This window comes from Pseudomonas caspiana (assembly GCF_002158995.1).
GTDB classification, from domain to species: Bacteria; Pseudomonadota; Gammaproteobacteria; order Pseudomonadales; family Pseudomonadaceae; genus Aquipseudomonas; species Aquipseudomonas caspiana.
In genome coordinates, this window is record NZ_LOHF01000004.1 from 49,581 (window position 1) to 105,009 (window position 55,429).

Here is a 55,429-nt window from a genome sequence, read left to right on the forward strand (position 1 = left end):
TTACGACGCCAAGCCGTTCGTGAAGATGGGCGCTCCTTATTTTCAGATAAAGGACCTGCTACGCCAGCACGGCGTCCAGGCCTTCAGCAGCAACTACGCGCTTTATGGCGACATGAGTGAAAGGGTCATGACGGTCATTGAATCGATGGTGCCTGCCGTTGAGGTGTACAGCATCGACGAAGCATTTGCTGATCTCTCTGGCATACCCGGCGACCTTACAGCGTTCGGTCGAACGATCCGTGCTGCGGTGCATCAATCAACCGGCATTCCGGTCGGCGTAGGCATAGGCCCTACCAAAACCTTGGCAAAGCTGGCCAATCACACAGCCAAACGGTTGCAGGCCAACACGGGCGGGGTAGTGGATATCTGCGACCTATTCAAGCGCGATTGGGTGCTTCGCAATACGGGCGTATCAGAGGTTTGGGGTGTCGGCCGCAAGATGAAAGCTCATCTGGAAGCGATGAATATCCTAACGGCGATGGACCTGGCCAAGGCTAATCCGACGATGCTCGGAAAGAAATTCAGCGTGGTGATCGAGAAGACTGTCCGCGAGCTATCCGGAATCAGTTGCCTGGAACTGGGCGAAGAAGAGCCGCCCAAGCAGGAAATATGCTCAAGTCGGATGTTTGGCAAGCGCCTAACAACCATCGAGCCTATAAAAGAGGCGGTGGCTACCTATGTACAGCGCGCAGCGGAGAAGCTGCGGGCGCAGAACTCGCTGTGCAAGAAGATTAGGGTCAGTATCCGAACCGGGATGTTCAACCCGGACGAGGCGAAGTATGCCAATGGCGCATTGGTCGAACTGCCATATCCCACCAACGACGTGCGGCTGATGACCAAGGCTGCGACTGAGGCAGTCAATCGGCTGTTCCGGCCTGGCTTCAAGTACAGCAAGGCTGAAATTTTGCTCATGGATCTGCGACAGCCTGGCGAGTTCACCGACGATCTGTTTGCGCCATGCCAACCAGAAGCCGCGGAGAAAGTGATGCGGGTCTTGGACGAAATCAACCAGCGGTGGGGCCGCGGGACGTTGCGCACGGCAAATGTGCCCTCTGATCCAGACTGGGGAATGCGCCGGGAGATGATGAGCCAAAATTTCACGACGAGGCTCGATCAGCTCTGGACTGTGAAGTGCAACTAACGAATTTCCGTAATGGGCAACGCACATAATGCCACGATCAGATAACGTAAGAGGCTGCTTCATTCTCTCATGCGCCGGAGCTGACCTTCTGCTAGGCAGCGTAGACTGCTGTCGAGCCAAACCATAAAAATCCTAGCACGCCAGTAATAGGGCCAAAGCTGAGGCGTTGGCAACCTATGCCGTTCTTAAGCGCCCTCTCTGTCGCATCGAAATGCTCCTTCGGTATGGAATGTGTGAAGCGTCGGCGGATTTCAGGTCATTGGTGGGCGATCTCTCGTCGAATTTTTTTCATGTTCGCGAAAGCCATTCTGACGCATGGGCATTGAGGGCGTGCACTAAGCAGACCCTCAACCAATGGGTACGCAACAAAACCGTAGCGCCAGTATCAGGCAGGCACTATTATAGATAGTTGAAAGCGCTATGTTCCATTGGAAGAATTTAGAACAGTTAAGGGATATTAAGTATGGCTAAGGAAAAAAAAGTGCTTGCTCCAGTAATTGCAATTGTAAACATGAAAGGTGGAGTAGGCAAAACTACGATTAGCGCGCATCTATTTCGCGAGTTTTATCGTAAGAAAAGTAAAAATATTTTATTGATAGATTTTGACCCTCAGTTTAACTTAACTCAAACGCTTAAAACTCAGCAGGAATATGAGGCGCTTAAAGTTAAGGGGGCGACAATACTGTCGGTTATGGAGTGCACTCAGGAAGCATCGATTTTCAAAACTTTTGAAAGTGATGGTCAAGCACCAGAGGTTGCCGATTTAGTCGTTCCACTCAAGCGGGCTAGAGATCGTATAGCTAAGCATGGAGCCGAGCGGAAAACATACAGGCTTGATTTAATACCTGGTGATTTTGATTTATGCAAGTTTTCATTGATTGATGATAAGAAAGTTTTAGATGTGTCGAAAAGGCGCTTTATTGATTTTATATCTAAAGCGAGAGAACAATACGACATTATTTGTATAGACTGCAATCCAAGTACTTCATTTCTTAATATGTGCTCTTTGAAAGTGGCAACTCATCTACTGGTTCCGGTTCGTCCGGATCGATATTCTATGCTGGGGCTACGGCTGCTAGATAGTTTCGTTAATAACTTCAAAGAGATAGTCGAGAAGCCAAAAAAGATAATTATTCTCAATGGCGTTCCCACGACAAGCTATGATCCCACCGTGGAGAATGAGCTTCGTAGCGATCCTATATATGGGCCAATTACACTAGCGACAAATCTTACAATTTCGACGCTCTTGACGGCCGATCCGAACTATACTGGATTTGCCACGGATAAGAAAGTCGCATACACTAAGGCTTTAAGAGACAAAATGCATATCCTTTCTGACGAATTAGCTATGGCGTTAGGAGTAAAATGAACAAGGTATCGATTGAGAGATTGTTCGGCTTAATGGTCATGGCTGGTTGGTCAAAGAGCCAGATTTTTAAAGTTATAGATGAGCTGTACAGGCTTCATCCAGATGAATTAAAAATGATGGTAAATGGGGCTGCTGATATAGTCTCTGAGCTTCAGTATGTTATGGAACGTAAAATCAGCAGTAATCGTATGGGTAGGAGCAAAACAAACTATTATCGTGAAAATACCGAGCCTGCAATGGAAAGCTATGAGCCATACGCTAGCGAGGGATATATGGATAGCCCGATAATTTTAGACGTTTATGAAAAAATCCATGAGTACTTAGTGGTGGAACTTGGCTTGTCGTCGCATGAGGTAGTAGATGTGATCGCTGCCGAGATATATCGTGTTAACAAAGGAGAAGTGCCGCCACTCTCTAAAAAGTCGTTGAAAAACTGGGTGGCGCGACTGATGGGTTATTATTCGCCAGGTGAGATTCTTCATGTGGTTGCTAATATAAGGAGTAAGTACTTGAAATCTCAAGCTATTGGTTGGTCACTACGAAATGACTAAGATCAAGAAAAAAAATAGTGAGCAATTGCCAGATTTTGTGGAGAAAGCAAAAGGATTTAGCATTGCTCATGGCGATGAGTTACTTAATCAATTTGAAATGGAGTCTAAATTACTCCTTGAGTGGATCAAGTATCTGAATGTGCATCACCTTACGGGAATCGCTGATGAGCTCCTTACTGCCACGTTATCAAACATAAGGGAAGCTGCGGCTTACGCAGCAATAGGTGCTGTACGGCCCTGCCTTTTTGCTTTACGTGCACAACCGGACTTGCTTTTGAGTTGGCTTTATTTCAAAGACCATGCCGTGGAGTACGCTAGTCTTTGCAGGACAGGGGACTACTATGTATTAAAAACCGAAGTATTAAAATATTTCGCATCGCATTATGAGGGTTTTTCAGCACGATTGGTGGTAATGAACCAGACCATGACGCGTACTCAGCTAGATCCGTACAGGCTGCTATCAGCGCATATTCACTCGCAGAGTCCTTTTGTAATCAATCACGTGGTTGATCTTCAAGATATTATTAAAGATCAGAAATTAGCAGCTGAGTGTGCGGTTGTGCAGCGAGAGGTTTCAGAGTTTTTGTCGGATATACTATTTAGTCTTGGGTTTGCAAGTTATCACTCTTTGCCAAATTTCATTAGGCGTAATGTTGAGGCGCGAACAAAAACAGAAGGCCAGAAAAAGGTTGTTTTTGCCTAAGTATTTAGATTGAAATGCCACTAGCTTGAAGTGTGGAACATTGTCTGTGTAACAGTCTTGCTAAGGGGTTAAACGCTATTTAGTGATCATGATAAGGCGTAAGAAGAATTCAGCGTGACTTTTCATCCGGATATTACCAACGTCACATAGGGAGATAGTCCGGGCAATCATTGCTTTCATTTTCTTGGCGTGATTATAAGGGGAGGGCGCCGGTAGGCCTATGAAGTTGCTTCAGTAATGAATTGGCAGTACTAGCCTCTATCATAACTTTAGGCAGTGCTTTAATGAAAAGATCTGTCCCTTCGTAAAACGATGCAGCAACTTTCATGGTGGATAATGGATCGATCTTCATGATTATTTCATATTGGAGCATTGCGTTTGCATCTCGATGAGCAATGGTAGCATGCCTTGCTAAGGATAGTAGGGATTTCGCGTTAGCATGAGCCTTATTGATTTTTCTGAAAGCGACATTCATTTCTTTAATCAGCTCATCACTTATTTCCGCAGCTTTGTACGCTTCTTGGAGTTTTTTTGCTGGTGCAACTTTTGCCATATCCCATTCGTGGATAATAAGTAAAATAATTCGCAGGGAAAGATTTCGTTTCCATTTGTCGTGGTGTGTTAAGGCGTCTATCTTTACAGTCTGAAGATCTTTTTCTGCCAGAAGAAAAAACAGTGACAAATTAAAAAATATCTCCAGCGATTCAAAATGCATCGAGTCCTTATTTCTTTTGAAATTTTTAACGGTGGTATTGAGTGCTTCCGTCAAAGCGGCTGAGCGCTTCCTTTCGCTGATAACTAGTTTTATACGAAGATACGATCGGGCGGCCCCTTCAAGGTAAGGTCGAAAAAATCTTATTACTTTAAAAGCAAACCATCTCCGTTGGACATTGGGCGGCTGATCAAGAATTTTTCTTTTGCTAGAGTTACGCATATCCTTCATTCTCCCTTAAGATTATGACCTAATCTGCAAGCGATTCAGATAATACAGAGAATTCGTACAATGGCACCGTATGATCGTGATGACTATACTCTTATTGCCGTCAGAGCCAAAGGCACGGTTTTTTATGGGCGAATGTATAGCCAGATTGATGTGGCAACGCTCGATACAACAAGATAGTCGAGATTCATGGCAAATCGTGCTGCGCTTGCGTAGGCTGCCAGCTCAGTAGGAAATTTTGCTTATACAGCCACAGCCAGTGCAAGCCAATACCAATGAGGATGTATGGAATTTCATGTCTCGGTCTCATCCTCAAAAAAAAGTTGCTGGGCGCTACGGCTATGAACACCTTCGCCCCATTCACCCCCATTCACCCCCACTCACCGCGTTCAAGCAGGGCTAATCATGGATTCAGGCAACGTCTCTGCGATCATTTCTGCTGCGGCAGGCATCACCGGCGTGTTGCTCGGTAACCTATTCGTTCTGATTAAAGAATGGGTGGTTAAACGGGGTGCAATCACCCAAAACACTGCCTATCTCGGAATAGTCGTTGTCTCACATCTGGAGCGGTTTGCAAGCCACTGCTACGAGGTTTGCAATGATGACGGTACCTCACACGGTCAACCAGCTGGACAAAATGGTTACTGTGAGGCCACGACGTCGCTTCCGGTATTCAGCCCATTGGAGCTTGAAGTGGATTGGAAGGTCTTACCCACAGATCTCATGTATTCGATACTTCGCATTCCCGATCAGCTAGATCAGATTCGTGGCAAGCTCGCTGGAATTCAGGATTTCGATTATGACCCGCCAGATCACCCCGAATATTTCTGGGTAAGAAGGCGGAACCATGCTGTATTGGGTCTCCAAGCATCCGGCCTAGCTCAAAAGCTCCGTACATACGCGGGATTGCCTATTGATGAGTCGCCACCTGGTGAGTGGAATAGGGATGAAAGCATGAGGGATGTGATATCGCAGTTAGATGAGCTGGAGAGGAAAAGCGCTTTGCGTAACCTAACCGAGATCTAACAGTCGGTACCATCTCAAGACACGCGGCTAACCGAAAAAAGCATACGATACCGTATCCCCACAACGCGACATTCGTTAGTGATCCCCTGCAGAACACCCATCCTTCATGCAAGCCACGTAACCAAGGTCTGAGCTAAGAGTTTGTCCAGTCCATCATAGGTAAGGTGGAAATAGAGAATTGCGGAGCAACCCGCCGAATTGCGGAGCAGAAACGACAATGGCCTACGACAGTAATGTGCGTAAGCCCTTGATTTTAAATGGTGCCCCGAGCCGGAGTCGAACCGGCACGTCCAAAGGACGAGGGATTTTAAGTCCCCTATGGATCCGCGTACGGTCAAGAATTGCCAATCTGCGCAATTCAGAAGTCGATTATGCTTTGGCAGGAGCTACGGAATACTCAATTCCGTTTCGCGATTATCGCTATAGTTTCAATTTCGAATCGGTCATTCTCCCTCCCGATATACAGCTATGGTTATAGAAAATCGGGAGATGCTGTCATGAATGACATCCAGGCTAGCGAATTTAGAGAAGCTTTGCTCGCCGTGCTCAGTACGGCTGCATCCATGGGGATAGACGTCGAGCTTCTGGGCCATCTAGCCGCCTCGGAACTGTTAGATGAGCGAGCTCTCGCTGGAAACGAGACCTATGCAGCAGGTGCGGTATACCAGTTAAGCGTGTGTTTGGGGTATATCTTGGAACCTGGAGATTTGAGCGTCCTTTAGAGCTTGGGATCAGGACGCTCCAAGGATTGCCTGGGTGTTTTACATACAATTTCATTGATGGATCTCAACAACAAGATTAGGGCAAAAATAGGGCAAATTCAGGGCCGCCATAGGCCGGTAGGCTCCGGCAGTGTTACTTACGCGCCCTGTTTTTTATGGCCCTGAGCGGGCTACGCGGTAGTTGGAGCGGGTTCAAATCCCTATCTCTCCGCCATACAAATGAAAGCCCCGCAGATTAAGGTCTGCGGGGCTTTTTTGTTTTTGGATTGTACGTAGATATTGTACGTACGATTTATGAGAAAAATTCTGGTACTCGGAAATTTTTCGGTTCCTGATTTTTGGATCAGGTCATATTCATTAAAGGGGACCCATTAGCCCCTTTACGCCTTTCTGACAGCATGTAGTCGGGTGCCCCACCCGTTCAAAGGCCATCGGCACTGTGACGCTACTTTACATGTGTGCGGTTGAAGTAGCCGGTCGCTGTGAGCACAGACGACATCGCGTCCTTTGCTGCTAGCAGATTGCGGTCATCAGTCTGGCTGCACCTACCTGGGGCGTTGAGCGAGCCGGGGAAGCGCTATGCCGTCGATCACTTGTATCGGATGGGTAGGGCAAGGAACAACAATTTCACTTTCCAGTCGGGCTCATAGCAGCTCACAGTCTTTGAGTTTTGCCAATGACGTAGTGAGGTGAAGACGCGTCTATCAACGGGATATGGCTGTGAATAGTTTTTTTCCTGGATACGCAGTGATGGAATTTTTTGCTAGATTCTGAGATGTTGTATCCCACCTAGGCTTTTACTGCTTAGGTCCCGGCGTCTGGGTTGCCATAACGGATGATGGGATATAACGGCATTGCAAGGAGCAAATATAATGGGTGGTTGTTCGGCGCTGTTCTATGATTCAGATAATCAAAATACTCTATTTTCACGAATATCTCTTTCAGACAAGCAGTTAAAAACTGCGCGAGAAGGGCGAGATGCTTTATTGGGGTTTGTAAAGCCAAAGCTATCTGAGGTTTTTGATGTTGAAGTCAAGCATTGGATACAAGGATCTCTAAAAAATCATACTTTGATTAGGCCGACTTCGAAGTTTGAAGAGTTTGATATTGATGTTGGTCTTTACTTGATCGGGGAAGGTGATGAGTCGGGTATTGATGCTGTTGATATCAAATCTGATTTGCATGATGCGATAGTTGATTATTGTCAGTTTGATCCCAGTGCGCGTGTGCCTGAAGAAGTAAAAGAGCGTTGTGAGCGAGTTGTGTTTTCTGGTGATTTTCACATTGATATGCCGTTGTATTATTTCAATTTTCGAAATGATACTGTGGTATTGGCAACAGAAAATGGTTGGGAACATAGTGACCCAAAAGGATTTCAAGATTGGTTCGATAATAGCGTCGGTGTTTCTCAGCGACCAGTCGTGCGCCGGATTATAAAGTATCTTAAAGCTTGGGCTTCGTTGAAGGCGAACTCATCGCGTGCTAAACCATTGTCATCTATGGCATTGACGATTCTCGTTGTAAAATTTATGGATCTTATAGGTTCATCTGATGATGAGTCGGATTTTGCAAGAGCGGCGCAAGAAATTGTCAATTGTATTTTAGAATCTGAAAGTGTAATTAATCCACTTAGTGGCTCGGATATTCTGTCGTTTTCAAAGGCTGATATTGATTATTGGCGTCCGCATTTGCTGGAGCTTGAAGAGGTTAGTGGTTCTGCAATGAGGGTTGAGGATGCATTTGCATCATTCTATCTTTGGGAACGTATATTCGGTCATATGCTGCCTCCGATAAACGAAGCTGCCATTGCTGGTGGGAGAGCAGGCCTGCCAGCAGTGTCATTGCCTGCTCATACAGAGGTTAGGCATTACGATTCAAAGGGTGTTTTGTTGTCTACTGAAGTGACCTCGTCTGTGATTTGTTATAAAAATGAATCACTTTCATTTAGGGTGTTTAACTTCAATGAGTATCATCCTGAATCAAGTATAACTTGGATCGTTCGTAATCAAGGGGGAGAGGCGGCCGACTCTAATGACCTTGGACACAATACACCACTGGATATCAGCGAGGAAATATCGAGAGGTTGCGCTTATACAGGTATTCACTATATGGATGCTACAGTGGTATATCGAGGGCAGGTGCTTGGTGTCGGGAAGGTTAAAGTAAATATTCAGCCCTACAATAGGCCCGTAAAAAATCCAATTAGAAGAAGAATTTACAAAGGAAGCCGCTAATGTGGGATTTGCTGTCTATGAAAGCGAAGTCTACTATTGTAGCTTTGTTTACGGCAATATTTGTTTTAGCTTATCCGCTTTTGAATATTGGTTTTCCTGATGTTAAGTATGAAATTGCCACTGTAAACAGTATTTCAAAATTTGTTTCTCTTTTGACTGGTTATTGGACTTTTATCTATTTGTTTTTTAGATTTTTTGGTATGTCTCTTTGGTCGATGCCAGGCATTTCAAGAATCTTGAATAAATATGTTGGTCCAGATTTGCGAGGGGGGTGGACTGCTGACTTCCAATTCAAAGGAGTTGATGGTCAGTCGCAATCTAAAATACTTAGATTTGAAATTACTATGTCGGTTTTTCACTTTGCAATGTCTATGACTTCTGATGATGAATATTCGACTAGTCATGTTGTGTTGTCTCGTATTCTAAAGGATGAGGTATTCGGTTCGTACGTGTTGTACTATGTTTTTGAAAGTGAGGTGGTTAAGCCTGTCGAAACTGACGTAAGCACCTTCCAAGGGAGTGCAAAACTTCGCGTCAAAAGTGGAGCAGTTTTGACTGGTACGTACTGGACTAATCGTAATTGGCAGAATCGCATGCAAACAGCTGGCTGCATTAAGCTAGTTAGAAATGTGTAGTCGATGAGAATTGGTCACGTTAACAATCTGGATTGTCTTATGGATATCGCATCAATTCGACCTATAAAAAAGCAACTTATTATTGATGCGGTGGCAGCATGTGGGATAGATGTAGGTGCGTGGTCTTTTAAACGAGACGGGATCACTCCAGTTAAGACACCTCAGTCAAATGGTGGCTTTTGTTATGAATGGTCTTTTAGAGGCGTGGGCAACACAATTTTGGTGCTATGTGTCTGGTATGAAGAATTAGTTATTGTCGATGGTGTGGTTAAGTTTTTTGGAAATCTAAAAAAGTTTTCGGATGACCTTATTCGCGAGCTTGAAAAACAGCGGCGTAACCAAAAGCGGACAGTTACTGATCCCCGAATTAACCGTGCAGATCATTTTACGCAGACTGTCAGGTTGGCTTACGATAATGAGACGAGTGTTCGCGTTGTCATCGTTAGAGGGCCTGTGCGCGTTATTGAAGATGAAAACAAGGATAATGATCGGGCGATAGCTCGGCAATTAGATTCAGAAGCATGGAACGTAGAGTTCTTTAATGCAGATAGCGGCGAGTTTGTGCTTGTTCGTAGTAGAAAACCAGGGGCAGGGTATAAAGATGGCATACGTGAAGCTGGTGCGGAAACCAGATTCGTCGCGGGTTTGGTAGTCGATGCTAACTGGGATGAGCGCAACGACGTGGTAGACCAGTTTGTAGCCGAGCCACGGGACGAGTTCTATGTCTTGAATGGTGAGAAGCGGCGTCGTGACCCTAACGTCCGTAGGCAAGTATTGGCTCGCTCTAAAGGTCTATGCGAGCTTACGGGGGTGCCTGGGTTTGAAACTGAAAATGGGGGCACGTATCTCGAAACCCATCACATCGTGCCGTTGTGTGAGGGAGGCCCCGACACAATGGAAAACATGATCGCATTGTCTGCAGAGGCACACCGAATGGCGCATTATGGGCGAAACCGCGATGAGTTAAGATCAGACTTTATTCGAATTATTCAAAGTATCCTTAAATGATGTTATTGCGAACGCGAGAGGCGGAGGCGCCCAATATAGGATAGGCTAGATATTTAAATGGATTTGTATGCAATGGATGTAAAAGTAATAAGGCTTTAGATGGAAGTTAGAATGATGGAAAAATTCTAACCTTTGTGGGAGTTGGGACTTTGAAATGTTATTTACTAAATGCCATTGATTCTTTATTGTGTTATTTGAGTTGGCTGTTAATAAATCCGCCGCTTTCGATTGCGCTGTTTTTTTTGTGATTATGTACAGTTTTCTGGTGGGCAGCAAAATAATAGCTTGATTATTTGTGATCAAGTTAACTTTGTTTTTCGGTCCGTTGGTAATGTTCATTGTTACGCAAGATTTCAATTAGAATTTTTTCAAATTCCATTAAACCATCAATGGCATCGTCCAGTGATATCGACGCTCCTCGAGTTAACAAAAAAGCCGCAGCCATCTTGTCTCCGCCAAGGACCAGTTCGAATGCTTCCTGCAAAATTGCACTCGGTATCTTGTCGTTAAAGATATGGGCTGTCCGTTGTTTTAGAAATTGAAAACGTGGAGGTGTCAGTGGGTGTCGTTTAACCGCATTTTGTGAAAGTTTTGCGAGAACTCTCGCTGTGGGCTTGTTGCCCGCCGCTGAAACCAATCGAACGATGTCTTGGGTGACCTTCTTTACAAGGTCATCTGGTGATGAGTAAAAATTGACTACATGATTGTTTTTTAGGATTTTTTTGAAAACACGAAGCTTTTCAGCTTCTGCGCCTGTGTCAACGAACTTCGGCAAAACTGTGTGCGTATCTTCATCAATGATATAAATGAGACTTGGAAGATGTACTACTTGAGCTTCCTCGTACTCTAGTTGCGTTAACGACTTACTAGAGAGCGGGTCAACAAAACCATATCGCATCGCAAAAATACCTATATAAATGTCTGCGGATCTAACTAGGCGCAGGCACTCATCCTTTGGGGTTCCAGGCAATGCCCCGAAAACCTCCATAGCCTGCGATGCGAATTCCAGGCTGCCGATTGCATCGAGTACTAATTTTCTATGGTGTTGTAGATCGGTAAAAGTTGAGCTAACGAAGATCGATGGTGACATGTTAGGTTCAGCTCCTAGCAGTATAGAAACGATTGAATCATCGACAATTTCAATTTTACGGCATATTTCGGCTCAATGTATATGGAGGTCGGAAATCGCCAAGGGCTGATTTCGAGTCAGATGTCAACCTGTTACACAAAATTTGGAGCTGGTTTCACAAGGTCGTCGCCTGCGAAGTGGTAAGAAACACTAGAGGATATTCCAGTGCCGTTTGATCGTCGCTATACCAAGCCCAGGCGGTCCAATAGGTTGGGATTATCAATCAGGACCTGATCCACGTTGATGTTTTTCGGTGCTGGGTGAGGTGCCACATTCTCACCAATCAACGCCCGCCGTTTGTTCAGCCTGTACGTTTCGATTTTCCCAACTGTGGATGCGAATTCTTCTTGCCAACCTTATGGTGGCACTTTGCCTTTGTGAGCAGCTTGTATCTGGCTTTTCCAATGGGCAAGGATCGGTAGGCGACGATCCATGGCTTCGGAACGAAGTCCGGTCTTCAATGACTGGGACAGAATTTTTTTGCTGCCAAACGCACCCTGCACGTCTTTGGGGATGGCAAGGCGAACGTGATACATCCCGCCTTGCAGTTCTAAATTATTTGCCACGTTGTTCTCTTGGGAGTTGAATTGTACGTAGTATTTATACGTACAATTTAGATGTAGGCCAAGAAATACAGTGTTTGTTGGTTTTTTTGCTTTGATATGGAGGGTCCCTATCTCTCCGCCATACAAATGAAAGCCCCAGAAGTTATGCTTCTGGGGCTTTTTTGTTTGGGTTGGATAAGTTGGATGGCAATTATTGTTCGGCGCTCATCTTTTCCAGACTAATCAGCAGTTCGTGCGGATCCGCATTCAGGCCCAGACACAAATCCATAAACTCAATCACATCCAGTCTTCGCTCGGCATTTTCGGTTTTCGATACGAAGGACTGCGGTCGTCCCAATTTCGTGGCCAGCTCTTTTTGGGTCAGGCCTGCTTCTACTCGCGCGTCCAGGAGAAGGGTCAGGAGGGATTGGTAGCGGGTGTTGTGGATGGTTTTCACTCAGACGACGCCAGCGCCTCTTCATACTCATTCACAAACTGCGGCAACGCATAGCCAAGGACCGCGCACAAATCCCGCAGTTGAATCAGATCCAGGCGTCGGGAGCCTTTCTCCACATCGCTCATGAATGATTGCGGTCGACCAAGGGCTGTGGAGCACTCCGATTGGGTCAGGTCTGCGTTCTCTCTGATCGTTCGCAACAGCTTGATCAGGATCTGATGTTCTCGTCGATAGATTGCTTTTGTCATGGTGGCCGTTCCTGTTGAACAGCGGCGTAAGCTATAACTGATTTTCAGATATCTGATTTTCGGATATTCTTGGTTTTGATTCCGCGCATGGCTGGATGTCTGCACGGACGCAATGAATCTTGGAAGGCTTAGCTGAAAGGACACAATTTATGAAAAAAACAAAACTCTCACGCTTTCCCAAGCAAGCAGCTCGACGTAACGCGATGACTCGCTCTGCCAGGCTTTTAGGTCGTAACTCTCAAGCTCCGTCGACCAAGCTGCAAGTCGTCAGCTCCATCTACGCCTACCTCATGACCAGTTGGGATGAGCTACCTGACGAGAACAAACGTGCATTGGGCTTCGACTTCGTTGTGGGCAGTGAGGGCGAGGAGGTAGCGCTTAATCATCTAGCGCGGCTTTTTATGGATTACGCAGATTTGTCATTTCGGCGGGCGCTGGTGGCTCGGCGTAGACGGTTGGGTGTTGATGAGTCAGGTGAGGTGAGGTGATTGGCTGGGTGGGTGGAGGATGCTGTTGGTGTTCGGGTTGTTTCCGGTGTGGCTGATGCACTGCGTCGGCTTAATCGCGGGCAAGCCTCGCTCCCACAGGTTCTACGTCATCCCGAGGGAGTGTAGAAATCGTCCGGTTTTCCCCTGATTGATAGTCGAAAGCGGGGAGATATGAATAACTACCGCAGTCGCCAATTGGAATTGGCTGAAGATGAACCTGAATCCACTCGGGATAACGAGGGAAATCAGTTTCAGGGGCGCAGGCACATATAGGCGCTCATTTCAGGGGAAACCATGCTGGAACGCGTCATGACTGAAACCGAGCTCGAAAAAACCAAAGCCAAGATCAACAAAATGTTAGCCGAAGCGCGCAAGCTCGTTTTGGAGGCTGACAAGCTTGGCGCTGAAAAAACCAGGCTTGATGCTGAAGCTCGCAAAATGACTCGCGAAATATTCTGGTATCCCATCGCAATTGCCATCGGGATGATTGGCGCAGTGTTCACGGCAATGCTGTTGCTGCCCAGGCTAATCAAATGAGCGCTTTTTGCTGCATGCAGTCTGATGGTCAGTTCCGAATGAGACCCAATCCCTCAGCATCAACCACCACCGTCACCCCTTCATAACTCTCCAACATCCCATGCTGCGTCTCCATCTCATGCTCATGCGTCGCGGTTATCACCACCACACTCGCACCCGCTGCTTCAGCTGCTGCAATACCTGCCGGCGCATCCTCGAATACCAGGCAGTCTTTCGGATCCACGCCTAGTCGTTGAGCTGCAAGCAGGAAACAGTCCGGGGCGGGTTTGCCTTGGCTGACGTCTTCGGAAGTGACGATGTTGACCGGTAATTTCAGGCCGGCAGCTTTCAGGCGTGCTTCAGCCAACGCGCGTGGGGCGGAGGTGACGATAGCCCAGCGCTCCGGCGGAAGCGAAGCGAGGAGGCGGGCGGCGTCGGCGACTTCTATGACGCCTTCTACATCGTCTATTTCTGCTTGTGAAATGACTTCGGCTTCCAGCTCCGGGTTAACACCGGGCAGGTTGAGGTTGCGGATGGTATCGATGCAGCGCACGCCGTGGATGGTAGGCAGGAAGGTTTTGACGTCCAGGCCGTGGCGCTCGGCCCAGTGAGTCCAGACCCGCTCGGCAGCGACAATGGAGTTGAGCAGCGTGCCGTCCATGTCGAACAGGAATGCCGAGAAGCGTCGGTTGTTGAGCATGGGTTACCTCGGGTCAGGATTTTGGTTAAGGACGATGAGCAACCAGCTTGACTCCGAGCGCACTTAATACTTTCAGCACTGTGTCATAGCGAGGTTTTGCGCCTGGGGCTAGTGCTTTATAAAGGCTCTCACGGCCCATGCCGGTATCTCGAGCGAGTTGGCTCATGCCATGGGCTTTCGCAGCTTCATTCAAAGCACGCAAGAATACATCCGGGTTTTGATCTTCGAGGGCGGCTGTCAAAAACTCGAAAATGGTTTCTTCATCTGTAAGATATTTCGACGCTTCAAAAGGTTTGAGCTGGGTCATGGCAGTTGATCTCGTTCGATTGTGCCCAGTATTTGCTTGGCCAGCTTGATGTCTCGCCGCTGGGAGGATTTATCTCCACCGCACAGGAGCAGATAGACCGTCTCACCCTGACGTGAGAAATAAATCCTGTAGCCTGGACCTGTGTGAATTCTCATCTCACTGACTCGTTCGCCAACCGTTTGCGTGTCACCAAGATTTCCAAGTTCGACCGAAATCAGTCGTGCCGTAATTCGGGCTCTAGCTTTTGGGTCCTTGAGCCTGGCCAGCCAGTTGTCAAACTCAGGTGTGACTACAAGCGAATAATGAGTTTTTGGAGTGTAGTCTTTCGGATACATGTGGGCAACGTCGCTGGATCAAAAAATTCATCCAACAGTCCAGCGCCATTTGCCGAGGAGAGCAAAGTCGGTTTATTTACCGGATGATTCTCCAAGTGTTTATCCATGGACTTGTGATTCAGCGGATGACTGTCCGGTCTTTTTTTTGCCATCCTTTCGCCATGTAGTAGCGGCAAATTGTCGCAACACGATTTTGCGCGAGTAAGATACGCACCTTGATTTCACAACCCCGATTTTTCGGGGCTGGCCCTGATGCGCTCTTTTGAGATTCCGGGTTGCCAGCCTCGGTTGTACGGATTGAATACGAGTAGACAAGAAAAGGCGATCACTGAAAATGACCAAGACTTCGCGACCTTTATATATTTCCTATGCCGGCCCTTCGCTGCTGGAAATGCCCCTGCTGAACAAAGGCAGTGCTTTTACCCCGCAAGAGCGGGTCGAATTCAATCTGATCGGGCTGCTGCCGCAAAACGTAGAGACGATCGAAGAGCAAGTCACGCGGGTTTACAGCCAGTACCAGCAATGTGCGAGCGATCTGGACAAGCATATTTATCTGCGTTCGATCCAGGACAACAACGAAACGTTGTTCTTCCGCCTGCTTGATTCCCATCTCGATGAAATGCTGCCGATCATCTACACGCCGACGGTGGGGCAGGCCTGTCAGGAGTTCTCCAAGATCTACCGCACCCACCGTGGTCTGTTCATTTCCTATCCGGATCGCGACCGCATCGACGATATTCTGCGCAGCGCCACCAAGGATCGGATCAAGATCATCGTGGTGACTGACAGCGAGCGAATTCTTGGTCTGGGTGACCAGGGCATTGGTGGTATGGGCATTCCAATTGGCAAGCTGTCGCTGTACACCGCGTGCGGCGGGGTCAGCCCGGCTTACACGTTGCCGATCGTGCTGGACGTTGGCACCAACAATCAGGAGTTGCTCGACGACCCAATGTACATGGGCTGGCGCAACAAGCGGGTGACCGGCAAGGAGTACGAAGACTTCATTGCGCTGTTCATCGAAGCCGTGCAACGTCGCTGGCCGGACGTGTTGCTGCAGTTCGAAGACTTCGCTCAGACCAACGCCATGCCGTTGCTGGACAAGTATCGCGACAAACTGTGCTGCTTCAACGACGACATTCAGGGCACCGCATCGGTAGCGGTGGGGACTTTGCTCGCGGCCTGTAAAGCCAAGAACGAAACCCTCGGTCAGCAGCGCGTGGTGTTCCTCGGCGCAGGTTCGGCGGGTTGCGGGATTGCCGAGCACATCATCGCCGCGATGGTGATTGAAGGCCTGACGGAAGCAGAAGCGCGCAAGCGAGTGATGATGGTTGACCGCTTCGGCCTGTTGACCGACAGCATGGACAACCTGCTGGACTTCCAGAAGAACCTGGCACAGAAGGCTGGCGACGTGGCGGGCTGGTCGAGCGGTTCGGGCTACCCTGAGCTGCTGGACGTGGTGACTAACGGCAAGCCGACGGTGTTGATCGGCGTGTCCGGTCAGCGTGGTCTGTTCACCGAGCAGATCATTCGCGAGATGCACAAACACTGCGCCAAGCCGCTGGTTATGCCGCTGTCCAACCCGACGTCGAAAGTGGAAGTCACGCCGCAGGAAGTTCTGACCTGGACCAACGGTGATGCGCTGGTGGCCACCGGTAGTCCATTTGCGCCAGTGACTGTGGGTGATCGCACGTTCCATATCGCGCAGTGCAATAACTCCTACATCTTCCCGGGCATTGGTCTGGGTGTGATCGCGGCAAAAGCCACGCGGATTTCCGACAAGATGCTGATGGCCGCTTCCAATGCGTTGGCCGAGTGCTCGCCGATGGTGACGGGGAAGGGCGACGCGGTGTTGCCGCCGCTGAAGGAGATCCAGGAAGTCAGCAAAAAGATCGCCTTGGCGGTGGCCAAGCAGGCTCAGGTTGATGGTGTGGCGCTGGAAACTACTGAAGAGTTTCTGGTTGAGGCAATCCAGCGCAACTTCTGGCAGCCGAAATACCGGGCGTACCGTCGCAGCGCGGTTTGATTGCGCACTGACAAGCTGAGCGAAAGCCGCGACAGGCAAACCTGTCGCGGCTTTTTTATGGGTTTAAAATGAAACAGAGTCAACGATCTGAAATGCAATCTCTGTGGGAGCTGGGCTTGCCCGCGATAAGGTGGGCGTGATCTGAAGTGAATCGCGTCCAGCCTTATCGCGGGCAAGCCCAGCTCCCACAGGTTCGGTGTTTGCCGTTAGAAAGCGCTGAGTCATAGGCTCCGCGCGACTATCAGTACCTATATAAAACACAGGAGCATCCGTTGGAAGGAATCGACAAGGCAGGAACTGAACAGATCTTCGCCTTCAACGCCGCCTTGAAAACCCTGCTGCAAACCCGGCCAGCAAAGCCTTCCACCGGCGAGCCGCTGTATTTCAAGATCTTGCCAACGCCCCTGGGCCCCATGCTCGCCATGGCGGAAAAACGCGGGCTGGTAATGCTCGAATTTCTGGATAGGCCGATCCTGATGCGCGAAGTCGAAGAGCTGCGCAGTCGTTTCGGCTATCTGATAGGTGCGGGCGATACGCCGCATCTGCTGCAGATTGAAGACGAGTTGAAACGCTACTTCGACGGCACGTTGACCCGCTTTGAAGTCCCGCTGCATACGCCGGGTAGTATTTTTCAGAATCAAGTGTGGGAAGCGTTACGTCAGGTGCCTTACGGCACCACCTGCACCTACGGCGAAATCGCGCTGTTGCTGGGTAAGCCGGGAGGCAGTCGTGCGGTTGGCCTTGCCAATGGCAGCAATCGCATGTCCATCGTTCTGCCGTGTCACCGAGTCATCGGTGCGGATGGCTCGCTCACCGGTTATGGCGGTGGCAAACATCGCAAGGAGTTCCTGTTGCGGCTGGAGCGCGTAAAACTGCAAATCGACGAGCAGGGCCAGTTAGGATTCTGAAGGTCGAAGCGCTGGCCCGATGAACGGTCGTTTTTTGCCTACAATAGCCGTCAATCCAAGATGAAGATGTTCAACACTTGTAGGACAGATGCGCGGTAATTGCCGACGGCGATATATACTGCGCGCCATTCTTCAAGGGAGAGCCGTGTGGCCATCGATATTCACTGGATTCGCGACGACGACAGCCTCGCCCTGCATTGCGCACAATGGCAGTCACTGCCCTTTGTTGCCCTCGATACCGAATTTATGCGGGTCGACACTTTTTACCCTATCGCGGCCCTGCTGCAGATCGGTGACGGCACCAGCGCGTGGTTGATTGACCCGCTGCTGATCAATGACTGGCGGCCGTTGTCGGCGCTGCTGGAGAACCCTGACGTCATCAAAGTGGTTCATGCGTGCAGCGAAGACCTGGAAGTATTGCTGCGCCTGACCGGTAGTCTGCCAGCGCCATTGTTCGATACTCAACTGGCGGCCGCTTACCTGAACCTTGGGTTTTCCATGGGGTATTCACGTCTGGTTCAGGACGTCTTGAATATCGACCTGCCCAAGGGCGAGACCCGTTCGGACTGGCTGCAGCGTCCGCTGTCCGAGACACAGATCAGCTATGCCGCCGAAGACGCGGTGCATCTGGCCGAGCTTTACGGCATTTTGCGTCCGCGCCTGTCTGACGAAAAATACACGTGGTTACTGGAAGATGGCGCCGAGCTGGTCGCCAATCTGCGTCGTGATGTAGACCCGTACGAGGTTTACCGCGAGGCCAAACTGGCCTGGAAGCTTTCCCGTGCTCAGTTGGCAGTTCTGCGTGAACTGTGTGCCTGGCGTGAGCGTGAGGCGCGTGCCCGTAATGTGCCGCGCAACCGTATCGTGCGCGAGCATTCGCTGTGGCCGCTGGCCAGGACTCAGCCGGACAGTCTGGCTGCGCTGGCAAAGATTGATGATATGCACCCCAAGACCGTGCGTCAGGATGGCGAGTATCTGCTCAACCTGATCAAGACAGCCAGCAGCCTGCCGCCCGATCAATGGCCGCCAGCACTGCCTGAGCCTTTGCCGATCGAGGCCGCGGCCGTGATCAAGACGCTCCGTGCAGTGGGCCAGCGTTATGCGGAACAGCTGGACATGGCGCCAGAGCTGATGTTGCGCAAAAAGACCCTGGAAGCCCTGCTCAAAAGCGGTTTTCCGAACGGTCCCTATCAATTACCCGATTCACTGCGTGGCTGGCGCCGTGAATTGATGGGCCAGGCGCTGCTCGACAGCCTGGCCAATGCAGGAGAACAGCAGTGAAGCGCATTTGCTCGATTTATCGCAGCACCAAAAGAAATGAAATGTACCTGTACGTGCTCAAGAGCGATGAGCTCAAGCGCGTTCCGCCTGAGTTGATGGTTGCATTCGGAAAACCGTTTCATGCGTTCGATCTGGTATTGAGTCCGGAGCGCACGCTGTCTCGCGAAGACATCAATCGGGTGCTGGAGAACCTCGACACCCAGGGCTATCACCTGCAAATGCCGCCAGCAGAGGACGAGTACATCGAGCACCTGCCCGAAGAGTTGCTGCGTCGTAACGACCCGATGTGAACCGTTACTGCTACCCGTGAGCCGAAGTTATAAAGGTCGGTACCGGTCAGTGCGCCGCTAATTGATGCGGGCATGGCCGGTCATCGGTCGCATGTCTAGTTTTTAAGGTTTTGAAACCATGCGCGTTCTGATCGCTGAACACGATTACCCTGTCTATACCCAACTGCTGCGCAAGGCTGCGCCGGAACTGGAAATCCTCAGCACGGGCGACTCCGCCGAGCTGTCCAGGTTTGCCACTGACTGCCCGGTGTGGCTTGGCCAGCCGGACCTGTTGGCTAACCTGCTGCGTCAGGGACACAAACCCGCATGGATGCAATCGACCTGGGCGGGCATTACGCCGCTGCTGGTCGAAGGCCTTACCCGAGATTACCGTTTGACCCGTGCCGTGGGCATCTTTGGCCAGGTGATGGCCGAGTTTGTCCTGACGTACATGCTGGGGCACGAGCGCGAAGTGCTGGCGCGTCTGGTCAGCCAGGTCGAGCGTAAATGGGACAACCGCACTGGCCACAGCCTCGCAGGTCGCAAGGCACTGATCGTTGGAGCAGGTGATATCGGCCTGAGCGTAGCGCAGTTTCTGGTGCCGTTTGGTGTGCAGGTTTATGGCATCGCATCGAGCGCCCGTACTCAGGCGCCGTTCGTTGAAGTCGGTGCCATGGAAGATCTGGATCGGCTGGTGGGGGAGGTGGATTACGTCATCAACCTGCTGCCGAATACGCCGCAAACTCACGATCTGTTCAATGCGAAGCTGTTCGCCAAATTCAAGCCTACGGGTTTGTTCATGAACGTCGGCCGTGGTGTGGCGGTGGTCGATGCCGATCTGGTGGAAGCGCTCAAGGAAGGGCATCTGGCGGGCGCGGTCATCGATGTTTGCCGACAGGAGCCATTGCCGCAGCGCCATCCGTTCTGGACCGCCTGGGGCCTGTTGCTGACAGGGCATAGCTCAGCGCCAACCTCGCCAGTGGCGATGGTCGGGCTGTTTCTTGAGAATCTCAAGGCTTACGAGGCCGGTGAGCAACTGCGCGGGGAAGTGGATTTCTCGCGGGGTTATTGAAACGGTCGCTTGCCAATAGACCTGTAGGAGCTGCCGAAGGCTGCGATCACGTTATGTCTGGATGAACGCTTCGCAGCCTTCGGCAGCTCCTACAGAAAATACATTTCAATTCACTGGTTTTGCGTGTTGTTCGATAAGAGCCAAAAAGTTGGCTCTTATCGGGCATTCGCCCGCGGTTACAGGCTGAAATCACCCTCAGCCGCCAACTGCGCCACGGTCTGACGCGGGCTTGGCACCTCGCGACCTTGCAGGTATTCAGGCAAGGTCGACTTGTCGCCCAGTTTGCCGATCGCGACCGCTGCGTGCAGCGCGTAACCTTCCGGAATATTCAACTCTTTGCGGGTCAGCTCCTGATCGAAACCGGCCATGCCGTGAGTGTGCCAGCCGCTCAGGCTTGCTTGCAGGGCCAGGTAGCCCCAGGCGGAACCGGTGTCGAAGGTGTGCCACAGCGCCGGGCTTTCTTCGGTGGCGCCGGGAGCGGTGAAGGTGGTCTTGGAGATCACGATCACGAGCGCCGAGGCGTGTTGCGCCCAGTTACGGTTGAACTCGTTCAGCAGGCCCAGATAGCGCTCCCAGTTTGGCGTATCGCGACGCGCATACAGAAAACGCCAAGGCTGCGAGTTATAAGCCGAAGGCGCCCAGCGAGCGGCTTCGAAGAAGCTCAGCAGGGTTTCTTCAGGGATGCTTTCGCCGCTAAAAGCGCGTGGCGACCAGCGTTCGGTGAATTGTGGATCGATAGGGTGATCGGCGATGCGAGGGTTTGTGCTCATGAGAATCCTGAAAGGCAAGGATGGAAGAACGCTCAAGCGGTGGGCCGTTGACGGCAAGCATCGCGGATGTCTTACAGCGGATGTTGGTAAATCAGCGGACTAAAGCTACTGCGCCGTCCGTCCGATGACAAGTATTGCGTACCGACAGTCGACCACACTTGGCCCACAGGCCTTGTCGCACTAGACTGGCCGCCTTTTTCCTACCTGATGCTGATAGCCCGAACCCATGGCCGCTAAAGTCGAACCTTTCTGGATCCGCAAGACCCTCGCCCAACTGGACAATGCTGAGTGGGAGTCGCTGTGTGATGGCTGTGGCCTGTGCTGCCTGCAAAAGCTTGAGGACGAGGACGACAACAGCGTCTATTACACGCGCATCGCCTGCAAATTATTGGATCTGAAAACCTGTCAGTGCACCGATTATCCGAATCGCCGTGCCTCGGTACCGGACTGTATCCAGCTCACGCCGGGTCAGGCTGACGAATTCAAATGGCTGCCACCGACTTGTGGTTATCGTCTGGTCAGCGAAGGCAAAGACTTGCCGCTTTGGCATCATCTGGTGTGCGGTGATCGGGAGGCGGTACATAAAGAACGCATTTCCCAGTCTGGCCGTATGGTCAGCGAGAACAGCGTGCCTGAGGATGATTGGGAGGATTACCTGATTTTTCGGGCGGGGTGAATCATTGCGCGCATCGGTAGAAGGCAACTTGTTGGCGAGGCGGTGTATCAGTCACTGCTTCTCGCGAACAAGTTCGCTCCTACCGGTGCAATGTGTTCTTACAGCCCGTTTTTAGGCTTGGTCAGCGCTTCCAGACCTTCGGTCAGCGCATCTTCAGTAGCGACTTCAGCTTTGGTCTTCAGCAGGCTCAGCTCATCACCGGCACGTTTGATGCGCGATTTGGCGATGTCCAGATCGCTGCGGCTTTTCTCGACCAGGCTTTTCGCCGAGCAGTGGCCTGTGATGCCGCGCGCCAGAACTGCGCCGCCAATGGCCAGTTGAATCAGGCCGAAGAAACCGCCTCGACGCAGGCCCTTGCCCATCATCAATACGCCGCCTGCCAGCGAGCCAACACGCTCCCAGCCTTGAACGTTCTGCTGTGGTCTGCCTTCGATGGCGTCGTCAATGCGTTCTACGATCGGGGTATCGCTCATGATCTTGCTCCATGATGGGATGATTTCGGTTCAGTAAGAACTGACTGTTGCCTTCCGAAACTGTTCAATCCATTTCACCCAGCAGTTACGAATCAGCCTGTTCCCGACCGAATTGCGGACCCGAGCGGGTGTTCACGCCCTTCGCCATACGATCGTAGAGCACGACGTTGACAGTTGCGGCCAGGTTCATGCAGCCCTGCGTCGGGATGTAGACGACGTCTTCACACCAGTCGCGAATCTCTTTGTCCAGTGACCCGTCTTCGGGGCCGAAGATGTACAGCGCACGATCCGGGTGAGTGTATTCGGGCAGGGCGCGGGCACCGTCCACCAGTTCGACCGCAACCGGAATGCAGCCTAGTGGCAGGATACTTTTCAGGTCTTCGATGCCAATCAGCGGAATGTCCTGATGGATCTTCTTGGTGTCGGTGACGAAGTCCCGGGCGCGCTCATAGCGTTTACCGGTGTAGAACACCGAAGCCACCCCGTAACAACCCGCCGCACGCATCACGGAACCGACGTTTTCCGGAGACTTGGGATTGAACAGGCCGATGCAGGCATAGCGTTTGTTTGCCACGGAGAGGTGCTCGCTGGGAAAAGCGGGCGATTATACGGGCTTCAGGCGTTTCTTGTGGCGCGGCCTTCTGATGCTGAGATCTGAATTTGAAACGCGATCCTGTGGGAGCGGTGCTTGCCCGCGATGCATGTGTCGCAGTTCGCAGGCCGACCGCATTATCGTTTATCGTCGGAATGCCGCCCAGACCAAGCACCGCTCCCACAGGTTTTTGTATTTGCAGCAGGACCGCGCGCGGTCACTCATCTTTCTTCATGAGCCCTGCCAACGCCGCGAACGGGTTGTGAGTCGCTTTGGCAGCTTTCGGGCTGCTGGTGGAGCTTTCCGAGAAGTATTGCTGGTCGGTATAGCGCGAGTGTTCATTGTCGTGGCAGTACAGGCAGAGCAATTCCCAGTTGGAGCCGTCCTGAGGATTGTTGTCGTGGTTGTGGTCGCGGTGGTGCACGGTCAGTTCGCTCAGGCGCTTGCCGGCGAATTCACGGGCGCAGCGACCGCAAACGTGCGGGTACATGCGCAGCGCCTTGTCGCGATAACCCATCTCGCGGTCGCGCTGGGCGTCGGCCAGGATGCGATCCAGCTTGGCGGTATGGGAGGGTGGGTTGGCCGTGCTCATGGGATCACCTGTATCGGATTCGGTCGGTGGAACAATAGTGAATGCGCCAAGTCTAGCGCGTCGCGACGGGTTCAGCCTTTGAGTTTTTCGGCGATCCAGATGGTGTGCCGCGTGCCTTTGTTGCCGTGGGCGAAGACTTGCACTTCTTCAGCCTTGAAACCGGCCTTGCGCAGCTTGTCGGAAAACTTCTGATCAGCACTGGCTGACCACACCGCCAGAATGCCTTTGGGACGCAGGGCTTGCGCACAGGCTGCCAGTCCACCGGAAGAATACAACCAGCTGTTGGATTTCTGAGTCAGGCCTTCGGGGCCGTTGTCCACGTCTAGCATGATCGCATCGAAGCCATGAGGCTCGCTTTTCAGAACTTGAGCGACATCTTGCACGATCACGCTGGCGCGTGGGTCCAGCAGCGGATTGCCAGACTTCTCGCCCAGTGGGCCGCGATTCCACTCGACCACACCGGGTACCAGTTCAGCGACAACCACTTCGCCATTTTTGCCCAGATGCTTGAGCGCCGAGGCCAGGGTGAAGCCCATGCCAAGGCCGCCGATCAAAACCCGAGGTTGCGCCCGGGAGGCGACTTTCTTGCAAGGGATCTCCGCCAGGGCGTCTTCAGAGCCGTGCATGCGGGTGTTCATCAACTGGCCGCCATCGCCGCCCTGAATCTTGATCACGAAGTCTTCGCCGTATTCGAACAGGCACAAAGCCCCGCCGTTGTCGGGAATGGCGGTGGTGTCGAGCAGCACGAAACGTTTCATTGAGGACTCATTCAGAGAGAGATTTTTGACCACATGTTGTCGTCCAGGAGTAGGCTGAACGCACAACAATTGTTTGGCACCGGAGGCCATTGATGAAGCGCGCTATTCTACCGGCGATTTTCCTGACTGCGCTCTGGGTAAATGTCGGGCAGGCAGATAATCAGTCAGCAGCATCGATCCCTGCATCGGGTTCGCCGGGCACCGCTACACCGACGCCGTATCCCCAAGTGGTTCCACCGGGGCCAGCGCTCATAAACGGTACACAGGGTAATGGGCCATTGCTGCCCAAAGTTGAATTGCCACAACCACCCAAGGGACAACCGGTGCCAGGGCAGGACCAGAATGCCCCGACGCCGATGCCGCCTCGACCTAAATAAACTCCGCGGGTCCCGTGCTGATGAAGGACCTGTTGGAGCGAGGCTTGCCCGCGAACCAGGCGACGCGGTGGGTCAGTAAAACCGCGTTATCGTTCTTCGCGGGCAAGCCTCGCTCCAACAGAGTGCTCTGGGACCGTTAAATCCAGACATTGCGGTCTTTTCAATAAAAGCCGCTAAACCTGCTGCGCGAGCAACTGGCCATCAACCATACGCAAGCGTTTGGACAGAGATGTGGCCAGCGCACGGATTATCTTCGCTGCAACCCGCGGCGCTTCATCGAGCATTTTTTCCAGCGCGTCCCGGCCCAGATTCAGCAACTGGCAATCAGTTGCTGCAATGCAACTGGCCGAGCGACGTTCGCCATCCAGTACGGCCATTTCGCCAAACGCCCGGCCACGACGTAAAACGGCGATTTCCACCGTCTGGCCTTCCGGGTTCAGCTTCTGTACCGAAACGGTGCCTAAATGGATGATGCTCATGAATGAGCCTGGATCGCCTTCGCTGAAAATCGCTTCGCCTTTGCCAATCGAGGCCATGTTGAAGTAGCCCGCAGCGGTCTGGAAATCAGCAGGCAGCAGTGGGTCGAACAGCCCACAGTCCATCAGCATGTCGCGAATTTCGTTATTCAGGTGTGATGGTTGTTCTGCCATGGTTGAGTCTTGTTTTTGGCCAATCGACGGTATTGACGGTTTTTGAGAAAGGGCCGGACGCTACCACATCCGACCCCGCAGCTACTAAGACATGGATTTCAAAGCGAGTTCATTGGTTGAGCTGCAATACCTTGAAGATAAACCCGTATTCGAGCGCTACGTCACGCAATCCTTGATAGCGACCGCTCATGCCGCCGTGGCCCGCGCCCAGTTCGGTCTTGAGCAGCAGCAGGTGATCGTCAGTCTTGTGCGCCCGCAGTTTGGCCACCCACTTGGCCGCTTCCCAATACTGCACCCGGCTATCGTTGTAGCCCGCGATCACCAGCATGGCCGGGTAATGCTGGGCGCTGACGTTTTCATACGGCGCATAGGCTTTGATTCGCTCATAAACCTCCGGCTCCTGCGGGTTGCCCCACTCATCGTACTCGGTGACGGTCAGCGGCAGGTCGGGATCGAGCATGGTGTTGAGCACGTCGACGAAGGGCACTTCGGCAATCGCGGCCTTGAACAGCTCGGGACGCTTGTTGACGACTGCGCCAATCAGCAGGCCACCAGCGCTGCCGCCACTGATCACCAGTTGTTCGGCGCTGGTGCGCTTCTCAGCGATCAAATGCTCAGCACAACTGATGAAGTCGTCAAAGGTGTTTTGCTTGTGTTCCTGCTTGCCGTTGCGATACCAGGCTTCACCCAGCTCGCCGCCGCCGCGTACGTGGGCGATGGCAAACGCCACGCCTCGATCCAGCAAGCTAAGTCGGGCATGGGAAAACCATGGGTCGAGGCTTTCGCCGTAAGCACCATAGCCATACAGGTAAAGCGGTGTTGGCTGATCGGCCAGTTCGCGTTTGACCACCAGGCTGATCGGCACTTGCGTACCGTCCTTGGCGGTGGCCCACAAACGCTGGCTGACGTAGGCGTCGGCATCGAACTTGCCGAGCACCGGGGTTTCCTTGAGGACTGATTGCTCGCCGCTGGCCAGCGTCAGTTGCCGCACCTGGGCCGGGCGATTCAATGATTGATAGCGCAGGCGGATTTTATCGCTGTTGAATTCCAGCGTGTCCTGCACGTACAGGCTGTACGCGGCGTCCGGCAATTGCACGCGATAGGCCGGTAGCCCTTGCGGGCGCGCTTCGATGATCGGCAAGCCTCCTTCACGCAAGCTGAGAATCAGGCCCTTGGCGTTCAGGCTCAGACCTTCAAGCATCACCGTGTCGCTGTGCGGGACCAGCACCTGCCAGTCATTGCGGGTCGGCACGCCAGTGGCTTTTTGCTGAGCCTGATACAGCGCAAAGTTGATGCCGTCCTGATTGCTGCGAATCAGCCAGCTCCACACGCCGTCCACCTGACCGTGGTCGATGGAGTACTCATGGCCTTCAACCCGTGGTGCCATGCACACGAATGCGTGTTGGGGCTGATCGGCATCCAGTACCCAGGCTTCGCTGGTGGTTTTGCTGTCGAGCCCGAGAATCAGCTGTTTTTCCGAACTGCTGCGATAGCAATGCAGGAAAAAACGCCCGTCAGGCTCACTGAATACCAGATCGGCTGTGTCATCACCCAAGCGATGGCGATACAGTTTGTGCGGCCGATGGATGTCGTCCAGTTCGCCGAAAAACAGCGTCTGACTATCGTTGGCCCACGTCATGCTGCCGTCGCAGTCTTCAAACGGCAGGCTGCTGACCTGACCGCTGCTCAGTTCTTTGACGTAAAGCTGGTAGACCTCTTCGCCGGTGGTGTCCAGGCTGTAGGCCAGACGCTGGTGGTCCGGGCTGATGCTGAACGCACCAAGGGAAAAGAAGCCGCCCCCCGCCAGTACATTGGGGTCGAGCAAGACTTCTTCCTGGCTTTCGTCGATGCCCAACGAGTCGTCCGCCGGACGCGGGCAACGATAATGCCGTGCGTACTCGTCGCCTTCGGTGGTGCGGGTGTAGTACAGATACGGCCCCCAAGGGGAGGGCAGCGACAGGTCGGTTTCCAGAATGCGGCCTTTGATTTCCTGAAACAGCGTCTCGCGCAGTTCTTCCTGATCCGCCAGCCGGGTCTGTTGCCAGGCGTTTTCCGCCTTGAGGTAGTCAAGCACTTCCTCTGTGTCGCGGTTTTGCAGCCAGGCGTAGGGATCTGCACCCTCGGCTTTACGGGCGACGGGTGCGTTTGCTGCTGAATTCGATAAGGTCATGCAGGGCTCTCTCGTGGAGGCGCCTGGCGCAAGCGGCTGAAATCAAAACCGCTGCGCCGGACTAATACTCAACCCGGACAAGCCGGGTTGGTGAAAAGCCGTTATCATAAGCGCCTCTTTACCTGCCTTACCACGGATGTCATGACCGAGAACGACTATACGATCGCCTGGGGGCTCTACGCATTTGCTGCGTTGGGCTGTCTGCTGGTTTGGTTTCTGGCGACCCGCTGGATGTGGCGTTACCTGCGCGAGCCGCTGGTGGTCATCGTTGCGGTGCTGCTGTTTACGCCGACCATGATCGACGCCACCAAGGAAATTTACGCGCCTGCCGTTGCCATTACCGCCCTGGACCTTTTGTTCAAGGTGGGCAGTAACGTCTGGAATGCGCTGTCAGATCTGGCCATGTACGGCATGATTGCCCTGGTGGTTTATGTGCTGTTCGCGCTGATTCGCTGGCCGCTGGAAAAAAGCTGGAAAGCCCGCCATCCGGAAAAACCGGTCCAGCCTGAAACCGCGACTGACGCCGAAGACGAAGATGAGCCGTTCTCCGGCACTGATCGCTATGCGCGCAAACCAGCGGCCCCTACGGTCAATACCAGCAGCCGTTCGCGGGTTGAACCTCGCCTTTAATGCTTCCCCTGGCGCTTGTGTCGCCATGCTGCTGAACGTTTGCAATCGAGAACCCGAGCATGTGTGAACTACTGGGCATGAGCGCCAATGTCCCGACTGACATCGTTTTCAGTTTCACCGGCCTGATACAGCGGGGCGGGCGCACCGGCCCGCATCGTGACGGCTGGGGTATCGGCTTTTACGAAGGACGTGGCTTGCGTCTGTTTCAGGACCCCGCCGCCAGCAGCGAGTCGGAAATCGCCCAGCTGGTGCAACGCTATCCCATCAAAAGTGAAGTGGTGATCGGCCATATCCGTCAGGCCAATGTCGGTCGCGTGTGTCTGTCCAATACCCATCCGTTTGTTCGCGAACTCTGGGGTCGTAACTGGTGTTTTGCCCATAACGGTCAATTGGCGGATTTCGATCCCTTGGCGACGTTCTATCGCCCGGTGGGTGACACCGACAGCGAAGCGGCATTCTGCGATTTGCTTAATCGCGTGCGCGAAGCGTTCCCTGAGCCGGTAGAAGTCGAAGAACTGCTGCCGTCATTGGTCAAGGCGTGCAGTCACTATCGCAGCAAGGGCGTATTCAACTGCCTGCTCAGTGATGGCGACTGGCTGTTTTGCTTTTGCAGTACCAAACTGGCACATATCACCCGTCGCGCTCCCTTTGGCCCGGCACGCTTAAAAGATGTCGACGTCATCGTCGACTTTCAGGCCGAAACCACACCCAATGATGTTGTGACGGTGATTGCTACCGAGCCGTTGACCGAGAACGAAAACTGGAACCGCTACGAGCCTGGTCAGTGGGCGTTGTGGCGGCGCGGGGAGTGTGTGGCAAGCGGTAATACCTGATTTTTGGGGACTCTGTTTTGTGTGGGAGCTGGTTTGGTCTGGGCCGCATCCAGACGATAAGGTCACTGCGATCTAAAATAAATCGTATCCAGCTTCATCGCGGGCAAGCCCGGCTCCCACAAAGGGCGATGCATTCCAAATCCAATAGATGTGCCTGGTTTGAGAGGGATCTAAATGCTGCGAAGTTATCTGCGATTAGTCTTGTTCACGGCGGGCTTGCTGTTCGGGGTTCAGATACCGGGTTTCATCAGCGACTATGGAAAACGGGTCGAAGCGCATCTGCTTGAGGCGCAGCAGAGCGTTCGAGGCTATAACGCGACCGCGCAGCAGTTCTTCAAAGGCGACGTACAGGCACTGATTCAGCACTACCGCAACAGCGAAGACCCGGTCTTTCGGGCTGACGCCGACACCATCAACACCTTGTTGACCCGTACTCAGGTCCTGCAGCGTGAATGGCTGGCGATGCAAGGCCCTTGGTATTCCCGAGCGATCCATGTCGCCGTGGCCGCTGATGCCGATATCCGCAGCGAAACCTGGAACGGCTACACCTGGCAGGTGCTGCTGGCGCCCGATGTCATTGCCTGGGGCATCATCAGCGCATTGTTGCTGGCGTTCTTGATCGAGAGCTTCTTCCTGATGATCAACTGGGTCGTCAACGGCGGTCGTCGCAAGCCGCGGCTGGAGCGGGACTGGCGCTGACCTTCAGGTTGTGGGACCGGGTTTAGCCGGGAAAAGATCGGAGGATGCACTGTAAACGGTGCGTCAGCATTGCCGCCCTCCCGGCTGAAGCCGGTCCTACGACGTCTCAAGTCAGCAGCTCACCACCCTCAATCAGTTTTTCTTATCCATCTCCCGCGCTTTTATTAGTTGGACGCAACGTCCGGCCTGATCCAAGAATAAGCCATGCCTGACAGGCCAGTCGCAACGCTGCCATCGCTGTTAGCTGGCGCGCTAGACTGAGCCTGTTGTCCAAAAACGATAAAGCACAGGAGATATCCTCATGGGCCGCTTGCTACTCAATTGCGACATCGGCGAAAGCTTCGGTGCCTGGACCATGGGCCTTGATGCCCAGGTCATGCCGTTCATTGATTGTGCCAACGTCGCCTGTGGCTTCCACGCCGGTGATCCCAGTGTGATGCGCAAGACGGTTAGCCTGGCGCTGGCCAATGAGGTGATGATCGGCGCACATCCGGCCTATCCGGACCTTGTAGGCTTTGGCCGCCGCTCCATGGCGTGCAGCCCTGAAGAAATTCAGGACCTCCTGCATTACCAGATCGGTGCGCTGGATGGCGTGTGTCGTGCTCAAGGCGGGCGCGTGCGCTACGTCAAACCCCATGGCGCGATGTACAACGACATGATGGCCAATCCCGCCCAACTGCGTGCTGTCATCGAAGGCATTGCTCGCTATGACGCGCAGTTACCCTTGATGCTGCTGGCCATGCGAGACAACAGTCGTGCCCAGGCGCTGGCCGACGAGTTCGGTGTCGAGTTGTGGTTCGAAGCTTTTGCTGACCGCGGTTACGAGCCTGACGGCAGCCTGATGTCCCGTAAGCTACCCAACGCCGTGCACCATGATGCTGAAGTCATTGTGGCCCAGGCCATGACCTTTGCACGTGGCGAGGCTTTGATTGCCAGTGATGGCAGCGAGCTTCCTCTCAAGCCCAATACCTTGTGCGTACACGGCGACAACGCCAGTTCGGTTGCCGCAGTGCAGCGTATTCGTCAGTCTCTGGACGAGCTGTCCGGCGTATGAAGTTGCGTATTGAAGTGGTCGCAATCGACTGTCTGATGGTGCGTCTTTTCGATGCTATCGACGAAGCCAACATGCCATGGATGCTGGCTGCTACCGCGCGGTTGCGTGAGCAGTTTGCCGGACATCTGGTAGAGCTGGTGCCTTCATATACGACCTTGATGGTGCAATACGATTTGTCGGGCCTTAATCCGTCGCAGGCCCGCGAGTTGATCCATCTTGCGCTACACGACCTGGCACCGGACTCGTCGGTGACCGGTCAGCACCATGTATTGCCCGTCTGGTATGACCTGAGTGTCGGTCCTGAACTGAGCTTGTTGTCCCGACGCAGCGGCCTTGAAATCAGCGAGGTCATCCGTCGTCACAGCGAACGCCAGTATCAGGTGTTTGCGCTCGGGTTCGCGCCGGGTTTTGCGTTCATGGGGCTGGTCGAGGAAGTCCTTGCTGCGCCTCGTTTGAACACACCACGCAAGCGCGTTGCTGCGGGCAGTGTCGGGATCGCCGAGCGGCAGACTGCCGCCTATCCGGTGGTGTCCCCCGGTGGCTGGAACCTGATTGGCCGCACGTGCAGCAAATTGTTTGATCGTCAGCGAGACGGCTACAGCCTGATGCAGCCCGGTGACACGGTCAGCTTTTCAGCCATTGATCGCGCCGAATTCGTACGCCTGGGTGGCGATGACACGCCGCTGGAGGTACAGCCATGAGCGCGCTATTGGTCGAAAGCAGTACCCCGTTGTGTCTGTTGCAGGATGCTGGCCGCTTTGGCGTTCGTCACCTGGGCGTCACTCAGGGCGGGGCGCTGGATTGGGTGTCGATGTCCTGGGCCAATCGTTTGCTGAACAACCCTCTGGATGCAGCTGTTATCGAAGTGACCCTGGGTGGTTTGACGGTGTTGGCCGAAGAGGATTGCTGTCTGGCGCTGGCCGGTGCCGATCTGGGTGCCATGCTCGATGATCGCCCCGTTTCGCCATGGCGCAGTTTCTTCATGAGCAAAGGCCAGCGTCTGCGTTTTACCCAGCCGCACCTGGGGGCGCGTGCTTATCTGGCGGCACCGGGCGGGTTTGATGCACCCAAGGTGCTGGGTAGCTGCTCCAGCGTTGGTCGTGAAGAACTGGGCGGGCTGGATGGCTTGGGTAAAGCGCTGGAGAAGGGCGATCGGCTGAGCTATTCGGGTACCGCGTTTTTACTGGGTGCACTGACACCACAGCAAATCCCTGACTTCAACGACTGTGCGCCACTGGACATTGTGCTCGGTGCGCAAGCCAGCGAGTTCAGCGGTCAAAGCCTGTTTGACGTGTTCAACAGCGACTGGACGCTGGACAGTCGCGCAGACCGCATGGGTATCCGCTTGCTTGGCACGCCGCTGGTGTATCAAGGCGCTCCGATGATTTCTGAAGGCATTCCGCTGGGTGGGGTGCAAGTACCACCGGATGGTCAGCCCATCGTATTGCTTAACGATCGGCAAACCATCGGCGGCTACCCACGGCTCGGTGCCCTGACACCGCTGTCTCTGGCGCGCCTGGCGCAACGGTTGCCCGGCAGTGCCGTAAGGCTCAAACCGATTGTGCAGACCACCGCGCATGAGCAGCATGTGGCGTATTTGCGCAAGTTTGGGTAGGTCCTTTGTCTGGATTGAACCCAATCCTGTAGGAGCTCACCGAGGTTACGAGGCCAGCGAAAGCGTTTTGCCTGACACACCGCCATCGCTGGCCTCGTAACCTCGGCGAGCTCCTACAGGGTCGATATTTGCTTCGCGGGCCGCAAGGTGATTTTGACGTGGGACCGGCGTCAACACGCTACTTCGCCAGATACCGCATCCCTTCCTCCAGCCCCCGCAGCGTCAGCGGATACATCTGATCTTCGATCAAATCCCGCACGATGTTGGTCGAGGTTGTATAAGCCCAGGCGTCTTTGGGGTAGGGGTTTATCCAAATGAGTTTCTTGAACTTGGCGGTAAAGCGCTGCATCCACAAATAGCCCGGCTCTTCATTCCAGTGTTCAACGCTGCCGCCTGCCTGGGTGATTTCATAGGGCGCCATGGAGGCATCACCGATGAAGATCACTTTGTAGTCCGCGCCGTATTTATGCAGCAAGTCCTGTGTCGAGAAACGTTCCGAGCCGCGGCGCATATTGTTCTTCCACACAGACTCATAGATGAAGTTGTGGAAGTAGAAGTACTCCAGATGCTTGAACTCGGTTTTGCAGGCCGAGAACAGTTCCTCGCAGACTTTGACGTGGGCATCCATCGAGCCGCCGATGTCGAACAGCAGCAACAGCTTGATGGTGTTGCGCCGTTCCGGGCGCATCTGGATATTCAGCAGGCCAGCATCGCGAGCGGTGTGGTCGATGGTGCCATCGATGTCCAGTTCCTCCGCCGCACCCTGACGGGCGAATTTGCGCAGGCGACGCAGGGCGACCTTGATATTGCGTGTGCCGAGTTCCACTTGATCATCCAGGTTCTTGTATTCCCGCTGATCCCAGACCTTGACCGCTTTGCCTTTACGCTCGCCAGCGTCGCCGACCCGAATGCCTTCCGGGTTATAGCCGCCTGAGCCAAACGGACTGGTGCCACCGGTGCCGATCCATTTGTTGCCACCGGCATGGCGTTCCTTTTGCTCTTCCAGGCGTTTCTTGAATTCTTCGATCAGCTTGTCGAGTCCGCCCAGTGACTGGATTTGCGCGCGTTCTTCATCCGTCAGTGAGCGCTCGAATTCCTTGCGCAGCCAGTCTTCGGGGATCAGCGCCTTGAGATGGTCGTCGAGTTTCTCCAGACCATTGAAATAGGCGCTGAACGCTCGGTCAAACTTGTCGAAATGCCGCTCGTCCTTGACCAGAATCGTTCGGGCAAGGAAATAGAACTCGTCCATGTCGGCGAAAGTGACCCGCTGTTTCAGCGCGTTGATCAGGTCCAGCAGTTCGCGTACCGAGACCGGGACCTTGGCGGCGCGCATTTCGTTGAACAGATTAAGGAGCATGGTCTCTCCGGAATCAGCGGTTGCCGCGACGGCTCATGAACGCCAGACGCTCAAGCAGTTGTACGTCCTGTTCATTTTTGACCAGTGCCCCGGCCAGCGGCGGTATGGCCTTGGTCGGATCACGCTCGCGCAGCACAGCCTCGCCGATGTTGTCGGCCATCAGCAGCTTCAGCCAGTCCACCAGTTCCGACGTAGAGGGCTTTTTCTTCAGGCCTGGCACTTTGCGCACGTCGAAAAACACGTCCAGTGCTTCGCTGACCAGATCCTTCTTTATATCCGGGTAATGCACGTCGACAATCTGCTGCAGCGTTGCGCGATCCGGGAAGGCGATGTAGTGGAAGAAGCAGCGGCGCAGGAAGGCGTCCGGCAGCTCTTTTTCATTGTTGGAGGTAATGATGATGATCGGTCGGACCTTGGCCTTGATGGTCTCGTCGATCTCGTAAACGTAGAACTCCATCTTGTCGAGTTCTTGCAGCAGGTCGTTGGGGAATTCGATGTCGGCCTTGTCGATTTCATCGATCAGCAGAATGACTCGCTCTTCGGCTTCGAAGGCTTCCCAAAGCTTGCCTTTCTTCAGGTAATTACGCACGTCGTGGACTTTATCCACGCCCAGTTGCGAATCCCGCAGGCGGCTGACCGCATCGTATTCGTAGAGGCCTTGATGGGCCTTGGTCGTGGACTTGATGTGCCAGGTGATTAATTTGGCGCCGAAGGATTCTGCCAGCTGTTCGGCGAGCATGGTCTTACCGGTACCGGGTTCGCCCTTGACCAGCAATGGGCGCTCCAGAGTAATGGCCGCGTTGACCGCCAGCTTGAGATCGTCGGTGGCGACATATGCGCGGGTGCCTTCAAACTTCATCGGTAAATCCTCGGTAAACAATGCGCGGACTATAGCGCGAGGCCTTGGCGACTGTGAATGTGGACCAGATATTCATTGATTGAATGGCGGGGTCGGTGCGCGTCCCCAAGGACCGGATCAAGCCGGGCCTGCGGCGTCATCCCTTGCTGTTGTCATACCGCGCGTTGAACGCCTGCACAAAGGCATTCCTCAGAATCTGCAAAAACGCCTGAAACGCGCTGACATTCTGTTTGTGTACGCTTCCGCTCAGCTCAACCCGAGTAGCAAACTGGTTTTCGCTCTGGTTTTTGAGCACGGTTTCACCGCCGCCGACGACAGCCTCCCAGATGGAGCGGAAAAAGCCTTTATTCTGGTTTTCGACATCCTGCTTCCAGTTGAAAACTTCAACATCGCGCAGCAGCGGTTTGATGTAACCATTCAGCTGGCCTTTATTCGCCTGAGCCTCAATCACAAGATCACCTTGCCCGGCATTGAAGTCGAAGTTGCCATAGGCGGATGCAAAGTCGTTCAAGCGCTTGAGCTGGATGCCGGTGGCACGCAGGCGTAAGTCAAAATCCTCGAAGTTGGTGAACGGATCGAAGGTCGCGGACGCTTCCATTTTGGCGTGACCTTCGAGCAACGCCTTGCCTTCGAAGCGGGCATCCCGATTACCCTTCACGTCCTCGACATTCGTCAGGTTGTAGAGACTGGCGTTGAGCGCGTCGGCCTCGATCTTCACTTTCGGCGTCGTGCTGAAATTGTTGAAGGTGATCTTGCCATCATTGATCCGGACTTCGTTGAGCGTAATCGGCAGCAGCTTGTTGATTTGTTCTTGCCAATCGGTGCCCTGACCTGTCTGTGACGCCTGCTTGTTGTTGCCGCCGTCGACAAAGTTGATCTCCGGCTGAGCGAATATCATCTCGGCGACCACCGCATGGTCGTACCAGAGATGTTTCCAGCTCACGGCCAGATCGATGACCGGGACTTTGACGAAGGGTACAGGCACCTTGCCGTCCACCTTGACGATGTTCAGCCCGTTGATTCTGTAAGCGCCGCGCCACAATGCCAGATCGATATCCGTGACCTGACCGCGGTAATCGCCCATGTCGGCGAGCTTGTCATTGAGGTAGTTGCGGACCATGTAGGGCAGGGCGATATGCACTGCAATCAACAGCACGACTATCCCGGCCAGGGTCCAGAGTGGCCAGCTATAACGACGTTTCATGGCGTGGGTCTCAGGTTGCGATGAGTTGTTGACTCTCTGCGCTGTCATCCGTTCGCTGTGACTGGACGCATACAGGTCATGAGGCATAGGCTTTGATTTTTCCGACCACTGCTGAACGTGCACAAGGACACCGCCATGAGCCGTATCTACGCTGACAACGCCCACTCCATCGGTAACACTCCACTGGTGCAAATCAACCGCATCGCACCCCGTGGAGTCACGATTCTGGCCAAGATCGAGGGCCGTAATCCGGGCTACTCGGTGAAATGCCGGATCGGCGCCAATATGATCTGGGACGCTGAAAGCAAGGGCAAACTCAAGCCCGGAATGACCATCGTCGAACCTACCTCTGGCAACACTGGCATCGGTCTGGCATTCGTTGCCGCAGCGCGAGGCTACAAGCTGATGCTGACCATGCCTGCATCCATGAGCATCGAGCGTCGTAAAGTCCTCAAGGCATTGGGGGCCGAACTGGTTCTGACCGAGCCAGCCAAAGGCATGAAAGGCGCTATCGAGAAAGCCGAAGAGCTGCTGGCCAGCGATCCTGAAAAATTCTTCATGCCAGCCCAGTTCGAGAACCCGGCGAACCCGGCGATCCATGAAAAAACCACTGGCCCGGAAATCTGGAACGACACCGACGGCGCTGTTGATGTGCTGGTCGCGGGTGTTGGCACCGGCGGCACAATCACCGGGGTTTCCCGCTACATCAAAAACACCGCAGGTAAACCGATTCTGTCTGTTGCCGTGGAGCCTCTGGTTTCACCGATCATTACTCAGGCATTGGCGGGGGAAGAGATCAAGCCAAGCCCGCACAAGATTCAGGGCATCGGCGCTGGCTTCATTCCGAAGAACCTTGACCTGTCGCTTGTCGACCGGGTGGAACTGGTCAGTGACGATGAAGCCAAAGCCATGGCTCTGCGCTTGATGCAGGAAGAGGGCATCCTGTGCGGTATCTCGTGTGGTGCCGCCATGGCGGCCGCGGTACGCATGGCCGAAACCCCGGAAATGCAAGGCAAGACCATCGTCGTGATTCTGCCGGATTCGGGCGAACGCTACCTGTCGAGCATGCTCTTCAGTGACCTGTTTACCGACCAGGAGCTGCAGCAGTAAGGCCTGGTTTGCGCTCCGCTGCTTCTTGTCAGGTCGGTGAAGGTTTATGATGCGCGGCTGGCGAACCATCCAGATGATGGTTCGCCTTCACGCACAATCACCACGACAAGATGTACAGCGGTAAGCAAGGAGAGTTAGATGACGTTTTCATTGGCCGCCAAGGTGTCGATCCTGATGCTCTTCGTGTGCAGCACGCTGTATGTGCATTTGCGTGGCAAGGCGCGGTTGCCGCTGTTGCGTCAGTTCGTCAATCATTCGGCGTTGTTCGCTCCTTATAACGCCCTGATGTACCTGTTTTCCCGCGTACCGTCCAAGCCGTATCTGGACCGCAGTGCGTTCCCCGAGCTGGATGTGCTCAAGAATAACTGGCAGACCATTCGCGAAGAAGCCATGCATCTTTTCGATGAAGGCTACATTCGCGCTGCCGAGAAAAATAACGATGCCGGCTTCGGCTCGTTTTTCAAGAAAGGCTGGAAGCGTTTTTACCTGAAGTGGTATGACAAAGCTCTGCCATCCGCAGAAGCGCTGTGCCCGAAGACCGTGGCGCTGGTCAACTCGATTCCCAATGTCAAAGGCGCAATGTTCGCCCTGTTGCCGGGGGACAGCCACCTCAACCCGCATCGCGACCCGTTTGCCGGTTCACTTCGCTATCACCTGGGGCTGTCGACGCCCAACTCTGACGATTGCCGGATCTACGTCGATGGTCAGGTATATGCCTGGCGCGATGGTGAAGACGTCATGTTCGACGAAACCTATGTGCATTGGGTCAAGAACGAGACTGACGTCACTCGCGTGATTCTGTTCTGTGACATTGAGCGGCCGTTGCGAACTCGCGTCATGACCCGCATCAATCGTTGGGTCAGCGCGTTCCTGGGCCGGGCCACTGCGCCTCAGAACACTGACGACGAACGCGTGGGCGGGATCAACCAGGCCTATGCCTGGAGCAAGCGTTTCAGCGATACGTTCAGCGGCAAGGTCAAGCAATTCAAACGCAGCAACCCCAAGGCCTATCGAGTGCTGCGCCCGGTGCTGGCGGTGGTGGTACTGGCGCTGTTGGGATATTGGTTGTTTGGGTGATTCATATCAAAAGATGACGCAGTACCTGTAGGAGCGCACGAGCAACGCGAGGCCGCGATGGCGGTGTGTCAGGCAAGATTCGCCATCGCGGCTTCGCGTCGCTCCTACAAATGTATTCAGTCGCGGCAGGGCATCCGCACTGCCACCGGCCGCAGCACCAGCCACAGCGACGCTGCAATCAGCAAGCCACCATAGATGTGCGCCATCGACAGCGGCTCATCCAGAAGTAACGCTCCCCATAACACGCCAAACGGCGGGATCATGAAGGTCACCGTCATGGAGCTGAGCGGCCCGATGCTGGTCATCAGGCGGAAATACAGAATGTAGGCGAACGCCGTGCACACAAGGCCCAGTCCCAGTAACGATACCCAGACACTGACCCCGCCCCAGCTGGCAGGCGGGTCGGTCAGGACTCGATAGCCGAAGAACGGCAACAGCAACAAGGTTGCGCCGAGCATGCTGCCCAGCGCTGAAAGGCGACTGTCCAGGCCGCCCTGTTGGTCCAGCCAGCGACGAGTCAGAAACCCGGCAAATGCATAGCAAGTCGTTGCCAGCAAGCAGGCGAGGGCACCCATCAGCAGTTCCAGATTGAATTCCACAGGGCCTGCGCGAGTCAGAATGCCGACCCCGACCAATCCCAGGAACACGCCGATGATCTTCACGGCCGAGAGTCTCTCGCTGAAGAACAGGCCGCCCACCAGCACGCCCATCAGTGGCGTCGTTGCATTGAATATTGATGAGTAACCGGCAGGCAGCGTTTGCGCGGCGATCGAGTAAAGCGTTGCCGGCAGCCCCGAGTTGATCACCCCCAGTAACATGCAGGTCTTGAGCTTGCCGCGAAAATCCAGGCGCACGCGCATCAGCAGGAAAATGACCAGCAGGCCAGCGGCGGCAATGGATACGCGGAAGAATGCCGTCGGCACGCTGCCGAGCACCGGCGCAATGATGCGCATAAACAGAAAGCTTGCACCCCAGATGGCAGCGAGCACCAACAGGTTGACGATATCGGCAGGTTTCATGAAAGGCCCTTCTTGGCAGAAGGGCGGCAGTTTTACCGGGAGATGCAATATCTTGCAATGATTTGTGACGGTGTTGTTTCGTATGCGGACTACGCGACGACTTTTTATTCAAGCGTCTTTATCAGCTCATCGTACGACTGTTGATATCTCAGCAGCAGTTCGGGTTTTCTTGTTTACGCATGACGTTCGTCGTTTACATTCAGTGCAACAGTGAATTATCCCTGTTTGATATTTAACTTTTTTTAAAGCCTGCCGAAACAGCGGCTATAGACAGTCCATCAGCTAATACCGCTGTCTAGTGACTTTGTTTTAACGCCAATCTATTGGCTGTTGCTTCTCGATGCCCCGTGGTTCAAGGGCTTCAGCGCGTATGGGGCGATATGAAACAACACGCAACGCTGCTGCATATCGAATGGAGCCCTATCAGGCGTAACCCATTCGTCATGAAAAGAGAGTGACAGTTATCTGTTTTTGGATCCGATTCTGTTGCTGGATTTTATTAAAAACTATCGCACCCCAAAAGACCGGTCTGTGATTGAGAGGAGGTGTCGTAATGACTTTGAAGTTTCGTCATAAAATTCTGCTGGCGGCCTCGATCATCGTGGTATTGGCGTTTGCCCTGTTCACTTTGTATAACGATTATCTGCAGCGCAATACCATCACCAAAAACCTTGAAAACTCTGTGACCCAGGCCGGTGAGCTGACAGCGACCGGCATTCAGAGCTGGTTGAGCGGACGCATTCTGGTTCTGGAAAACCTCGGGCAGAACGTCGCGCGGCAGGGCACTAAAAGTGATCTGGGTGGCCTTGTCGGCCAACCGTCGCTGACGTCGACGTTTCAGTTCACCTACATCGGTGATGCTGATGGCGTTTTTACGCAGCGGCCTGACGCTGAAATGCCGGCTGGTTACGACCCGCGTAAACGCCCTTGGTACACCTCCACGGTGACGGCCGACAAAACGATCATCAGCGCACCTTATCTGGCCTCGGTGGGTGGGTTGGTGGTGACTGTTGCCAGTCCGATCAAAATTGACGGCAAGGTGGCGGGCGTGGCGGGCGGCGATTTGAGCCTGGAAACCCTGGTCAAAATCGTTAACTCGGTAGAGTTCGGTGGCCTTGGGCATGCCTTTCTGGTCAGCGGTGACGGTCAGGTCATCGTTAGCCCGGACAAAGATCAGGTGATGAAAAACCTCAAGGACATCTATCCAGGCCAAACCCTGACACTCGACAAGAAATTGCGTGAGGTCACCCTCAATGGCCAGCAACGCTTGCTGTCGTTCACACCGATCAGTGGCCTGCCGGGTGCCGATTGGTACATCGGTCTGTCCATTGACCGGGACAAAGCCTATGCACCATTGAGCGAATTCCGTACTTCGGCGCTCATCGCTATGGTTGTCGCGGTGCTGGTGATTGCGTTGTTGCTGAGTCTGCTGATCAGCGCGCTGATGCGTCCATTGACTGCGATGGGCCGTGCCATGCAGGACATTGCCCGGGGCGAGGGCGACTTGACCCGCCGCTTGAGCATTCAGGGCAAGGATGAGTTTGCCGAGCTGGGTGGTTCTTTCAACCAGTTCGTCGAGCGCGTGCATGCGTCCATCATCGAGGTCTCCTCGGCGACACTGCTGGTTCATGACCTGTCGCAACGCGTGGAACAATCGTCCAACTCCTCGATTCTGGGTTTTGACGAGCAAAGCGCACGTACCAACAGCGTGGCCGCCGCGATCAACGAGCTGGGCGCTGCCACACAGGAGATCGCCCGCAACGCGTCGGACGCTTCCACTCAGGCCAGTCAGGCTCGCGAGCAGGCGGAAGACAGTCGCGCAGTGGTAGAAAAAACCATCCAGGCCATGACCAGTCTGTCCTCCAAGATCAGTGATTCCTGCACGCAGATTGAAACCCTGAACACCAGCACTGAAAACATCGGGCAGATTCTCGACGTCATCAAAGGCATTTCTCAGCAGACCAACCTGTTGGCGCTCAACGCCGCAATTGAAGCTGCGCGCGCGGGTGAAGCCGGTCGTGGTTTTGCGGTAGTCGCTGATGAAGTGCGTAATCTGGCGCACCGGACTCAAGAGTCTGCCGATCAGGTGCACAAGATGATCGGCGAGTTGCAGCAGGGTTCTCATGATGCGGTCGAGAACATGAACCAGAGTCAGGCCAGCAGCCGCGACAGTGTTGACGTCGCCAACCAGGCGGGCACCCGACTGACCAGCGTCACCCAGCGCATCAGTGAGATCGATGGCATGAACCAGTCAGTTGCGGCTGCCACCGAAGAGCAGACCGCCGTGGTGGAAACACTCAACGTCGACATCAGCCAGATCAACATGCTCAACCAGCAGGGCGTCGCCAACCTCAACGAAACCCTGTCCGACTGCGCCGCGCTGTCGCAGCAGGCAGGGCGTCTGAAGCAGTTGGTGGCAAGCTTCAAGATCTGACCGGTCTATCGGTGATATCAGCGAAGGCCAGTGAGCATTGCAGCTCCTGGCCTTTTTTCACCGCAATGGAAAGTACGCTTGGTGTTCGCGGGCGCTCGATGCGTGTTCTATCAAAGGCTCAGGTTGACTCGTAATCCGGAAGCTCCACCTTCTGCGAATCACGAAGGAATAGATTGGCGAAGGTTTTTCGTATCATCGGCCTGGCTGCAGTGCGCATTGCGCCCCTGAGTAACCTCAGCCCTGCACGGGTGTGAGGCCAGAGCATACGTGGAACAATCTTCGGAACGCCTTGGCCTTCTTTCACGAATGGCCGCATGACCCGCTCGTACGCCGCCATGGCGGATGGAAGATCCTCCGTTCTCGACAACTCGCCTGCCAGTACGTATCCCCCGACAATCGCGAGTGTAGTGCCGATCCCGGACAAAGGAGTCGCGCACCAGGCAGCATCGCCAGTAAGGACAATGCGACCCTCAGACCATCGGTCCATCCTGACCTGTCGAAGCACATCAAAATAGAAATCATCTGTCTTGAACATACCGTCGAGAATGCGCGGGAAGTGCCATCCTGCATTCGCGAATCTTTCCTGCAGGAACTGCTTCTGGCGCTCGGCGCCCCATTGGTTTTCACCTTCGGGCTTCTTCTGCATCCCCATGTAGACATGGACAGTGTTTTCCCGGCCGGGCTTTAGCGTCGCACCAATGCCGCCAACCGTATTGTATTGACGGGCAAACACTCCATCCTCGGACGTCTTCGGGATTGCGAAGTAGGCGATTGTTATATCCATCCACTTCGGCTTGTTCGCACCCGGGAAAATCATTTCGCGGGTGGGTGACCCAACCCCTTCTGCAACGATTACGAGATCGTAGCGATCGCTTGGGCCGTTCTGGAAGTGAACGGTGACACCTGATGCATCCTGTTCCAGCGCCTTGATGGTCTCGTTGAAGCGATAAGTTGCCCGCTGACTTGCTGGTTCGTAAATCATCCTGGCGATGTCGCCGCGCATTATTTCCAGCTCGGCTGTCGGCCCGTCACCCATGTCCTCGACTGCAAACCGCGCGATGGTGTTGTCATGCTGGTCTACCCAGTCTGTGCCTGCCTCGCCGGTGGTCAGGTCGAGAGCTGCTTGCTCCAGCCCCATCTTTTGCAAGACCTGACGACCAGCGCCACGCACGTCGACGTTCTGGCCGCCATCACGAAACAGAGAAGCTTTTTCAATGACGGTCACATCAAAACCATGGCGGGAAAGCCACCAGGCTGTGGTGTTGCCTGCAACACTTGCCCCACTGATGAGGATTCTTCTGGACATGCGGATTCTCCTGTAATCCGCACCTTATATCACGCATGATATAAATAAACATCATGCGTGATATTAAACGCTACTCCTCCAGATTACCGATGAAGCGTTGGAGCAACGCCACGAAAACCGTAGCCTCTTCTGGACTGAAGCCTTCCAGCCCACGTGCATTGGTGTCGAGCAAAACCTGTTTTCCCAATGCCGCTACTTCCTGACCTTGCGCTGTGATGCTCACATTTGCAGCACGCTTGTTTGTGGCAACAACGGAACGCTGGATGAGGCCTGCAGCTTCGAGCTTGTCCAGAGTCGCAACCATTGCGGGCTGTTTGACGGCAGACGCTTTCACAAGGTCGCGCTGAAGCATGGGACCGCGCCAGGCAAGCCACAATAAAGGGCCGAGTAGAGTCAACGAGATACCGTGTTGCCGTAAGGCGGCGTCAGTCGCGCGGTTGAACACGCGTTCCGCGTGATTGGCGAGATAGCCCGGAGCGACGGCGGCTTCCGGGTGGATGTCTTTATCATTCTTCATCGGAACATTTTGTCGGATTTTGAAAGGTTCCACTACCTGTCGCTGGGGATTCGCATCAACGGCGTCGTCCGGTCAGCCTGATCCACGCCTGATCAGGCTCTCCTCGTCCGACAAACCTTTGATTTTCTGGCGTAATCCCGGACAATCGCGCCCCTCTTTTCTGAGGGGACGCGAAACTGCCCAGTTTTTCTGACGCGTCCCTGCCATGTTGTATTAACCGGCACGGAGATTCGACCGGATGAATGATCAGGCCAATAGCGTCGAACAGCGTTTCGATGCAGCCGCTACACCGATTGCGGCGTGGAGTCGTCATGACACCACCTGGATGCTCGGGTTGTTCGGCACCGCCATCGGCGCAGGTACGTTGTTCTTGCCCATCAACGCAGGTATTGGCGGCTTCTGGCCGTTGCTGGCCCTGGCGTTGCTGGCGTTTCCGATGACCTACTATGCGCACCGCGGTCTGACCCGCTTCGTGCTGTCCGGTCGTGACGGTGCGGACATTACGGAAGTCGTTGAGGAGCATTTCGGCAAAAGCGCCGGCACGCTGATCACCGCGCTGTATTTCTTTGCAATCTTCCCGATTCTGCTGATTTACAGCGTGGCGCTGACCAACACCGTCGGCAGCTTCCTTGAGCACCAACTGCATATTCAACCGCCGCCACGTGCCTTGCTGGCATTTGTGCTGATTCTTGGCTTGCTGGCAGTGGTGCGCTGTGGCGAACGGTTCATCGTCAAGGCCATGAGCCTGATGGTCTACCCGTTCATCGTGGCCTTGCTGTTGCTGGCAGTGTTCCTGATTCCGCACTGGAATGGCGGCATTCTCAGCACAGCCACCACGCTGCCGGAGCCTTCGGCATTCCTGCATACCTTCTGGCTGGCGATTCCGGTGATGGTGTTTTCCTTCAACCATTCGCCGATCATTTCTGCGTTTGCTGTTGATCAGAAGCGCATGTATGGCGCTCAGGCTGAAGGTCGCAGTTCGCAGATCCTTGCGCGTGCTCACGGCTTGATGGTGATCATGGTGATGTTCTTCGTGTTCAGCTGCGTGCTGACTCTGTCACCGGCTCAACTGGCTGAAGCCAAGACCCAGAACATTTCGATCCTGTCGTATCTGGCTAACCATTTCAGCAACCCGACCATCGCGTTTGTCGCGCCTTTGATTGCCTTCGTGGCGATTGCCAAATCGTTCCTGGGTCACTACATCGGTGCCAGTGAAGGTTTGAAAGGTATTGTGGTGAGAACCGGTCTGCGTCCAGCACCCAAAGCCCTCGACCGTCTGACTGCCGCCCTGATGTTGGTGGTGTGCTGGGCCGTTGCCACGCTTAACCCGAGCATCCTTGGCATGATCGAAACCCTGGGCGGGCCGATCATTACCGCGTTGCTGTTCCTGATGCCGATGTACGCCATCCACAAAGTCCCGGCCATGCGTCAGTACGCAGGCAAGGCATCCAACGTGTTTGTCGTGGTAGTGGGTGTGGTGTCGATGCTGGCGCTGGTTTATTCGTTGATGCAGTAGTCGTTGGGACGCAATTCCTGTAGGAGCTGCCGAAGGCTGCGAAGCGTTAATCCTGTACACCGCCATTCGCAGCCTTCGGCAGCTCCTACAAGGGTTGTGTCTGCCGGGAAAACTTACTGCGCCGGGTAGTCCGCCACTACCTGCTCTTCACCCGAAGCGGTCAGGCCAATGATCTGGTGAGCGCTTCTGCGATTCCCCGACTCCATACCTGGCGAGCCCATCGGCATGCCGGGTGCGGCGACGCCGATCAGGTCTTTCCGGGCCATGAGCTCACGAATCTCTGAAACCGGCACATGACCTTCGACGAACTTGCCGTTGATCACGCCGGTGTGACATGAGCCCAGTTTCTCGGGCACGCCGAGTTTTTCCTTCACGGCACTCATGTTGTCTTCGGGATGATCATTCACGGTAAAACCGTTTTCCTTGAGGTACGCCATCCACTTGGTGCAGCAACCGCAATTAGGATCGCGGTGCACGTCAATGGTTTGTGGCGCGGCGTGCAGCAGAGTGCTGAAGCCGAGGAGGGCGATCAGGCTGGCCTGTTTGATCTTCGAAAGCGTCATGAGAAATGTGCTCAAGGATGTTCAAAGGGCAAAGGCTACACGGGTTGTCAGGCCCAGAAAACCTTGGCCCTAAATGATGTACGCGGTTCCTTGTGGGAGCAGGGCTTGCCCGCGATGCAGGCGCTGCGGTATTTCGGGCAGACCGCGTTATCGTTTATCGCGGGCAAGCACCGCTCCCACATTTAACCGCGCTTAGTCAGTCAGTAAGCCGCCACTAGCCCATCCTTCCGTGGATCAGTCCCACCCACATACCCATGGGCCGTGCGCTGGATGATCTGTGCGCCACCAAAAGCAAACACGCCACTAGGTTCTTCGACATCAATGTCATGCCCTTTGGCGCGCAGTGCCTTGACCACTTCAGGATCAAACGCACGCTCCACAGCAACCTTCAGACCCGACTCGATCCTCCAGCGTGGTGCGTCGGCGGCGGCTTGCGGGTTCTGTTTGTAGCGCAGGATGCGCATCATCATCTGCAAGTGACCCTGCGCCTGCATCGGGCCGCCCATCAAGCCGAAGGACATCAACGGCGTGCCGTCGGCATTCATCACAAAGCCGGGGATGATGGTGTGGAACGGACGCTTGCGCGGTGCCACGTAGTTCACGTGAGTTGGGTCCAGCGAGAAGCCCGCGCCGCGATTCTGCATGCTGATGCCGGTGCCTGGCACCACAACGCCGGAGCCGAAACCCATGTAATTGGACTGGATGAACGAGATCATCATGCCGCTTTCATCGGCTGCTGACAGATACACGGTGCCGCCGGGTTTTGGCGAGCCGTGCCCCGGATTAGCGGCCTGATCGGTGACCAGTCCGGCGCGCTCCATCAGGTACGCCTTGCCCAGCAAATCCTCGGAAGGCACACGCATGTGATCGCTGTCGGCGACGTGTTCGTCGAGGTCAGCCAAAGCCAGTTTCATGGCTTCCAGCACCGGGTGAACGGTTTCAAGGCTGTCCACCGGATGCTCGCCCACGCCCAGCGCTTCGAGCATGGTCAGGCCAGCCAGTGTGGCGATGCCCTGGCCATTCGGTGGCAATTCGTGAACCACGGCCCCGGCATAAGGCACTGACAGCGTGTCGATCCAGTCTACGGTATGCGTCGCCAGATCATCGAGGCTCATGACGCTGCCATTGGCGTTGGCATGGGCGATGATGGTTTCAGCCAGTTCGCCACGGTAGAAAGCTTCGCCTTTGGTTTGTGCAATCAGTTCCAGGGTGCGGGCGTGATCCTTGAGCTGGATTTTCTCCCCGGCCAGCGGCGCCTTGCCATCCGGCATGAAGCACTCGGCGAAACCCGGCTGATCCTTGAGCAGTTGCGAACCGCGTTTCCACAGCTCGGCGATGATCGGCGTGACCTGATAGCCGTCACGGGCATAGCCAATTGCCGGTTCAGCCAGGGTCGCGAAGGGCAGCTTGCCGTAACGCTCGGACAACTCGACCCAAGCGGATACCGCACCCGGCACGCTGACCGCAGGCCAACCACGTTGTGGCATCTGCTTTTGCCCAGCGAAGTACTCGGGCGTCCAGGCTTGCGGCGCACGACCGGAAGCGTTCAAACCTTGCAGCTTGCTGCCGTCCCAGACGATGGCAAAGGCATCGCTGCCGATCCCGCAGCCGGTAGGTTCAACCACAGTCAGCACCATGGCCGCAGCGATGGCGGCGTCGACCGCATTGCCGCCCTTGCGCAGCATGTCCAGCCCGGCCTGAGCGGCCAGTGGCTGGGAGCAGGCGACCATGTTGCTGCCCATCACTGGCGAACGTGCCGAAGCGTAAGGTTGGCTGTAATCCAGATCATCGAACATAAGCGTTTCTCTTTGGCAGAAAACGAAAGGTTTAGCCTTTGGGGTCCAGCGCATCGCGCAGGCCATCACCCAGCAGGTTGAAACACAGGACCGTGATGTAGATCGCCACGCCGGGCGCAATCGACATCCACGGAGCCTGCTCCATGAAATTCTTTGCAGTATTGAGCATCGAGCCCCAGGACGGCGAGGGCGGTTGCTGGCCCAGACCGAGGAAGGACAAGCTGGCTTCAGCCAGAATCGCCGAAGCGATGGTCAGCGTCGCTTGCACCACCAGCGGCGACATCACGTTGGGCAGCACGTAACGCAGGATGATCCAGCGATCCGGCAGACCGATCGCACGAGCACCTTCCAGATAATCCTCGTGCTTGATCGACAGCACCTGGCCGCGAGTCAACCGGGCGAAAATCGGCATGGCAGACAGACCGATGGCGATCATCGCGTTGGTCAGGCTTGGGCCGAGAAAGGCGCCCAGCGCGATGGCCAACACCAGAAACGGACAGGACAGCAGCGCTTCCATGACCTGCGAAATGATCATGTCCAGTTTGCCGCCAAAATACCCGGCCAGCAGGCCCAGCGGCACGCCAATACACATGGCGATGGCAACCGAAACACCACCGGCCAGCAGCGAACTGCGGGCTCCATGCAGCAAGCGTGAAAACAGATCACGGCCCAGTTCGTCGGTGCCCAGCCAGTAGATCAGCGAGGGCGCTTTACGCACGGCGAGGAAGTTGGCTTTGAGCGGGTCGTGAGGCGCAATCCAGGGCGCCAAAAGGGCCGCCAAAATAAACAGTAGCAACACCGCCGCGCCAATTACCGCGCCTTTGTTGGCGAGGAATTTCTTCAGGAACGGTGAGCGACTGCGGGGCAGGATCGCGCTGTGCGGGAGGCTGGCAATAGCGGTCATCAGGCTGTCCTCAGACGCGGGTTGATCAAGCGGTAAAGCACGTCGGCCAGCAGGTTCAGCATCAGGAAGCCAATCGCGACACACAGCACCACGCCTTGCACCACGGCGTAATCACGGTTGAACACCGCATCGACGATCATCTTGCCGAAGCCCGGAATACTGAACACCTGTTCCGTCAGCACTGCGCCGCCGAGCAGTTCACCGAACAGCAAGGTCGTGAGCGTGACGATGGGCATCAACGCGTTGCGCAACGCATGCTTGAGAATCACTGTGCGCGGGAACAACCCTTTGGCCCGTGCAGTACGCACGTAATCGGTACGCAACACTTCGAGCATGGCGCTGCGGGTGTGGCGCATGAGAATCCCCGACAACCCGGCACCCAACACGAACGCAGGCAGGATCAAGGTCTTCAGGTTTTGCCCGAAATCCTCGCCCATGGGCACGAAACCGGAGGCGGGCAGCCATTGCAGTTTCACCGCGAAAATCATGATCAGCAGAATGCCCAGCCAGAAGTGCGGAATGGAAATCCCTGACAGCGCCACGACGTTGGCTCCGTAATCCACGGCGGTGCCCTTGCGCACCGCCGAGATGATCCCGGTGGGAATGCCGATCAGCAGCGCGATCAGCAAGGCCAGTACCGCCAGTTCGATGGTCACCGGCAACTTGGACGCCAACAGCGTGGTCACCGGTTGCTCGGTGCGCAGCGAGGTGCCGAAGTCACCGGTCAGCACGTTGCCGACCCAGTTCAGGTACTGCATCGGGATCGGGTCATCGAGCCGGTACTTGTCGCGCAGGTATTCCATGACCGCCGGATCGCGTTCTTCCCCGGCCATGGCCAGCACCGGGTCACCCGGCAGCAGCTTCTGCAGGGTGAAAACGAACAGCGAAACCAGAATCAGCGTCGGGATCGAGCTGAGCAGGCGTCGCAGGATGAACATCAGCATGCCGGAACCTCGCAGGTGCGTCCGTCAATCATGGCTTTAGCGCGACGTTGGCCAGACGAATCAGACCGTCCGGGTTTGGCACGAAGCCGGTCACGTTGTTACGCATGGCAATGATTCGTGGGTCGAAATACAGGTAGGCGGTCGGTACTTCGTCAGCCAACAAACGCAATGCTTCGTTGTACAGCGCCTGACGTTGTGAAACATCGTTGACGGTGCGCGCCTTGTTCAGCAGCTCGTCGAGCTTGGCGTTGCAGTATTTACCGTCGTTCTGGCCGCCTTTGCAGGTCACGAACTGGTGGATATCGCCATCCGGATCAGGACGGCCCGACCAGGCGCTCATGCCGATCTGGAAGTTACCGCTTTGCTGTTCGCTGAGCATCGTCGCGTATTCGGTTGCAATCAGATTGACCTTGAAGCCGGCTTCTTCAGCCATGGCCTGAATGATCTGCCCGACCTGTTGCGCGATCGGGTTGTTGGCCACTTTCAGATCTACTGCCAACGGCAGCTTCACACCGGCCTCAGCCAGCAGTGCTTTACTCTTCTCGACATCACGAGCCGGGATCGGCAGCGCCTGATCGTAGTACGGGCTGTTTTTCGGGAATGGCTGCGCGCTTGGGGCGTAGAGACCTTCGAATACCACCTGGTTGATCGCATCGCGATCGATGGACAGCTCGAATGCCTTGCGCACGCGCTTGTCTTTGCCAATCGGCGAGTTAGCCTTTTCACCATTGCCGATGTTGAACATCAGCTGCATATAGCCCAGGCCCGGCGTGTTGTAGATCGCCAGCTTGCTGTCGCCCTTGACGGTTTTTACGTCGGTTGGCGCAACGCGCTCGATGATGTCCAGATCGCCGGAACGCAGGTTAGCCAAACGTACCGAGGTGTCCGGAATCGGCAGGAACACGACTTTGTCGAAGTGATACGCCTGCTTGTTCCAGTAATTGTCGAAACGCTCCAGCACGATGCGATCCTGCTGCACGCGCTGGACGAATTTGTAAGGGCCGGAGCAGACCGGTTTCGAACCAAACTCGCCCTGAGCGGCTTTCGGCGCGAGCATCATCCCGGCACGGTCCGAGAGTTGCGAAACCAGCGTGGCATCGGCTTGCTTGAGTTTGATGGCCACGGTTTTTGCGTCGATCACTTCCACGCTGTCCACCGAGGCCAGCTCGCTTTTACGCAGAGAGTCGGGAAGGGTGCGGGCGCGATCCAGGTTGAACTTCACCGAGGCGGCATCGAACGGTTCGCCGTCGTGGTAGGTCACGCCGTCGCGCAAGGTCATGGTCAGGGTCTTGCCGTCTTCGCTCCAGTTCCAGGCGGTGGCCAATTGTGGCGCGTACGTCAGGTCCGGGTTGACGTCCACCAGCTTGTCGCACAGCGCGGTGTACACCAAGCGGCCGGAATAGGTACGCGAACGATGCGGGTCAAGCACATCGGGATCGTCCTGAATGCCGATGCGCAACGTCGATTCGGCAAAGGCGGCGTTGGCGGCCAGCAATAACAAGGTTCCTGTCATGACGCGTGCGATTTTCATGGCTGGCTCTCCACTGCAAGGGATTGATGGTTCTTGAACAGATTCAGGCGTTGCGTATAAGCAGCGCTGGGTGTTGGAAGGATCAGGGTGCCGCTGCCCGCGTTGGCGATTTCACGCCAGAAGTGGCACGCCACCTGGCGTTCGGCCTCAACGGTTTCCATGACCGGCACTGCTTCTTTGCACAGTGCACGGGCGTGGGGGCAGCGGGTATGGAATCGGCAACCCGAAGGCGGGCGGCTCGGGCTGGGCATGTCGCCGCCCAGCAACGGGCGCGGCTGGCGCAAATCCGGATGGCTGACCGGTACAGCAGCCATCAACGCCTGGGTATAAGGGTGCAAAGGGTTTTCGAACAGCGCGTTGACCGGCGCCAGTTCGACGATTTCGCCCAGGTACATCACCGCCACGCGGTCGCTCATGTGGCGGATCACGGCCAGCCCGTGGGCGACAATCACCAGGGTCAGACCGAACTGATGCTTGAGGTCTTCGAGCAGGTTGACCACTTGCGCCTGCACCGAAACGTCCAGAGCCGACACCGGTTCATCGCCGAGAATCAACCGTGGCTCGGAGGCCAAAGCACGAGCGATACCGATGCGCTGGCGCTGACCGCCGGAGAATTCGTGGGGATGGCGACCACCGTGTTCCGGGGCCAGGCCGACCGTGCGCAGCAGTTCCGCAACCTTGGCCTGGCGGTCACTGCGGCTGGCTTCGCTGTGCAGCCAGATCGGTTCGCCAACGATGGATTCCACGGTCATGCGCGGGTTCAGCGAGGCGAACGGGTCTTGAAAGATGATCTGCAAGTCGCGACGTACCTGACGCAGCTTTTCCGGCGGCAGGTTGGCCAGGTTGCGACCTTCGTAAATCACGTCGCCCGCAGTCGGTTGCAGCAGGTTGAGCAGCAGGCGACCGAGGGTTGATTTACCCGAGCCGGACTCGCCCACCAACGCCAGTGTCTCGCCTTTGCGAACCGACAGGTTGACCTGATTGACCGCCTGCACAGGTGGTTTCTTCGGCTGGAACAGGCCGCTTTCCACCGCAAAGTGCTTGCTCAGGCCAATGCCTTCCAGAATGGGTTTCTGCGTGCTGCTTGCCGGGCTGACGGGCTCGGCGATGTTTCGTTCGGAAAGGCTCACGCACTGACTCCCACATGCTGTTCCAAAGGCGCGCGGATACACGCGGCGAAGTGTCCGGGGGACAACTCGAGCAGCGGCGGTCGCTCCTCCCGACATTGCTGGATGACAAACGGGCAGCGCCCGGCGAACCGGCAACCGCTGGGCATTTCTGCTGGGGTCGGCACTCGACCATTAATCGTTGCCAGACGACCTTCACGGGGGCCAATCGACGGCATCGAACCCATCAGGCCGATGGTGTACGGGTGCTGCGGATCGTCGAACAGAGTCTTCACCGGACCGCTTTCCACCACGCGTCCGGCGTACATCACCATCACGTCGTCGGCAACTTCGGCGACCACGCCCAAATCGTGGGTGATCAGAATCATCGCGGTGCCGGTCTCGGTTTGCAGGTTGGCGATCAATGAGAGGATCTGCGCCTGAATAGTTACGTCCAGTGCGGTGGTCGGTTCGTCGGCAATGATCAGCGCCGGATCGTTGGCCAGCGCCATTGCGATCATCGCCCGTTGACGCATACCGCCGGAGAGTTCATGAGGGTAGGCGTCCAGTCGCTGGCGGGCGTCAGGTACGCGGACTTTTTCGAGCATTTCCAGCGCCCGTTGTCGGGCGTCCTTGTCCGAGAGGCCTTGATGACGGATCACGCTTTCGGCGATCTGCTCGCCGATGGTGAAGACCGGGTTCAGCGAGGTCATCGGTTCCTGGAAGATCATCGCCATGCGGTTGCCGCGCACGTCCAGAAGGCGCTCTTCGGACATGCCCAGCAAAGCTTCGTCGATCAGTAGCGAGTCGCTGGCGCCAACCTGGGCCGTCGCAGGTAACAGGCCCATGAGGCCCATCGACGTTACGCTCTTGCCACAGCCGGACTCGCCGACAATGGCCAGGGTTTTGCCGCGCTTGACGGAGAACGACACACCGTCGACAACATTCGCCGGTGCTCCGGCAAAGCGCACGGTAAGGTCGTTGACGCTGAGTATTGTGTTATCGGTGATCGAGGTGGTGGCGCTCATAAGCTGGCCTCCAGGTCTTGATTGATGACGTTATCCAGCGCCTGTTGCAGCGCCCGTAAATGGCCACGCATGGCCGTGGCGGCCTTGACCGGGTCGCGCGTTTCGATGGCGCTGACAATGTCGTCGTGGTCATGGCTATAGGTATCGAGGCGGTCGGCGTTACGTGCCCGGTGGCGCAAGTCGCGCCAGGCCGGGTCGAGACGGATCGCATCGAGCATTTCGAAGATGTCCAGCATCAGGCGGTTACCCGCTGCTTCAGCAATGGCGCGGTGCAAGGCGCTGTCCCACAGCTCAATGCCCTCGGCGTCGGTTTGCTCGGCGACCTGCTGGCGAGTGGTGCGCTCGGTAAGGCGGCGCAGGATCGCCATCTGCTCACCGTTGGCCCGCACGGCTGCCAGTGAGGCCAGGGCTGGTTCCAGATGCAGACGGGCTTCCATCACCTCACTGAAATTGGTCCGGCCGGAAAGCCTGGCGAAGCTCATTGCAGCGCTGGGCGGAGTAGGGCCGACAAAGGTCCCTTTGCCTTGCCGCCGCCAGATCTGGCCTTCGGCTTCCAGAACCGCCAGCGCCCGGCGAATCGCCCTTCGACTGACCCCGAAATCGGCAGCCAGCTCGCGCTCGGTGGGCAATGCCCGCTGGGGAAAGGCCGCATGCTGGGCAACGATCTGCCGCAAGGCATCGAGCGCCAGTTTCGAAGAGTTGTCGATGGGAGTGTCAGGGTCGAACCTTTGCATCGTGGTACTCGCGCCAGACCAGAAAAAAATGCCCTGAGCTGCCTACAGGCAGTGATTCGAGGCAATAGGGCTGGTGCAAGAGCGATGCCAATGGAAATTGGTTCGCCTAGGATTCGAGGCTCGACTGCCCGATACAGCTGACGAGCGCTGCCTGTCGGGCCAATGTGCAAAGGTTCGTCGGGTTGGTTCGGGGAATGAAAGGCGATTGGTTCGCGGGTCAGCGAACCAATTTCAGAGGAGGTTCAGATTTTTGTGCATTAATGCGGGCGTGGTGCGCCGGGGTGGTGCCTGATGACCCTGTGGGAGCCGGGCTTGCCCGCGATAAGGCTGGACGCGATCCAAAGTGAATTGCGTTCAGCCTTATCGCGGGCAAGCACCGCTCCCACAAGGATTGCGTTTCAATCCACAGGAGTTTTAATCAATCAACCGCAGCCGACCCAGTCTTCACCGGCTCATCTTCATCCTTCATCTTGCGGAAGTACGTCGACAACAGAGCCCCGGAGATGTTGTGCCACACGCTGAACAGCGCGCTGGGCACGGCCGCCAGTGGTGAGAAGTGGGCGCTGGCCAGTGCGGCGCCGAGGCCGGAGTTCTGCATGCCGACTTCCAGTGCCAGAGATTTACGTTGAGGCAGCGGCAGTTTGAACACCTTGCCGGTGAAGTAACCCAGCAGGAAGCCGAAGGTGTTGTGCAGGATCACCACGGCCATGATCAGCAAGCCGGATTCAGCGATCTTCGCCTGGCTGGCGGCAACGACGGCGCAGACGATCATAACGATGCTCACCACCGAAATCAGCGGCAACACGTCAATCGCATAAGTGACCCGGGCACCCAGCAGGCGCTGGGCCAATACGCCAAGCACGATTGGCAGCATGACCAGTTGCAGGATCGACCAGAACATATCCATGAAGGACACCGGCAGCCAGGCCGAAGCCAGGAACCAGATCAGGGTTGGCGTCAGCAACGGAGCGAGCAGGGTGGTGACCGCTGCAATGGCAACGGCCAGTGCCAGATCGCCTTTGGCCAGCCAGGCCATGACATTGGACGAAGTGCCGCTCGGGCAGCAACCGACCAGAATCACGCCGACCGCGATTTCCGGCGGCAAGCTAAACACCTGGCACAACAACCACGCCACGCCGGGCATGATCACGAAGTGCGCCACCACGCCCAAGGCAACGCGCCATGGATTGCGGGCCACTTCGGAAAAGTCTTCAAGTTTCAGGGTCAAGCCCATGCCGAACATCACCAGACCCAGCAACGGCACGATGAGGGGCTTGAGCCCGATGAATGCTTGCGGGAACACGAACGCCAGAATGGCGAACAGAAGCACCCAGTACGCAAAGGTATTACCGACAAAACGACTCAAGGCTGCCAATGCACGCATGGCGGGTTCCTTTCTTATTAGGTTGGAAAAAACACCTGTAGGAGTGAGCTTGCTCGCGATAGCGGTCTTTCAGATACGAAAAGGTATCTGGAAGACCGCTATCGCGAGCAAGCTCACTCCTACAGAAAGCAGCTCTCAATTCAGCCAATGAGTTCCGAAAAGAGGCAGATTACTGGTGCTGTTTAAATTCCCTGCGGAATCTCTTCACCGCCCAGCGCTTCGAACAGCTCAGGCAGGAATTCACCGAAGGTCAGCATCATCAGGGTGAAGCTGGCGTCCAGTTGGCCCAGGGCTTCGTCGCCGCCGTCCTGTTCTGCTTGATCCTGCAGCAGGTCTTCGAACTTCAGACGCTTGACCGTCATCTTGTCGTCGAGCACGAAGGACAGTTTGTCCTGCCATGCCAGGGACAGCTGGGTCACAACCTTCCCGGTGCTCAGGTGCAGCTGGATTTCATCGCTGGTCAGGTCCTGACGTTTGCAACGCACGATCCCGCCATCTTCATGGGTATCGCGCAGTTCGCATTCATCCAGCACGAAGAAGTTGT

58 protein-coding genes and 2 pseudogenes (1 of these 60 running past the window's edge) are annotated in these 55,429 nt (G+C 55.0%); 29 read left to right on the forward strand and 31 right to left on the reverse strand.

Annotation, left to right across the window (positions count from 1 at the left end; all coding sequences use genetic code 11):
* The 4 genes from AUC60_RS06915 to AUC60_RS06930 form a co-directional block, all read left to right on the forward strand.
* Positions 1 to 1,141, forward strand: a 1,141-nt coding sequence (locus AUC60_RS06915) for a Y-family DNA polymerase (RefSeq protein ID WP_087265350.1), incomplete at its 5' end; no start/stop codon positions are given.
* Positions 1,142 to 1,604: 463 nt separating this feature from the next.
* Positions 1,605 to 2,510, forward strand: coding sequence for a ParA family protein (locus AUC60_RS06920; protein ID WP_087265351.1), 906 nt, complete (start codon positions 1,605 to 1,607; stop codon positions 2,508 to 2,510).
* Positions 2,507 to 3,061, forward strand: a complete 555-nt coding sequence (locus AUC60_RS06925) for a hypothetical protein (RefSeq protein WP_087265352.1) — start codon at positions 2,507 to 2,509, stop codon at positions 3,059 to 3,061. Before AUC60_RS06920 ends, AUC60_RS06925 begins: the two co-directional genes overlap by 4 nt.
* Entirely contained in the window at positions 3,054 to 3,764 is a 711-nt protein-coding gene (locus AUC60_RS06930; protein ID WP_087265353.1) for a hypothetical protein, read from the forward strand. The genes AUC60_RS06925 and AUC60_RS06930 overlap by 8 nt, the downstream gene beginning before the upstream one ends.
* Before the next feature lie 193 nt (positions 3,765 to 3,957).
* Here AUC60_RS06930 and AUC60_RS06935 read toward each other — a convergent pair whose 3' ends face one another.
* A complete protein-coding gene (locus AUC60_RS06935; protein WP_087265612.1) occupies positions 3,958 to 4,698 on the reverse strand; it encodes a hypothetical protein in 741 nt (246 codons plus the stop codon).
* 411 nt (positions 4,699 to 5,109) lie between these two features.
* Here AUC60_RS06935 and AUC60_RS06945 point away from each other — a divergent pair, with 411 nt between their 5' ends.
* The 5 genes from AUC60_RS06945 (at position 5,110) to AUC60_RS06965 (ending at position 10,329) form a co-directional block, all read left to right on the forward strand.
* Positions 5,110 to 5,730: a hypothetical protein gene (locus AUC60_RS06945; protein ID WP_087265355.1), complete on the forward strand. Its 621-nt coding sequence runs from the start codon at positions 5,110 to 5,112 to the stop codon at positions 5,728 to 5,730.
* Positions 5,731 to 6,227: 497 nt separating this feature from the next.
* Complete coding sequence (locus tag AUC60_RS27585) at positions 6,228 to 6,452, forward strand: hypothetical protein (protein WP_144443239.1); 225 nt, start codon at positions 6,228 to 6,230, stop codon at positions 6,450 to 6,452.
* A gap of 872 nt (positions 6,453 to 7,324) precedes the next feature.
* A complete protein-coding gene (locus AUC60_RS06955; protein ID WP_087265357.1) occupies positions 7,325 to 8,686 on the forward strand; it encodes a nucleotidyltransferase in 1,362 nt (453 codons plus the stop codon).
* Complete coding sequence (locus AUC60_RS06960) at positions 8,686 to 9,321, forward strand: Cap15 family cyclic dinucleotide receptor domain-containing protein (RefSeq protein ID WP_087265358.1); 636 nt, start codon at positions 8,686 to 8,688, stop codon at positions 9,319 to 9,321. Before AUC60_RS06955 ends, AUC60_RS06960 begins: the two co-directional genes overlap by 1 nt.
* A 39-nt stretch (positions 9,322 to 9,360) precedes the next feature.
* Positions 9,361 to 10,329 carry an HNH endonuclease gene (locus AUC60_RS06965; RefSeq protein WP_087265359.1) on the forward strand — a complete coding sequence of 323 codons (969 nt, stop codon included), beginning with the start codon at positions 9,361 to 9,363 and terminating at the stop codon, positions 10,327 to 10,329.
* 304 nt (positions 10,330 to 10,633) lie between these two features.
* Here the strand turns inward: AUC60_RS06965 and AUC60_RS06970 are convergent, their stop codons facing one another.
* The 4 genes from AUC60_RS06970 to AUC60_RS06985 form a co-directional block, all read right to left on the reverse strand.
* A complete protein-coding gene (locus AUC60_RS06970) occupies positions 10,634 to 11,419 on the reverse strand; it encodes a DUF4062 domain-containing protein (protein ID WP_087265360.1) in 786 nt (261 codons plus the stop codon).
* A gap of 395 nt (positions 11,420 to 11,814) precedes the next feature.
* Complete coding sequence (locus tag AUC60_RS06975) at positions 11,815 to 12,024, reverse strand: DUF6538 domain-containing protein (RefSeq protein ID WP_087265361.1); 210 nt, start codon at positions 12,022 to 12,024, stop codon at positions 11,815 to 11,817.
* Positions 12,025 to 12,214: 190 nt separating this feature from the next.
* Entirely contained in the window at positions 12,215 to 12,460 is a 246-nt protein-coding gene (locus tag AUC60_RS06980) for a helix-turn-helix domain-containing protein (RefSeq protein WP_087265362.1), read from the reverse strand.
* Positions 12,457 to 12,708: a helix-turn-helix domain-containing protein gene (locus tag AUC60_RS06985; RefSeq protein WP_087265363.1), complete on the reverse strand. Its 252-nt coding sequence runs from the start codon at positions 12,706 to 12,708 to the stop codon at positions 12,457 to 12,459. The genes AUC60_RS06980 and AUC60_RS06985 overlap by 4 nt, the downstream gene beginning before the upstream one ends.
* Positions 12,709 to 12,857: 149 nt before the next feature.
* Between AUC60_RS06985 and AUC60_RS28095 the strand changes: the two genes are divergently transcribed.
* Positions 12,858 to 13,196 carry a hypothetical protein gene (locus tag AUC60_RS28095; protein ID WP_238599530.1) on the forward strand — a complete coding sequence of 113 codons (339 nt, stop codon included), beginning with the start codon at positions 12,858 to 12,860 and terminating at the stop codon, positions 13,194 to 13,196.
* 294 nt (positions 13,197 to 13,490) lie between these two features.
* The gene (locus AUC60_RS06995; RefSeq protein WP_238599531.1) at positions 13,491 to 13,733 is read left to right on the forward strand and encodes a hypothetical protein; all 243 of its coding nucleotides are present in this window, start codon (positions 13,491 to 13,493) and stop codon (positions 13,731 to 13,733) included.
* Positions 13,734 to 13,761: 28 nt separating this feature from the next.
* Here AUC60_RS06995 and AUC60_RS07000 read toward each other — a convergent pair whose 3' ends face one another.
* Genes AUC60_RS07000 through AUC60_RS07010 form a run of 3 tightly spaced genes read right to left on the reverse strand, consistent with a single transcriptional unit; the run spans position 13,762 to position 15,054 of the window.
* On the reverse strand, positions 13,762 to 14,412 hold the full coding sequence (locus AUC60_RS07000; RefSeq protein ID WP_087265364.1) for an HAD-IA family hydrolase: 651 nt from the start codon (positions 14,410 to 14,412) through the stop codon (positions 13,762 to 13,764).
* A 25-nt stretch (positions 14,413 to 14,437) separates the two neighbouring features.
* The gene (locus tag AUC60_RS07005; RefSeq protein ID WP_087265365.1) at positions 14,438 to 14,719 is read right to left on the reverse strand and encodes an addiction module antidote protein; all 282 of its coding nucleotides are present in this window, start codon (positions 14,717 to 14,719) and stop codon (positions 14,438 to 14,440) included.
* Entirely contained in the window at positions 14,716 to 15,054 is a 339-nt protein-coding gene (locus AUC60_RS07010) for a type II toxin-antitoxin system RelE/ParE family toxin (RefSeq protein WP_087265366.1), read from the reverse strand. The genes AUC60_RS07005 and AUC60_RS07010 overlap by 4 nt, the downstream gene beginning before the upstream one ends.
* A gap of 334 nt (positions 15,055 to 15,388) precedes the next feature.
* On the opposite strand from AUC60_RS07010, the gene AUC60_RS07015 reads away from it, so the two are divergent.
* From AUC60_RS07015 to AUC60_RS07035, 5 genes and pseudogenes are all read left to right on the forward strand, one after another.
* Positions 15,389 to 17,077 carry an NAD-dependent malic enzyme gene (locus AUC60_RS07015; protein WP_087265367.1) on the forward strand — a complete coding sequence of 563 codons (1,689 nt, stop codon included), beginning with the start codon at positions 15,389 to 15,391 and terminating at the stop codon, positions 17,075 to 17,077.
* A 290-nt stretch (positions 17,078 to 17,367) separates the two neighbouring features.
* Positions 17,368 to 17,985 (forward strand): annotated as a pseudogene (locus AUC60_RS28005) (methylated-DNA--[protein]-cysteine S-methyltransferase); the annotation flags it as partial.
* Positions 17,986 to 18,132: 147 nt separating this feature from the next.
* Positions 18,133 to 19,266, forward strand: coding sequence for a ribonuclease D (gene rnd, locus AUC60_RS07025; protein WP_087265369.1), 1,134 nt, complete (start codon positions 18,133 to 18,135; stop codon positions 19,264 to 19,266).
* Positions 19,263 to 19,556: a YcgL domain-containing protein gene (locus tag AUC60_RS07030; protein ID WP_087265370.1), complete on the forward strand. Its 294-nt coding sequence runs from the start codon at positions 19,263 to 19,265 to the stop codon at positions 19,554 to 19,556. The genes rnd and AUC60_RS07030 overlap by 4 nt, the downstream gene beginning before the upstream one ends.
* Positions 19,557 to 19,674: 118 nt before the next feature.
* A complete protein-coding gene (locus tag AUC60_RS07035; RefSeq protein WP_087265371.1) occupies positions 19,675 to 20,607 on the forward strand; it encodes a D-2-hydroxyacid dehydrogenase in 933 nt (310 codons plus the stop codon).
* Between the two features lie 176 nt (positions 20,608 to 20,783).
* Here AUC60_RS07035 and AUC60_RS07040 read toward each other — a convergent pair whose 3' ends face one another.
* The gene (locus tag AUC60_RS07040) at positions 20,784 to 21,377 is read right to left on the reverse strand and encodes a nitroreductase family protein (RefSeq protein ID WP_087265372.1); all 594 of its coding nucleotides are present in this window, start codon (positions 21,375 to 21,377) and stop codon (positions 20,784 to 20,786) included.
* Between the two features lie 226 nt (positions 21,378 to 21,603).
* Between AUC60_RS07040 and AUC60_RS07045 the strand changes: the two genes are divergently transcribed.
* Complete coding sequence (locus tag AUC60_RS07045) at positions 21,604 to 22,053, forward strand: YcgN family cysteine cluster protein (protein WP_087265373.1); 450 nt, start codon at positions 21,604 to 21,606, stop codon at positions 22,051 to 22,053.
* A 98-nt stretch (positions 22,054 to 22,151) separates the two neighbouring features.
* On the opposite strand, the gene AUC60_RS07050 is transcribed toward AUC60_RS07045, so the two are convergent.
* The 4 genes from AUC60_RS07050 to AUC60_RS07065 all read right to left on the reverse strand — a co-directional run bounded on the left by AUC60_RS07050 (position 22,152) and on the right by AUC60_RS07065 (position 24,468).
* Positions 22,152 to 22,526 carry a YgaP family membrane protein gene (locus AUC60_RS07050; RefSeq protein WP_087265374.1) on the reverse strand — a complete coding sequence of 125 codons (375 nt, stop codon included), beginning with the start codon at positions 22,524 to 22,526 and terminating at the stop codon, positions 22,152 to 22,154.
* An 85-nt stretch (positions 22,527 to 22,611) separates the two neighbouring features.
* Positions 22,612 to 23,100: an RNA methyltransferase gene (locus tag AUC60_RS07055; protein ID WP_087265375.1), complete on the reverse strand. Its 489-nt coding sequence runs from the start codon at positions 23,098 to 23,100 to the stop codon at positions 22,612 to 22,614.
* Positions 23,101 to 23,335: 235 nt separating this feature from the next.
* Entirely contained in the window at positions 23,336 to 23,710 is a 375-nt protein-coding gene (locus AUC60_RS07060) for a YajD family HNH nuclease (protein ID WP_087265376.1), read from the reverse strand.
* A gap of 71 nt (positions 23,711 to 23,781) precedes the next feature.
* Positions 23,782 to 24,468 (reverse strand): spermidine synthase, encoded by a 687-nt coding sequence (locus tag AUC60_RS07065; RefSeq protein WP_087265377.1) that lies wholly within the window; start codon positions 24,466 to 24,468, stop codon positions 23,782 to 23,784.
* Positions 24,469 to 24,560: 92 nt separating this feature from the next.
* Between AUC60_RS07065 and AUC60_RS07070 the strand changes: the two genes are divergently transcribed.
* Positions 24,561 to 24,845: a hypothetical protein gene (locus AUC60_RS07070; protein WP_087265378.1), complete on the forward strand. Its 285-nt coding sequence runs from the start codon at positions 24,561 to 24,563 to the stop codon at positions 24,843 to 24,845.
* Positions 24,846 to 25,018: 173 nt separating this feature from the next.
* On the opposite strand, the gene AUC60_RS07075 is transcribed toward AUC60_RS07070, so the two are convergent.
* Entirely contained in the window at positions 25,019 to 25,495 is a 477-nt protein-coding gene (locus AUC60_RS07075) for a cyclic nucleotide-binding domain-containing protein (protein ID WP_087265379.1), read from the reverse strand.
* 109 nt (positions 25,496 to 25,604) lie between these two features.
* Positions 25,605 to 27,665 carry a S9 family peptidase gene (locus AUC60_RS07080; protein ID WP_087265380.1) on the reverse strand — a complete coding sequence of 687 codons (2,061 nt, stop codon included), beginning with the start codon at positions 27,663 to 27,665 and terminating at the stop codon, positions 25,605 to 25,607.
* Positions 27,666 to 27,806: 141 nt separating this feature from the next.
* Between AUC60_RS07080 and AUC60_RS07085 the strand changes: the two genes are divergently transcribed.
* The 6 genes from AUC60_RS07085 to AUC60_RS07110 all read left to right on the forward strand — a co-directional run bounded on the left by AUC60_RS07085 (position 27,807) and on the right by AUC60_RS07110 (position 32,496).
* Positions 27,807 to 28,295 (forward strand): MFS transporter, encoded by a 489-nt coding sequence (locus AUC60_RS07085; protein WP_087265381.1) that lies wholly within the window; start codon positions 27,807 to 27,809, stop codon positions 28,293 to 28,295.
* Between the two features lie 59 nt (positions 28,296 to 28,354).
* Entirely contained in the window at positions 28,355 to 29,128 is a 774-nt protein-coding gene (locus AUC60_RS07090) for a class II glutamine amidotransferase (protein ID WP_087265382.1), read from the forward strand.
* Between the two features lie 174 nt (positions 29,129 to 29,302).
* Positions 29,303 to 29,827, forward strand: a complete 525-nt coding sequence (locus AUC60_RS07095) for a DUF2937 family protein (RefSeq protein WP_087265383.1) — start codon at positions 29,303 to 29,305, stop codon at positions 29,825 to 29,827.
* Between the two features lie 301 nt (positions 29,828 to 30,128).
* On the forward strand, positions 30,129 to 30,881 hold the full coding sequence (locus AUC60_RS07100) for a 5-oxoprolinase subunit PxpA (RefSeq protein WP_087265384.1): 753 nt from the start codon (positions 30,129 to 30,131) through the stop codon (positions 30,879 to 30,881).
* Positions 30,878 to 31,582 (forward strand): 5-oxoprolinase subunit B family protein, encoded by a 705-nt coding sequence (locus tag AUC60_RS07105; protein ID WP_087265385.1) that lies wholly within the window; start codon positions 30,878 to 30,880, stop codon positions 31,580 to 31,582. Before AUC60_RS07100 ends, AUC60_RS07105 begins: the two co-directional genes overlap by 4 nt.
* Positions 31,579 to 32,496 (forward strand): 5-oxoprolinase subunit C family protein, encoded by a 918-nt coding sequence (locus tag AUC60_RS07110; protein WP_087265386.1) that lies wholly within the window; start codon positions 31,579 to 31,581, stop codon positions 32,494 to 32,496. Before AUC60_RS07105 ends, AUC60_RS07110 begins: the two co-directional genes overlap by 4 nt.
* 178 nt (positions 32,497 to 32,674) lie before the next feature.
* On the opposite strand, the gene AUC60_RS07115 is transcribed toward AUC60_RS07110, so the two are convergent.
* The 3 genes from AUC60_RS07115 to AUC60_RS07125 form a co-directional block, all read right to left on the reverse strand.
* On the reverse strand, positions 32,675 to 33,853 hold the full coding sequence (locus tag AUC60_RS07115) for a vWA domain-containing protein (RefSeq protein WP_087265387.1): 1,179 nt from the start codon (positions 33,851 to 33,853) through the stop codon (positions 32,675 to 32,677).
* 13 nt (positions 33,854 to 33,866) lie between these two features.
* Positions 33,867 to 34,712, reverse strand: a complete 846-nt coding sequence (locus AUC60_RS07120; protein WP_087265388.1) for an AAA family ATPase — start codon at positions 34,710 to 34,712, stop codon at positions 33,867 to 33,869.
* A gap of 136 nt (positions 34,713 to 34,848) precedes the next feature.
* Positions 34,849 to 35,916, reverse strand: coding sequence for a DUF748 domain-containing protein (locus AUC60_RS07125; protein WP_087265389.1), 1,068 nt, complete (start codon positions 35,914 to 35,916; stop codon positions 34,849 to 34,851).
* Positions 35,917 to 36,051: 135 nt separating this feature from the next.
* Here AUC60_RS07125 and cysK point away from each other — a divergent pair, with 135 nt between their 5' ends.
* Both cysK and AUC60_RS07135 read left to right on the forward strand, forming a co-directional pair.
* On the forward strand, positions 36,052 to 37,026 hold the full coding sequence (cysK, locus tag AUC60_RS07130) for a cysteine synthase A (protein WP_087265390.1): 975 nt from the start codon (positions 36,052 to 36,054) through the stop codon (positions 37,024 to 37,026).
* 138 nt (positions 37,027 to 37,164) lie between these two features.
* The gene (locus tag AUC60_RS07135) at positions 37,165 to 38,103 is read left to right on the forward strand and encodes an aspartyl/asparaginyl beta-hydroxylase domain-containing protein (RefSeq protein ID WP_087265391.1); all 939 of its coding nucleotides are present in this window, start codon (positions 37,165 to 37,167) and stop codon (positions 38,101 to 38,103) included.
* Between the two features lie 116 nt (positions 38,104 to 38,219).
* Here AUC60_RS07135 and AUC60_RS07140 read toward each other — a convergent pair whose 3' ends face one another.
* Complete coding sequence (locus AUC60_RS07140; RefSeq protein WP_087265392.1) at positions 38,220 to 39,122, reverse strand: DMT family transporter; 903 nt, start codon at positions 39,120 to 39,122, stop codon at positions 38,220 to 38,222.
* A 553-nt stretch (positions 39,123 to 39,675) separates the two neighbouring features.
* Between AUC60_RS07140 and AUC60_RS28455 the strand changes: the two are divergent.
* Positions 39,676 to 40,650: pseudogene (locus AUC60_RS28455) on the forward strand (cache domain-containing protein); the annotation flags it as partial.
* A gap of 180 nt (positions 40,651 to 40,830) precedes the next feature.
* A complete protein-coding gene (locus tag AUC60_RS28460) occupies positions 40,831 to 41,556 on the forward strand; it encodes a methyl-accepting chemotaxis protein (protein WP_420800723.1) in 726 nt (241 codons plus the stop codon).
* A 118-nt stretch (positions 41,557 to 41,674) separates the two neighbouring features.
* Here the strand turns inward: AUC60_RS28460 and AUC60_RS07150 are convergent, their stop codons facing one another.
* Both AUC60_RS07150 and AUC60_RS07155 read right to left on the reverse strand, forming a co-directional pair.
* On the reverse strand, positions 41,675 to 42,862 hold the full coding sequence (locus AUC60_RS07150; protein WP_087265394.1) for an FAD-dependent monooxygenase: 1,188 nt from the start codon (positions 42,860 to 42,862) through the stop codon (positions 41,675 to 41,677).
* A 70-nt stretch (positions 42,863 to 42,932) separates the two neighbouring features.
* Complete coding sequence (locus AUC60_RS07155) at positions 42,933 to 43,412, reverse strand: MarR family winged helix-turn-helix transcriptional regulator (RefSeq protein WP_238599532.1); 480 nt, start codon at positions 43,410 to 43,412, stop codon at positions 42,933 to 42,935.
* 205 nt (positions 43,413 to 43,617) lie between these two features.
* Here AUC60_RS07155 and AUC60_RS07160 point away from each other — a divergent pair, with 205 nt between their 5' ends.
* Entirely contained in the window at positions 43,618 to 44,895 is a 1,278-nt protein-coding gene (locus AUC60_RS07160) for an aromatic amino acid transport family protein (protein ID WP_087265396.1), read from the forward strand.
* A gap of 113 nt (positions 44,896 to 45,008) precedes the next feature.
* Here the strand turns inward: AUC60_RS07160 and AUC60_RS07165 are convergent, their stop codons facing one another.
* From AUC60_RS07165 to rdgC, 10 genes are all read right to left on the reverse strand, one after another.
* Positions 45,009 to 45,458: a DUF411 domain-containing protein gene (locus AUC60_RS07165; protein ID WP_087265397.1), complete on the reverse strand. Its 450-nt coding sequence runs from the start codon at positions 45,456 to 45,458 to the stop codon at positions 45,009 to 45,011.
* 200 nt (positions 45,459 to 45,658) lie between these two features.
* Positions 45,659 to 47,254 (reverse strand): gamma-glutamyltransferase family protein, encoded by a 1,596-nt coding sequence (locus tag AUC60_RS07170; RefSeq protein ID WP_167384324.1) that lies wholly within the window; start codon positions 47,252 to 47,254, stop codon positions 45,659 to 45,661.
* 31 nt (positions 47,255 to 47,285) lie between these two features.
* Positions 47,286 to 48,158 carry an ABC transporter permease gene (locus AUC60_RS07175; protein WP_087265399.1) on the reverse strand — a complete coding sequence of 291 codons (873 nt, stop codon included), beginning with the start codon at positions 48,156 to 48,158 and terminating at the stop codon, positions 47,286 to 47,288.
* Positions 48,158 to 49,102 carry an ABC transporter permease gene (locus AUC60_RS07180; protein ID WP_087265400.1) on the reverse strand — a complete coding sequence of 315 codons (945 nt, stop codon included), beginning with the start codon at positions 49,100 to 49,102 and terminating at the stop codon, positions 48,158 to 48,160. The genes AUC60_RS07175 and AUC60_RS07180 overlap by 1 nt, the downstream gene beginning before the upstream one ends.
* Positions 49,103 to 49,130: 28 nt before the next feature.
* Positions 49,131 to 50,633, reverse strand: coding sequence for an ABC transporter substrate-binding protein (locus AUC60_RS07185; protein WP_087265401.1), 1,503 nt, complete (start codon positions 50,631 to 50,633; stop codon positions 49,131 to 49,133).
* On the reverse strand, positions 50,630 to 51,763 hold the full coding sequence (locus AUC60_RS07190) for an ABC transporter ATP-binding protein (RefSeq protein WP_087265402.1): 1,134 nt from the start codon (positions 51,761 to 51,763) through the stop codon (positions 50,630 to 50,632). Before AUC60_RS07190 ends, AUC60_RS07185 begins: the two co-directional genes overlap by 4 nt.
* On the reverse strand, positions 51,760 to 52,767 hold the full coding sequence (locus tag AUC60_RS07195) for an ABC transporter ATP-binding protein (RefSeq protein ID WP_087265403.1): 1,008 nt from the start codon (positions 52,765 to 52,767) through the stop codon (positions 51,760 to 51,762). Before AUC60_RS07195 ends, AUC60_RS07190 begins: the two co-directional genes overlap by 4 nt.
* Positions 52,764 to 53,501 carry a FadR/GntR family transcriptional regulator gene (locus AUC60_RS07200; RefSeq protein ID WP_087265404.1) on the reverse strand — a complete coding sequence of 246 codons (738 nt, stop codon included), beginning with the start codon at positions 53,499 to 53,501 and terminating at the stop codon, positions 52,764 to 52,766. Before AUC60_RS07200 ends, AUC60_RS07195 begins: the two co-directional genes overlap by 4 nt.
* Positions 53,502 to 53,919: 418 nt before the next feature.
* A complete protein-coding gene (locus AUC60_RS07205) occupies positions 53,920 to 54,885 on the reverse strand; it encodes a bile acid:sodium symporter family protein (RefSeq protein WP_087265405.1) in 966 nt (321 codons plus the stop codon).
* Between the two features lie 182 nt (positions 54,886 to 55,067).
* Positions 55,068 to 55,429: the end of a recombination-associated protein RdgC gene (gene rdgC / locus AUC60_RS07210; RefSeq protein WP_087265406.1), read on the reverse strand. Its footprint extends 559 nt past the window's final position; the window shows 362 of its 921 coding nt (coding positions 560–921); its start codon lies off the right edge, out of view — the gene reads right to left on this strand; the stop codon is at positions 55,068 to 55,070.

Excerpts from the sequence above, each read along its gene's own strand:
- AUC60_RS27585 (WP_144443239.1), top strand. The coding sequence starts at position 6,228 with ATGAATGACATCCAGGCTAGCGAATTTAGAGAAGCTTTGCTCGCCGTG.
- AUC60_RS07175 (WP_087265399.1), bottom strand. The coding sequence starts at position 48,158 with ATGACCGCTATTGCCAGCCTCCCGCACAGCGCGATCCTGCCCCGCAGT.
- AUC60_RS06970 (WP_087265360.1), bottom strand. The coding sequence starts at position 11,419 with ATGTCACCATCGATCTTCGTTAGCTCAACTTTTACCGATCTACAACAC.
- AUC60_RS07200 (WP_087265404.1), bottom strand. The coding sequence starts at position 53,501 with ATGCAAAGGTTCGACCCTGACACTCCCATCGACAACTCTTCGAAACTG.
- AUC60_RS06920 (WP_087265351.1), top strand. The coding sequence starts at position 1,605 with ATGGCTAAGGAAAAAAAAGTGCTTGCTCCAGTAATTGCAATTGTAAAC.
- AUC60_RS07065 (WP_087265377.1), bottom strand. The coding sequence starts at position 24,468 with ATGAAACGTTTCGTGCTGCTCGACACCACCGCCATTCCCGACAACGGC.
- AUC60_RS06995 (WP_238599531.1), top strand. The coding sequence starts at position 13,491 with ATGCTGGAACGCGTCATGACTGAAACCGAGCTCGAAAAAACCAAAGCC.
- AUC60_RS07095 (WP_087265383.1), top strand. The coding sequence starts at position 29,303 with ATGCTGCGAAGTTATCTGCGATTAGTCTTGTTCACGGCGGGCTTGCTG.
- AUC60_RS07120 (WP_087265388.1), bottom strand. The coding sequence starts at position 34,712 with ATGAAGTTTGAAGGCACCCGCGCATATGTCGCCACCGACGATCTCAAG.
- AUC60_RS07110 (WP_087265386.1), top strand. The coding sequence starts at position 31,579 with ATGAGCGCGCTATTGGTCGAAAGCAGTACCCCGTTGTGTCTGTTGCAG.
- AUC60_RS07100 (WP_087265384.1), top strand. The coding sequence starts at position 30,129 with ATGGGCCGCTTGCTACTCAATTGCGACATCGGCGAAAGCTTCGGTGCC.
- AUC60_RS07125 (WP_087265389.1), bottom strand. The coding sequence starts at position 35,916 with ATGAAACGTCGTTATAGCTGGCCACTCTGGACCCTGGCCGGGATAGTC.
- AUC60_RS06930 (WP_087265353.1), top strand. The coding sequence starts at position 3,054 with ATGACTAAGATCAAGAAAAAAAATAGTGAGCAATTGCCAGATTTTGTG.
- AUC60_RS28095 (WP_238599530.1), top strand. The coding sequence starts at position 12,858 with ATGAAAAAAACAAAACTCTCACGCTTTCCCAAGCAAGCAGCTCGACGT.
- AUC60_RS07150 (WP_087265394.1), bottom strand. The coding sequence starts at position 42,862 with ATGTCCAGAAGAATCCTCATCAGTGGGGCAAGTGTTGCAGGCAACACC.
- AUC60_RS07140 (WP_087265392.1), bottom strand. The coding sequence starts at position 39,122 with ATGAAACCTGCCGATATCGTCAACCTGTTGGTGCTCGCTGCCATCTGG.
- AUC60_RS07040 (WP_087265372.1), bottom strand. The coding sequence starts at position 21,377 with ATGAGCACAAACCCTCGCATCGCCGATCACCCTATCGATCCACAATTC.
- AUC60_RS06945 (WP_087265355.1), top strand. The coding sequence starts at position 5,110 with ATGGATTCAGGCAACGTCTCTGCGATCATTTCTGCTGCGGCAGGCATC.
- AUC60_RS07060 (WP_087265376.1), bottom strand. The coding sequence starts at position 23,710 with ATGAGCACGGCCAACCCACCCTCCCATACCGCCAAGCTGGATCGCATC.
- AUC60_RS07090 (WP_087265382.1), top strand. The coding sequence starts at position 28,355 with ATGTGTGAACTACTGGGCATGAGCGCCAATGTCCCGACTGACATCGTT.
- AUC60_RS06955 (WP_087265357.1), top strand. The coding sequence starts at position 7,325 with ATGGGTGGTTGTTCGGCGCTGTTCTATGATTCAGATAATCAAAATACT.
- AUC60_RS07170 (WP_167384324.1), bottom strand. The coding sequence starts at position 47,254 with ATGTTCGATGATCTGGATTACAGCCAACCTTACGCTTCGGCACGTTCG.
- AUC60_RS06925 (WP_087265352.1), top strand. The coding sequence starts at position 2,507 with ATGAACAAGGTATCGATTGAGAGATTGTTCGGCTTAATGGTCATGGCT.
- AUC60_RS07205 (WP_087265405.1), bottom strand. The coding sequence starts at position 54,885 with ATGCGTGCATTGGCAGCCTTGAGTCGTTTTGTCGGTAATACCTTTGCG.
- AUC60_RS06985 (WP_087265363.1), bottom strand. The coding sequence starts at position 12,708 with ATGACAAAAGCAATCTATCGACGAGAACATCAGATCCTGATCAAGCTG.
- AUC60_RS07180 (WP_087265400.1), bottom strand. The coding sequence starts at position 49,102 with ATGCTGATGTTCATCCTGCGACGCCTGCTCAGCTCGATCCCGACGCTG.
- AUC60_RS07135 (WP_087265391.1), top strand. The coding sequence starts at position 37,165 with ATGACGTTTTCATTGGCCGCCAAGGTGTCGATCCTGATGCTCTTCGTG.
- AUC60_RS07050 (WP_087265374.1), bottom strand. The coding sequence starts at position 22,526 with ATGAGCGATACCCCGATCGTAGAACGCATTGACGACGCCATCGAAGGC.
- AUC60_RS07015 (WP_087265367.1), top strand. The coding sequence starts at position 15,389 with ATGACCAAGACTTCGCGACCTTTATATATTTCCTATGCCGGCCCTTCG.
- AUC60_RS06960 (WP_087265358.1), top strand. The coding sequence starts at position 8,686 with ATGTGGGATTTGCTGTCTATGAAAGCGAAGTCTACTATTGTAGCTTTG.
- AUC60_RS07010 (WP_087265366.1), bottom strand. The coding sequence starts at position 15,054 with ATGTATCCGAAAGACTACACTCCAAAAACTCATTATTCGCTTGTAGTC.
- AUC60_RS07105 (WP_087265385.1), top strand. The coding sequence starts at position 30,878 with ATGAAGTTGCGTATTGAAGTGGTCGCAATCGACTGTCTGATGGTGCGT.
- cysK (WP_087265390.1), top strand. The coding sequence starts at position 36,052 with ATGAGCCGTATCTACGCTGACAACGCCCACTCCATCGGTAACACTCCA.
- AUC60_RS07070 (WP_087265378.1), top strand. The coding sequence starts at position 24,561 with ATGAAGCGCGCTATTCTACCGGCGATTTTCCTGACTGCGCTCTGGGTA.
- AUC60_RS07005 (WP_087265365.1), bottom strand. The coding sequence starts at position 14,719 with ATGACCCAGCTCAAACCTTTTGAAGCGTCGAAATATCTTACAGATGAA.
- AUC60_RS07115 (WP_087265387.1), bottom strand. The coding sequence starts at position 33,853 with ATGCTCCTTAATCTGTTCAACGAAATGCGCGCCGCCAAGGTCCCGGTC.
- AUC60_RS07195 (WP_087265403.1), bottom strand. The coding sequence starts at position 52,767 with ATGAGCGCCACCACCTCGATCACCGATAACACAATACTCAGCGTCAAC.
- AUC60_RS07045 (WP_087265373.1), top strand. The coding sequence starts at position 21,604 with ATGGCCGCTAAAGTCGAACCTTTCTGGATCCGCAAGACCCTCGCCCAA.
- AUC60_RS07160 (WP_087265396.1), top strand. The coding sequence starts at position 43,618 with ATGAATGATCAGGCCAATAGCGTCGAACAGCGTTTCGATGCAGCCGCT.
- AUC60_RS07035 (WP_087265371.1), top strand. The coding sequence starts at position 19,675 with ATGCGCGTTCTGATCGCTGAACACGATTACCCTGTCTATACCCAACTG.
- AUC60_RS07085 (WP_087265381.1), top strand. The coding sequence starts at position 27,807 with ATGACCGAGAACGACTATACGATCGCCTGGGGGCTCTACGCATTTGCT.
- AUC60_RS07080 (WP_087265380.1), bottom strand. The coding sequence starts at position 27,665 with ATGACCTTATCGAATTCAGCAGCAAACGCACCCGTCGCCCGTAAAGCC.
- AUC60_RS07000 (WP_087265364.1), bottom strand. The coding sequence starts at position 14,412 with ATGCTCAACAACCGACGCTTCTCGGCATTCCTGTTCGACATGGACGGC.
- AUC60_RS07165 (WP_087265397.1), bottom strand. The coding sequence starts at position 45,458 with ATGACGCTTTCGAAGATCAAACAGGCCAGCCTGATCGCCCTCCTCGGC.
- AUC60_RS06965 (WP_087265359.1), top strand. The coding sequence starts at position 9,361 with ATGGATATCGCATCAATTCGACCTATAAAAAAGCAACTTATTATTGAT.
- AUC60_RS07185 (WP_087265401.1), bottom strand. The coding sequence starts at position 50,633 with ATGAAAATCGCACGCGTCATGACAGGAACCTTGTTATTGCTGGCCGCC.
- AUC60_RS06935 (WP_087265612.1), bottom strand. The coding sequence starts at position 4,698 with ATGCGTAACTCTAGCAAAAGAAAAATTCTTGATCAGCCGCCCAATGTC.
- AUC60_RS07075 (WP_087265379.1), bottom strand. The coding sequence starts at position 25,495 with ATGGCAGAACAACCATCACACCTGAATAACGAAATTCGCGACATGCTG.